Origin of the sequence: uncultured Shewanella sp. (assembly GCF_947501665.1) — a bacterium.
Taxonomy (GTDB): Bacteria; Pseudomonadota; Gammaproteobacteria; order Enterobacterales; family Shewanellaceae; genus Shewanella.
The window spans coordinates 1-57671 of record NZ_CANMWS010000031.1 but is presented as its reverse complement, the minus strand read 5'-3'; the positions used below and the strand labels follow the sequence as shown (position 1 = coordinate 57671).

At 40.1% G+C, this 57671-nt stretch carries 44 protein-coding genes and 1 pseudogene (1 of these 45 running past the window's edge); 16 read left to right on the top strand and 29 right to left on the bottom strand.

Going from position 1 to position 57671, the window contains the following annotated elements; translation table 11 throughout:
- On the bottom strand, nt 1-1357 hold the 5' portion of the coding sequence (locus Q0976_RS20235; RefSeq protein WP_299495770.1) for an NADPH-dependent 2,4-dienoyl-CoA reductase. It extends 659 nt beyond the left edge of the window; only the first 1357 of its 2016 coding nucleotides appear in the window; its start codon is at nt 1355-1357; its stop codon lies off the left edge, out of view.
- Between the two features lie 26 nt (nt 1358-1383).
- Complete coding sequence (locus tag Q0976_RS20230; RefSeq protein WP_299495768.1) at nt 1384-1512, bottom strand: hypothetical protein; 129 nt, start codon at nt 1510-1512, stop codon at nt 1384-1386.
- Between Q0976_RS20230 and sppA the strand changes: the two genes are divergently transcribed.
- Both sppA and ansA read left to right on the top strand, forming a co-directional pair.
- The gene (sppA, locus tag Q0976_RS20225) at nt 1513-3360 is read left to right on the top strand and encodes a signal peptide peptidase SppA (RefSeq protein ID WP_299495766.1); all 1848 of its coding nucleotides are present in this window, start codon (nt 1513-1515) and stop codon (nt 3358-3360) included.
- A gap of 107 nt (nt 3361-3467) precedes the next feature.
- Nucleotides 3468-4484: an asparaginase gene (ansA, locus tag Q0976_RS20220; protein WP_299495764.1), complete on the top strand. Its 1017-nt coding sequence runs from the start codon at nt 3468-3470 to the stop codon at nt 4482-4484.
- Between the two features lie 46 nt (nt 4485-4530).
- Here the strand turns inward: ansA and Q0976_RS20215 are convergent, their stop codons facing one another.
- From Q0976_RS20215 to Q0976_RS20190, 6 genes and pseudogenes are all read right to left on the bottom strand, one after another.
- The gene (locus Q0976_RS20215; RefSeq protein ID WP_299495762.1) at nt 4531-4842 is read right to left on the bottom strand and encodes a DUF1315 family protein; all 312 of its coding nucleotides are present in this window, start codon (nt 4840-4842) and stop codon (nt 4531-4533) included.
- Nucleotides 4839-5156 carry a zinc ribbon domain-containing protein gene (locus Q0976_RS20210; protein ID WP_299495760.1) on the bottom strand — a complete coding sequence of 106 codons (318 nt, stop codon included), beginning with the start codon at nt 5154-5156 and terminating at the stop codon, nt 4839-4841. The genes Q0976_RS20215 and Q0976_RS20210 overlap by 4 nt, the downstream gene beginning before the upstream one ends.
- A gap of 89 nt (nt 5157-5245) precedes the next feature.
- A complete protein-coding gene (locus tag Q0976_RS20205) occupies nt 5246-6370 on the bottom strand; it encodes a M14-type cytosolic carboxypeptidase (protein WP_299495823.1) in 1125 nt (374 codons plus the stop codon).
- 288 nt (nt 6371-6658) lie between these two features.
- Nucleotides 6659-6931: pseudogene (locus Q0976_RS20200) on the bottom strand (winged helix-turn-helix domain-containing protein); the annotation flags it as partial.
- A 1009-nt stretch (nt 6932-7940) separates the two neighbouring features.
- Nucleotides 7941-9731, bottom strand: a complete 1791-nt coding sequence (locus Q0976_RS20195) for a DUF885 domain-containing protein (protein ID WP_299495758.1) — start codon at nt 9729-9731, stop codon at nt 7941-7943.
- Nucleotides 9732-9793: 62 nt separating this feature from the next.
- Entirely contained in the window at nt 9794-11743 is a 1950-nt protein-coding gene (locus Q0976_RS20190; protein WP_299495756.1) for a RecQ family ATP-dependent DNA helicase, read from the bottom strand.
- A gap of 367 nt (nt 11744-12110) precedes the next feature.
- Between Q0976_RS20190 and pflB the strand changes: the two genes are divergently transcribed.
- Both pflB and pflA read left to right on the top strand, forming a co-directional pair.
- Complete coding sequence (gene pflB / locus Q0976_RS20185; RefSeq protein ID WP_299495754.1) at nt 12111-14408, top strand: formate C-acetyltransferase; 2298 nt, start codon at nt 12111-12113, stop codon at nt 14406-14408.
- 281 nt (nt 14409-14689) lie between these two features.
- Nucleotides 14690-15427: a pyruvate formate lyase 1-activating protein gene (pflA, locus tag Q0976_RS20180; protein WP_299495752.1), complete on the top strand. Its 738-nt coding sequence runs from the start codon at nt 14690-14692 to the stop codon at nt 15425-15427.
- 36 nt (nt 15428-15463) lie between these two features.
- Here the strand turns inward: pflA and yfbV are convergent, their stop codons facing one another.
- Nucleotides 15464-15907 carry a terminus macrodomain insulation protein YfbV gene (gene yfbV / locus Q0976_RS20175; RefSeq protein ID WP_299495750.1) on the bottom strand — a complete coding sequence of 148 codons (444 nt, stop codon included), beginning with the start codon at nt 15905-15907 and terminating at the stop codon, nt 15464-15466.
- A gap of 181 nt (nt 15908-16088) precedes the next feature.
- Between yfbV and Q0976_RS20170 the strand changes: the two genes are divergently transcribed.
- From Q0976_RS20170 to Q0976_RS20160, 3 genes are all read left to right on the top strand, one after another.
- Nucleotides 16089-17282, top strand: a complete 1194-nt coding sequence (locus Q0976_RS20170) for an acetate kinase (protein ID WP_299495748.1) — start codon at nt 16089-16091, stop codon at nt 17280-17282.
- A gap of 175 nt (nt 17283-17457) precedes the next feature.
- Nucleotides 17458-19599, top strand: a complete 2142-nt coding sequence (gene pta / locus Q0976_RS20165) for a phosphate acetyltransferase (RefSeq protein ID WP_299495746.1) — start codon at nt 17458-17460, stop codon at nt 19597-19599.
- Nucleotides 19600-20032: 433 nt separating this feature from the next.
- Nucleotides 20033-20500, top strand: coding sequence for a hypothetical protein (locus tag Q0976_RS20160; RefSeq protein WP_299495744.1), 468 nt, complete (start codon nt 20033-20035; stop codon nt 20498-20500).
- A 62-nt stretch (nt 20501-20562) separates the two neighbouring features.
- Here Q0976_RS20160 and Q0976_RS20155 read toward each other — a convergent pair whose 3' ends face one another.
- From Q0976_RS20155 to Q0976_RS20145, 3 genes are all read right to left on the bottom strand, one after another.
- Nucleotides 20563-21906 carry a hypothetical protein gene (locus Q0976_RS20155; RefSeq protein ID WP_299495743.1) on the bottom strand — a complete coding sequence of 448 codons (1344 nt, stop codon included), beginning with the start codon at nt 21904-21906 and terminating at the stop codon, nt 20563-20565.
- Between the two features lie 57 nt (nt 21907-21963).
- The gene (locus Q0976_RS20150; protein ID WP_299495742.1) at nt 21964-22446 is read right to left on the bottom strand and encodes a type III secretion system chaperone; all 483 of its coding nucleotides are present in this window, start codon (nt 22444-22446) and stop codon (nt 21964-21966) included.
- Nucleotides 22447-22693: 247 nt separating this feature from the next.
- Nucleotides 22694-23272, bottom strand: coding sequence for a uracil-DNA glycosylase family protein (locus tag Q0976_RS20145; RefSeq protein WP_299495741.1), 579 nt, complete (start codon nt 23270-23272; stop codon nt 22694-22696).
- A 354-nt stretch (nt 23273-23626) separates the two neighbouring features.
- Between Q0976_RS20145 and Q0976_RS20140 the strand changes: the two genes are divergently transcribed.
- Entirely contained in the window at nt 23627-24679 is a 1053-nt protein-coding gene (locus tag Q0976_RS20140) for an amidohydrolase family protein (RefSeq protein ID WP_299495740.1), read from the top strand.
- A gap of 291 nt (nt 24680-24970) precedes the next feature.
- Nucleotides 24971-26893, top strand: coding sequence for a radical SAM protein (locus Q0976_RS20135; RefSeq protein WP_299495738.1), 1923 nt, complete (start codon nt 24971-24973; stop codon nt 26891-26893).
- 156 nt (nt 26894-27049) lie between these two features.
- On the opposite strand, the gene Q0976_RS20130 is transcribed toward Q0976_RS20135, so the two are convergent.
- Both Q0976_RS20130 and Q0976_RS20125 read right to left on the bottom strand, forming a co-directional pair.
- The gene (locus Q0976_RS20130) at nt 27050-27910 is read right to left on the bottom strand and encodes a hypothetical protein (RefSeq protein ID WP_299495736.1); all 861 of its coding nucleotides are present in this window, start codon (nt 27908-27910) and stop codon (nt 27050-27052) included.
- 31 nt (nt 27911-27941) lie between these two features.
- Nucleotides 27942-28406 (bottom strand): hypothetical protein, encoded by a 465-nt coding sequence (locus tag Q0976_RS20125; RefSeq protein ID WP_299495734.1) that lies wholly within the window; start codon nt 28404-28406, stop codon nt 27942-27944.
- Between the two features lie 1010 nt (nt 28407-29416).
- Here Q0976_RS20125 and Q0976_RS20120 point away from each other — a divergent pair.
- The 3 genes from Q0976_RS20120 (at nt 29417) to Q0976_RS20110 (ending at nt 33691) form a co-directional block, all read left to right on the top strand.
- Nucleotides 29417-29731, top strand: a complete 315-nt coding sequence (locus Q0976_RS20120; protein ID WP_299495732.1) for a hypothetical protein — start codon at nt 29417-29419, stop codon at nt 29729-29731.
- Nucleotides 29732-29901: 170 nt separating this feature from the next.
- A complete protein-coding gene (locus Q0976_RS20115) occupies nt 29902-30417 on the top strand; it encodes an NUDIX hydrolase (RefSeq protein WP_299495731.1) in 516 nt (171 codons plus the stop codon).
- A gap of 664 nt (nt 30418-31081) precedes the next feature.
- Entirely contained in the window at nt 31082-33691 is a 2610-nt protein-coding gene (locus tag Q0976_RS20110) for a hypothetical protein (RefSeq protein ID WP_299495729.1), read from the top strand.
- A gap of 346 nt (nt 33692-34037) precedes the next feature.
- Here Q0976_RS20110 and Q0976_RS20105 read toward each other — a convergent pair whose 3' ends face one another.
- The gene (locus Q0976_RS20105) at nt 34038-34619 is read right to left on the bottom strand and encodes a TetR/AcrR family transcriptional regulator (protein ID WP_299495821.1); all 582 of its coding nucleotides are present in this window, start codon (nt 34617-34619) and stop codon (nt 34038-34040) included.
- A gap of 182 nt (nt 34620-34801) precedes the next feature.
- Here Q0976_RS20105 and Q0976_RS20100 point away from each other — a divergent pair, with 182 nt between their 5' ends.
- Nucleotides 34802-35845 carry an alkene reductase gene (locus Q0976_RS20100; protein WP_299495727.1) on the top strand — a complete coding sequence of 348 codons (1044 nt, stop codon included), beginning with the start codon at nt 34802-34804 and terminating at the stop codon, nt 35843-35845.
- A gap of 95 nt (nt 35846-35940) precedes the next feature.
- Here the strand turns inward: Q0976_RS20100 and Q0976_RS20095 are convergent, their stop codons facing one another.
- The 7 genes from Q0976_RS20095 to Q0976_RS20065 all read right to left on the bottom strand — a co-directional run bounded on the left by Q0976_RS20095 (nt 35941) and on the right by Q0976_RS20065 (nt 44003).
- Complete coding sequence (locus Q0976_RS20095; RefSeq protein ID WP_299495725.1) at nt 35941-36696, bottom strand: phytochelatin synthase family protein; 756 nt, start codon at nt 36694-36696, stop codon at nt 35941-35943.
- A gap of 72 nt (nt 36697-36768) precedes the next feature.
- Nucleotides 36769-37953 carry a multidrug effflux MFS transporter gene (locus Q0976_RS20090; RefSeq protein WP_299495723.1) on the bottom strand — a complete coding sequence of 395 codons (1185 nt, stop codon included), beginning with the start codon at nt 37951-37953 and terminating at the stop codon, nt 36769-36771.
- Between the two features lie 35 nt (nt 37954-37988).
- Nucleotides 37989-39023, bottom strand: a complete 1035-nt coding sequence (locus Q0976_RS20085; RefSeq protein WP_299495721.1) for an alpha/beta hydrolase — start codon at nt 39021-39023, stop codon at nt 37989-37991.
- Between the two features lie 87 nt (nt 39024-39110).
- Nucleotides 39111-39515, bottom strand: a complete 405-nt coding sequence (locus tag Q0976_RS20080) for a hypothetical protein (RefSeq protein WP_299495719.1) — start codon at nt 39513-39515, stop codon at nt 39111-39113.
- A 29-nt stretch (nt 39516-39544) separates the two neighbouring features.
- Nucleotides 39545-40507 (bottom strand): hypothetical protein, encoded by a 963-nt coding sequence (locus tag Q0976_RS20075; protein WP_299495717.1) that lies wholly within the window; start codon nt 40505-40507, stop codon nt 39545-39547.
- 189 nt (nt 40508-40696) lie between these two features.
- The gene (locus tag Q0976_RS20070) at nt 40697-42676 is read right to left on the bottom strand and encodes a hypothetical protein (protein WP_299495715.1); all 1980 of its coding nucleotides are present in this window, start codon (nt 42674-42676) and stop codon (nt 40697-40699) included.
- A 61-nt stretch (nt 42677-42737) separates the two neighbouring features.
- Nucleotides 42738-44003, bottom strand: a complete 1266-nt coding sequence (locus Q0976_RS20065) for a hypothetical protein (RefSeq protein WP_299495713.1) — start codon at nt 44001-44003, stop codon at nt 42738-42740.
- Nucleotides 44004-44480: 477 nt separating this feature from the next.
- Here Q0976_RS20065 and Q0976_RS20060 point away from each other — a divergent pair, with 477 nt between their 5' ends.
- From Q0976_RS20060 to Q0976_RS20050, 3 genes are all read left to right on the top strand, one after another.
- The gene (locus Q0976_RS20060) at nt 44481-44675 is read left to right on the top strand and encodes a hypothetical protein (RefSeq protein ID WP_299495711.1); all 195 of its coding nucleotides are present in this window, start codon (nt 44481-44483) and stop codon (nt 44673-44675) included.
- 496 nt (nt 44676-45171) lie between these two features.
- Nucleotides 45172-47232, top strand: a complete 2061-nt coding sequence (locus Q0976_RS20055; protein WP_299495708.1) for a hypothetical protein — start codon at nt 45172-45174, stop codon at nt 47230-47232.
- A 10-nt stretch (nt 47233-47242) separates the two neighbouring features.
- Complete coding sequence (locus Q0976_RS20050; protein ID WP_299495706.1) at nt 47243-48685, top strand: hypothetical protein; 1443 nt, start codon at nt 47243-47245, stop codon at nt 48683-48685.
- A 154-nt stretch (nt 48686-48839) separates the two neighbouring features.
- Here Q0976_RS20050 and Q0976_RS20045 read toward each other — a convergent pair whose 3' ends face one another.
- Genes Q0976_RS20045 through Q0976_RS20015 form a run of 7 tightly spaced genes read right to left on the bottom strand, consistent with a single transcriptional unit; the run spans nt 48840 to nt 57123 of the window.
- Nucleotides 48840-49970, bottom strand: a complete 1131-nt coding sequence (locus tag Q0976_RS20045) for a hypothetical protein (protein ID WP_299495698.1) — start codon at nt 49968-49970, stop codon at nt 48840-48842.
- Nucleotides 49967-51379 (bottom strand): nucleotide pyrophosphatase/phosphodiesterase family protein, encoded by a 1413-nt coding sequence (locus Q0976_RS20040; RefSeq protein WP_299495696.1) that lies wholly within the window; start codon nt 51377-51379, stop codon nt 49967-49969. The genes Q0976_RS20045 and Q0976_RS20040 overlap by 4 nt, the downstream gene beginning before the upstream one ends.
- Entirely contained in the window at nt 51366-52568 is a 1203-nt protein-coding gene (gene eboE, locus Q0976_RS20035) for a metabolite traffic protein EboE (protein WP_299495691.1), read from the bottom strand. The genes Q0976_RS20040 and eboE overlap by 14 nt, the downstream gene beginning before the upstream one ends.
- A gap of 10 nt (nt 52569-52578) precedes the next feature.
- Nucleotides 52579-53463, bottom strand: coding sequence for a TatD family hydrolase (locus tag Q0976_RS20030; protein ID WP_299495689.1), 885 nt, complete (start codon nt 53461-53463; stop codon nt 52579-52581).
- Nucleotides 53463-54233: an EboA domain-containing protein gene (locus tag Q0976_RS20025; RefSeq protein ID WP_299495687.1), complete on the bottom strand. Its 771-nt coding sequence runs from the start codon at nt 54231-54233 to the stop codon at nt 53463-53465. The genes Q0976_RS20030 and Q0976_RS20025 overlap by 1 nt, the downstream gene beginning before the upstream one ends.
- A 38-nt stretch (nt 54234-54271) precedes the next feature.
- Nucleotides 54272-55213: a UbiA family prenyltransferase gene (locus Q0976_RS20020; protein ID WP_299495685.1), complete on the bottom strand. Its 942-nt coding sequence runs from the start codon at nt 55211-55213 to the stop codon at nt 54272-54274.
- Nucleotides 55207-57123 (bottom strand): 3-dehydroquinate synthase, encoded by a 1917-nt coding sequence (locus Q0976_RS20015; protein ID WP_299495683.1) that lies wholly within the window; start codon nt 57121-57123, stop codon nt 55207-55209. The genes Q0976_RS20020 and Q0976_RS20015 overlap by 7 nt, the downstream gene beginning before the upstream one ends.
- Nucleotides 57124-57671 lie beyond the last annotated feature (548 nt).

The following is a 57671-nucleotide window of genomic DNA, read 5'->3' as shown; positions in this document are numbered from 1 at the left end:
CAGAGGCATCCAGTCGCGTATTGAGCCTTAAGTCCACTTGGTGCAATTTAATTTGCTCAAGAAAATAACGAATAGTTTCATCAAACTCTTCTTTGCCCGGAATTTTACGAGCTAAATTAAACTGCCCGCCTACCTCGGCTTTAGCTTCAAACAGCACCACCTCATGGCCGCGACTGGCCGCATACACAGAAAACGCCATGCCTGCTGGCCCTGCGCCCATCACCGCAATGCGTTTCTTATGCTTAGTTGGCGTGAAATTCATCTCTGTTTCATAACAGGCACGGGGGTTAACTAAACAGGTGGCGCGCTTCAATGAGAAGGTGTGATCAAGACATGCCTGATTGCAACCAATACAAGTATTAATCAGCTCAGGTGTATTGGCAGCGGCTTTATTGACAAAGTCGGGATCAGCCAAAAACGGCCGCGCCATGGACACCATATCCGCTTGACCCGATGCAATAATGCCTTCTGCGATCTCTGGTGTATTAATGCGGTTCGTGGCAACTAAAGGCAATGACACTTCTTTTTTAAGCCGTTCGGTCACCCAGGCAAAAGCCCCCCGTGGCACACTCGTCGCGATAGTGGGAACCCGAGCCTCATGCCAGCCAATGCCGGTATTTAAAATCGATACGCCAGCGGCCGCTAAGGCTTTGGCTAATTGCACCACTTCATCCCATGTTGAGCCATTTTCCACCAGATCCAACATAGATAAACGAAAGATGATGATAAAATCATTACCGACTTTTTCACGAATACTGCGCACGATCTCAAGGGGAAATTTAGCGCGATTTTCAAATACGCCGCCCCATTCATCGGTGCGTTGATTGGTTCGGCTACTGACAAATTGATTGATCAGATAACCTTCTGAGCCCATCACCTCAACGCCATCATAGCCCGCCTTTTTCGCCAAGGCCGCACTGGTTGCATAATCTTTAATGGTCCCTTTCACTTGCCTTGCTGACATCGCACTAGGCGTAAAAGGGGTAATAGGGGATTTCACTTTACTGGGGGCTTGAGAAAAGGGATGGTAACCATATCGCCCTGCATGCAGTAATTGCATACAAATTTTGCCACCCGCCTGATGCACTGCTTGGGTAACAATAGTGTGTTTTTTGACTTGCCAGGGGAAACTGAGTTGACAGGCATTGGGCGCCAATCGCCCCCGTAAATTTGGCGAAATCCCCCCAGTCACAATCAGTCCGACTCCGCCAGCGGCGCGCTCTTTATAAAAAGCAGCTAATTTTTCAAAACCGCCCTTTTCTTCTTCTAGCCCTGTGTGCATAGATCCCATTAACACTCTATTTTTCAATTGAGTATGGCCTAAATCTAAGGGTTCTAATAAATGCGGAAACGACATTCAAACATCCTTTTTAAACAAATGATTTAATTCAGCATACCTTGAGTCTGTACTAAGCTCAATAAGGGAAAAGAGACATCCGTTTTGAATTGGGTTTTCCATCTGTGCATTATTTCGGTTAACATGGCGTCAATCACGTCATCAAGGAGTGGCAAATGTCCGCTAAACCTTCATTTTTAAAAAAGATATTTTGTTTTATGTGGAATACTGTAAACGGTATTCGCAAATTTATTCTCAATGTCATTTTTTTCGGATTACTGATCGCGGTGCTGATTGGACTGAGTAAAGAAGACACTGTGAATATTGAAAAAGGCTCCGCCTTAGTGCTCAATTTATCCGGCAATATTGTCGAACAAAAGAAGCCTGTTGCCCCGCTTGAAGCCATTATGAATAGCGAAAGGAAAAATAGCGCCGACAGTGAAATTTTATTGAGCAATGTCATTAAAGTGATCAATAGCGCTGCCAATGATAATGATATCAGCACGCTAGTATTAGATTTAGACCAATTACAAAATGCAGGTTTAAGTAAACTCTCCTCCATTGGAGATGCACTCACAGCCTTTAAAGCATCGGGTAAACCCATCATCGCCCACGCCAATAGCTACAACCAAAACCAATATTTTCTGGCCAGTTTTGCAGACACGGTTTATTTGAACCCACAAGGCATGGTCAGCATTGAGGGCATGGGGCGCTATCGCCAATATTTTCAATCCGCCCTAGATAAGCTTAAAATCAAAATGAATGTCTTTCGTGTGGGCACGTTTAAGTCAGCGGTCGAACCTTTTATTCGTGATGATATGTCACCCGCTGCTAAAGAAGCCAATATGAGCTTGCTCAGTGATTTATGGCAAACTTATAGTCAAATAGTGGCGAACAACCGTAACATCAAACCAAATCAACTCGTCTTATCACCAGAGCAATATTTAGCCGAACTGGATAAAACGAACAATGACATGGCTAAAATGGCACTCAATCTACACTGGGTAGACAGCTTAAGCACAGCAGAAGCCTTTAGACTCGCCATGGTAGATAGAGTGGGCAAAGCCAATCAAGGCGATAACTATAAACAAATCAATTTCTATGATTACTTATCCATCGCAAAATCACACACCCAAGCGACAGAGTCTAATAAAGTGGCCATTATTGTCGCCAAAGGTAATATCCTCAATGGCAATCAGCCTAGCGGTGAAATTGGTGGAGAAAGTACCTCAAAACTATTAAGAAAGGCGCGTTTTGATAACCATGTTAAAGCGATTGTATTGAGAGTAGACAGCCCTGGAGGCAGTGCTTTTGCTTCAGAGCAAATTCGCCAAGAAATCCTCGCCATTAAAGCCGCGAATAAACCCATCATTGTCAGTATGGGCAGCTACGCGGCCTCAGGAGGATATTGGATCTCAGCCGATGCCGATTATATCTTTGCCACTCCAACCACATTAACTGGCTCAATTGGTATTTTTGGTCTTATTCCAACCTTTAAAGATTCATTAGCTGACTTAGGTATTTACACCGATGGTGTAGGGACTTCATCTTGGGCAGGTTTTAGTGTTACCCGCGATCTCACCCCGCAATTTCGTACTGTTGTGCAGCGCAATATTGAACACGGTTATGACAACTTTATCTCAATCGTTGCCGATGGCCGAGGCATGAAAAAACAAGCCGTTAACAATATTGCTCAGGGCCGAGTCTGGACAGGAAAGCAAGCCCTAACACTTGGCTTAGTCGATGCGATTGGTGATATGCCACAAGCCATTAAAAAAGCAGCGGAAATGGCCAAGTTAACACAATTTGACACCAAGCTCATTGAACAAGAGCTCAGTCCACAAGAACAAATCATTCAAGATATCTTTGCCACGGCAACAGCTTACCTTCCTGTACAGCAAACACAGGCTCAAAGTCCAGTCGTGAATGCCTTAATGTCAAAATGGCAGAATATGTTAACAACTTTCTCCTCCTTTGACGATCCTAATGGTGTCTACTTATATTGTGATACCTGTAACTTGTAATACAAACGCTTTTTAGCGTCATTTATCACCAAAAGCCCAGTTTTTACTGGGCTTTTTATGGCCGAAAATCGTATACTCTCTGCATTAATTTCTCTGCAGAATGACTTATGACTAAACGTTCAATCTATGTCGCCTATACCGGCGGCACCATAGGAATGGAAAAAACCGCGAACGGATTTGCCCCTGTCGCAGGCTTTTTAACCCGCTGTGTTAAAGCCATGCCAGAGTTTTACCATGCAGAAATGCCCGATTTTGTCATTAATGAATACCATCCCTTGATTGACTCTTCAGATATGGCCCCCACTGATTGGCAACTAATCGCCAATGATATTAAAGCCAATTATGATAAATATGATGGTTTTGTTATCTTGCATGGAACAGACACCATGGCATTTACGGCCTCAGCACTTTCCTTCATGTTGCAAGGCTTATCAAAGCCTGTCATTGTCACAGGCTCGCAGATCCCGTTAGCCCAACTGAGATCGGATGGACAAACCAATTTACTGAATGCATTATATATTGCCGCTAATTATCCAATAGCAGAAGTCAGTTTATTTTTTAATAATCGCTTATTTCGGGGGAACCGAACAACCAAAGCACATGCCGATGGCTTTAATGCTTTTGCTTCCCCTAACTTTCCCATGTTACTGGAAGCAGGCATAAAAATTAGGCTCCATGCAGGGAACATAAGTCAACCCGCAGCCAATCAAGTATTAACCTTGGCCAATATCAGTCCACAGCCCATTGGTGTGGTCACCTTATACCCAGGTATTTCGACTGATATTTTTAATAATGTCCTCCAGCAACCCGTCAAGGCACTTATTTTACTGACGTTTGGTGTAGGTAATGCCCCCCAAACGCCCGCCCTTTTAGCCACACTAAAAGCGGCTCATGAACGCGGGGTTATATTAGTCAACTTGACACAATGTATGCAAGGTAAGGTGAATATGGGAGGCTATGCAACAGGTAATGCATTAGCAGGAGCAGGGGTGATCAGTGGTGGTGATATGACCACTGAAGCGGCCTTAGCCAAATTGCATTATTTATTATCAACCGATATGAGTCCTGATGATATTCGCCAAGCCATGCTTGAAAATATCGTCGGTGAACTCAGTACAGACTAAATGAAACAACAAGCAACGATATATTCATCGTTGCTTTTTGATAAATTTATAACTCTTCATTTTTAAAGGCGGCAATACTCTCCCCTTTAAAATCAGCAACATCATCAGGTTGCGCTTTAAATTGTTTTTTCAACTGGGCTTTGGATAACTCATTAATTTGACCTTCTTGACCAATAGTAAAATGATCGGTCTGATGCAACTTCTTCGCTTGATACAACATTACCACTTGCTGTGTCGATGCGCGTTGCTCATCGGTCAACACGCTACCATCTTCCCACTTGCCAAGCTCCACCGCACTGACCAGACGCTCATACACTTCTACAGGCATCTGCTGGATCACTTCGTTGATATCTTTCATACACTTTTCCGCTTATGTAACACAATTCGAATACGGCAGATCAAATAACCGATAAATCCAAAAATAAAGCAAGCACCCGCCACATAGGCTCTCGGGCCTGTCGCCACTTCTCCGCCCCAAAAGCCAAGAACGACACCAAAAATGAACAAACTCATTGAAAATAAACTGTGATTCAATAATTGATTGGATTTCTTAATATGACTAATGCGCCGATGGGATTCATTGTCACCGGATAAACCCACATGACAATGCGGGCATGTGCTCGCTTTATTTGAAATTCTTTTATGACAACTTGGACAAGCGACTAATGCCATGATCTCACCTCTAAAAAGCCATGATTGACTCTTATAAAGGGGCAAAGCATTTATTGCTGCCCCAGATAAAGTCACATTATACCTGTTTTTTACAATTTGTTTAATACCGCATTCATTGCAACTAAAGATGCTTCACCTAACAGCATACACCTTTCTGGAGACCAAGCCTGAATCGGCTCAGGTAAATCATCGTTGTCTTTAAACGGCATCTCTAACGTATAAGATAAGCAGCCAAATTCTTGAGCCACCCAATTGGACGCCACAGTCAAATTAGCTTGGCCGGGTTCATCCTTGTCATAACCAAATTGCGTTTGAAAATCGGGACTGGCCAATAGTAAAGCCTGCTCAAAAGTATGTTGCAATGAAGACATCGCATCATCGAAACAAGGCACGCCTTCACTGCCCGCTAAAAACACATAAGGCAAGCCTTCATCACCGTGAACATCATAGAATAAGTCCACTCCCGTTTGGCGCATTTTATTCACCACATGATACACTTCAGGGCTTTTTTCAAGTGACGGAGCTTGCCACTCACGATTCAAATTCACCCCTATCGCATTCGTGCGTAAATGCCCCCTCACACCACCATCAGGATTCATATTAGGCACAATATAAACATTAGCTTTGGCCAATAATGAGCGTGAAACAGGGTTATCGCTATCAAGAAGCTGTAACATCAAACCTTCAACAAGCCACTCTGCCATGGTTTCACCAGGATGTTGACGGGCTGTGATCCACACATTTTTTTTAGACTCATCGCCATCCCCCACCTTCACTAAACTTAACACTCGCTCATCCAATGTTAAGCCTAAATGTTCAACCGTCACCATAGGATGAACTTGGCATTTAGCCAATAAATCTTGATGACGCTCATAACTATAAGGGGCAAAATAAGCAATTTGTATCGAGTCACAATCTAACTCAACATCAATCGTTAAGCGCCCATTTTCATATACTGTGGGTAGACGAAACCAATGTTCTCTATCATAGGAAGCAACGGCTTGGTAATTTTCCCATCCTTGAGGATAAGAGGCTTTCTCAGCATTGATAATATGTAATTGATACTGTACGCCTATTGTGCCGTCAAGTTTAAAATTAAACCACTGAAAAAACGCATTCCCCTCGTCGGGACGAATAGCGAGTTCGATATTATCTGGCGCTTGTAGACTAACAACATCAATATTTCCGCCATCAAAATTGGCACTGATCCGCATAAAGGCTTCCTTAAATACAGACTCTGATTGAACAGAGATCCATTTAATTAACATAAGTAGGCCATAGGATAAACGATACTCAGGCTATTTCAAGATGGCTATTTTCAAAGCCAATAAAATGAAGTCATACAAGACATCTTTTAAAAGCATGTCTCAAAAGGTGACAAGCGTTAAACGGCTGCATACAACTATAAATAAAAAAGAAAAGCGTTTTTATAAAAACGAAAGCCATACCCATGATACTTCACAATACATGGGTATCAACCAAAGCCAACACACAAACGTATATCAAGAAAAACAGTAGCCTTGGCCCCGAACCGTATTGATCAGTGTGCGAGGTAAATGCATTTCAACTAGCTTTCTTCGAGTATTGCTAATATGCATATCTAAATTTCGATCAAACTTACCAAGATCTTTCTTCAGTATATTACGCTGTAATTCTTGCTTAGTGATCACTTGGCCTTGTCTTTCAAATAAATATTTAAATAATTTAAACTCTGTTTGAGTCAAATAAACCTTTTTATCATCAAGAGAAACACAGAATTCAATCTCGTCAAAGTCAAAGCCAGTACTATCAAGAGTTGAAGAGGCCATACTTTGGGTATATTTAACACTTTGTTGCGATTGATTCATACACAACCCACTCCTATACAGTCAATAATAGTGACGAGTAGCAAATAAAAATGCTTATTTCACTATTATTCATTTACGTCAGTATCAATAGATATCAATGTGACTATTTTTAATTAATCACTTTAAAATTATCTTACGTTTCTTTTACTGCAAATAATATTGTTATAAATTACAAATAACCTGCTAATATAATTAACAAATTAAATACTACCGCTTTCAAGCTTAACCGTTCTTGAATGAATGCACTATCACTAAGTTGCCAATAAAAATACTCCAGCTTCATTCTAAAATTGAAACATAGCGTTAATAAAAAACAATGAGGCAAATAAAACCGGCACCATTAAAAATAGCCCTAAACGGGGTTTCATCCCCTCGAAATAATAAACTGTTAAGCTGGCTGAAAATAAAACCGATCATTATTTCAAAGCCAGATTTTACATCTACATTACAAATAGTAAACTACACGTTATTTTTTCTCCTAGGAGACACTTCTTTACACTAAAACTAGATATACTCTTTATTTTTCATTTACTCAAGTATTTTATGCCAGACACCCGCGTAGCATCAGGGTTTCATTCAAGTAATTTTCCAACATGAATTAACCTTTATCGCATTTATTTGTTAATAAATATTACATTTAAACATCAAAAAGTCATCATTAATCAAAGTGAATTCTGTTAGTAAATACCTTGTATGCATTTATATATATCAATATTACTTTATATATCAATAATATTGAATATGTTAAAAAGTTAGCTCACTGTCAATATTCCATCATGTATTTTTAATTCAGTTCTTTAGAGGAAATAATGAGTAAAGACTCTATTTTTGTTACAAATAGATACATAATATCAGTTTAAAATAAATGAACACTGAGTATAAAAAACGCACTCTCAAAGAGTGCGTTAATATCATTTAGCGATTAAATTGTCTTTTTTTACTCAGTTTCATTATGAAGTGATAATAACATTAACTCTCTAATATCACTGACCGGCGCACTACCATAACTTAAAAAGCGTTCATGAAAGGCTTTTAAATTAAAGAGAGATTCTTCAATTATTTTTATTTCTTCTCTTAAATCGTAAATACCTCTATATCCAGCATAATAGCTGGTGAGTTGCACTTGACTCAAAGTCGCTCTACGCCACTTTCCTTCTGCCTCTGCAATTTGCTGAAATGCCTCTTTAGTCATTAATTCAATGGCTTCATCTTCACTCATGCCTTTGACTTGAATACTGTAGTCAAGCAAGGTATTGCAAATAACCCGCAAGTGCCATTTGTAATACATCAACCACATTTCAGGTTCAAAAGCACTATAACCTTGCTCTAGCATCATGCGTTCGGCATACACTGCCCAACCTTCAATCATGGCGCCATTACCAAACAAACTCTTCACTAAACTAGGTGACTCATTGGCGTAAACTAACTGCGTGTAATGACCAGGGATTGCTTCATGGATATTTAAGATCTGTAAAATCCAATGATTATACTCGCGTAAATAACTCTCAGCGGATGCATCACTCATCCCTTCTAGGGGAGTAACGTTATAGTAAGTATTTGCTGATTTATCATAAGGTCCAGGCGCACTGACCGAAGCCCCCGCAAATCCTCGCATATATTTCGGGGTCTCACGCACAATTAAAGGCTTATTAGGATCAAGCTTGATTAAATCCTGCTCGTTCACAAACCGAACGAGCGCTGGAATTTGCTGGCGAATATCACTGACAAAGTTATCGCGTTTAACATGATTAGCAGACAATTTTTCAATGAGGCGAGCTATCGCAACCTTATCATCAGCAGGCTTGGGAGCTGAAAAATACTTTGACCATAATTGAGTGGTTAATGTCGCCATTTCAGCTTGAACACGGCCTTTATCCAATAATGCTTTTTCATAAAGCTGTTTTGCCGTCATCCCAGCCTTAATATCAAAAGCAAACTTTTGTTCGTATAAGGTTTCCCCAATACGAAAATCACGGGCTCCTTCCACTTGTAACCTTTTCTCAAGAGATTTAAGCCAACTCACATGTTGTTTAATGGCTTGCACTGCTTGCTTCAGCCGCACGGTAAACTGCTGCTTTTGACCCTCACTTAACCCTGAGTGCATTGCAGTATCTAATAAAGCTGGGGACAACACCGACAACGCACCTTCATTTTGTAAAATCGCCAACTGAGTGTGTTGAAGTGTGGGAGAAAGAATGCTCTCTCTTGCAGCCGCATAATAATCCGTCACATAAGCCAGTCGCGATAATACGGATGCTAATCTATCATCTAATGGTGCAAAATCACCATTAATCAACAAAGCAAAACCTTCGGCCACATTATATTGACTCGGATCCCATTGCCAAGATTTAAACGTGTCTTGTTCCCATTTCATTTTCGCCAATAAATTATCAATAATACGATAATCAATGCGCTCATTCGGACTGAGTCCTTTCGAATTGATTTGCGCTAATGCTTGTTGCTGAATAGCAATGAATTGAAGCGTTCTTTTCCTTTGAGCCGCATTGGGAATATTGAGTTCGCCATCATATTCATGAAAGCCTTTATATAAGGCCCAAGTAGGAAATGTGCGCCATAATGCATCAATAAATTGTGCTGAAAATTGCGAAAATGCCTTATCCTGCTCAATCGTTTGCACTATAGGTAAAGTTTCTTGTTGTTGTGTTTGACACCCAGTCAATCCTGTTAGCGACAATATTGCCACTATAGAGAGAGCCGATTTCTTCATGAGATGATCCATTTTGGTTAACCAATCTTCGAATATTAACTAAAATTGATCATATTTAGCAATTAACCGATATTATTTAACTCTGAATTTACCCAATTAAGTACCTGACTAAAAGGATACTTTTCCAACAAAGCAAAAGAATGTGTGGCCCTGAGTTTATGCTGAGTAAACATGGGGGTGGTTAATCCGCATAAATAACGACTCAATAAAATTGCGGAAGTTTGCTTCGCTAAACGGGTTCGAGCCTCAAGCGTAATGCTCTTAAAGTCATAACTGTCAAGTGCAGGCAATGTGGTTAAACGGGGCAATTTGGCCACTTCTGCACAGCACACAGAGCAATGCTGGCAAGCTTGGTGCAAATAAGGATCGGAAAAATACTGAGCAAGTTGTAAATTGAGGCACTGATCACTGCAAAAAAATGCCACTAGCTCATGGATCCTAGCTACTTCACTTTGCTCTTTTAAATGAAATTTTTCAAATAATCGAGTGCATAACACATCAAGAGAAACGTCAGCAGTGTGCACCTGATAAACTTGCATCATTTGTTTAGTTTGAAGCTCAATCATGCTTTTCGTATCCATATAATCAAGCGCGGTTAACACTCTTGAACGTTCACAAGGATAGGCTTGTTGTAGTGCTTCTAAATCCAATGTATACCAAAGCGTTGCGTGCTTTGATGTCTCAATAATGGCATTAACAAATGCTAAACGCTCATCGTTAAAATGCCTCTCTAGTTGGGGTTGTGTCGCGATTAACTTATATTTATATTCAGCAAAGTAACTGTACAAAGGCGAAATGACCGCTTCTATTTCAAGATAAACTAACAAGGTTTTTAAGCTTAAGGGTCTAATATTGGTTCGCGTCGATAAGCGATTAAGCATTATTTCCCATTTACCATCCACCGCACTGTCTTGCCTCATTTCATACAATAAAGCCGTAATAGCGGTCTTCTCAGGCGTGTCAGCATAGACAAAGTTTTCCAGCGTGGTTAAATTTTCACCACTGGCAAGCACTAAACATTCAGCCGCTTGACCATCCCGTCCAGCTCGACCAATTTCTTGGGCATAATTCTCAATGGACTTTGGTAAGTCAAAATGGATCACAAAACGAATATCACTTTTATCAACCCCCATACCGAAAGCGATCGTCGCGACAATAATAGGACTGCTACCCAGCATAAAATCTGTTTGAATTTGCTCTCGTACCGTCGCATCTAATCCTGCATGATAAGCAACTGCATTCACGCCTTTTAAGGACAATTGCCGAGCGACTTGCTCTGCCGTTTGCTGCAAAGTCACATAAATAATGCCTGCTTGTTCATGGCGTTCTAATAACCACTGGTATAAGTATGCTAATTTCTCATTCGCTGGGATCCCTTTCACCGATAAATGTAAATTTTTTCGATACGTCCCTGTTAAACAGACATGCTCAGGTTCAATCCCAAATTTATCCCCCATGTCTTTAACGACTTTTTCCGTTGCTGTTGCCGTCAACAGTAAAGTTTGCGGGATCCTTAAATTTTTCTGGTATTGGGGGAGTTTCAAATAATCGGGTCTAAAGTTATGCCCCCACTCAGAAATACAATGGGCTTCATCTACCACTAATAGTGAAATGGCCACTTGACTAATAAAGTGTCGAAAGCGTTCATTATTCAACCTTTCCACTGAAATCATCAGTATTTTAATTTCTTGCCTTTGCACTGCTGCCATCAGCTCGGCAACCTGATCACGATTCATAGTGGAATCAATACTGGCAGCGGGGATCCCTTTAGTCTTTAAAAAAGATAATTGATCTTGCATCAAGGCCAATAAAGGGGAAACCACTAAGGTTAAGTGGGGTAAACACAATGCAGACAATTGATAACATAAAGACTTACCCGATCCTGTTGGAAAAATGGCAGCCGCACTATAACCATTAACCACGGCTTGAATGACTTCTCTTTGTCCTTCGCGAAAGCCATTAAAGCCAAAATAGGCAGATAGCGCCTCATCGATATTCACGGGATGATGCATGTTGTTCCTAACAATCAGTCAATAATAAAGTGTATGCTTTATTCTAACAAACAAAAGATGCCCTTCACTTAAAAACCTCTCATTATTTAAAATGGGCGCTAGTTAACACTTTATCGATTTTTCATCAATATTTAAGGGCGGTTTTAATGCAGTCCCTATGTCACTGTGCTATTATCCATCTGGGCAATTGGTCTTACCAATTTAGTTTTATGCTTCATCAATATTATCGCGCATTGCGTTGGTTCAGATGAAGAGAGTGACTAAAATGGTCACTTAAACTTTATTATGTATGTTCCACATTCATGTTCTGAAAGCTGAGGCTCTTTTCTGTCAGCACGCGTTAAATTAATGACAAAGGGGAAATATCATGACTCAAGATAAATCAAACACACACACGCCTTTTCAATCAGATGCGTGGCTGGACTTTCATCCCGGTCCATGGCAATCAAGTGTCAATGTTCGTGATTTTATTCAATCTCATTATACGCCCTATGAAGATGATCATCACTTTTTAGCCCCAGCAACCCAAGCGACCCAGGCTTTATGGGAAAAAGTCATGGTCGGCATTAAGCAAGAAAATCAGACCCATGCTCCAGTAGACTTTGACACTCATACCGTTTCCACCATCACTTCTCACCCAGCAGGCTATATCGATGCTGAATTGGAAACCATTGTAGGCTTACAAACCGATAAACCCTTAAAACGCGCCATTTTACCCAATGGCGGTATTCGAATGGTTGAGAGTGCCTTTAACGCCTATGGTAAAACCTTAGATCCTAACCTTAAATATCAATATTCAGCACTCAGAAAAACCCATAATCAAGGCGTGTTTGACGTCTATACACCTGATATTTTACGCTGCCGCAAATCAGGTATTTTAACCGGGTTACCCGATGCTTATGGCCGAGGCAGGATCATTGGTGATTACAGACGTATTGCACTTTATGGTATTGATAAGTTAATACAAGATAAACACGCCCAGTTTTTAAGCTTACAAACTGTATTAGAGGAAGGGAAAAACCTATCCGAGACAATACAGTTACGCGAAGAGATTAGCGAGCAACAACACGCTCTTACTCAAATGAAGCAAATGGCAACCCATTATGGTTTTGACATTAGTCAGCCTGCAAAAACAGCAAAAGAAGCCATTCAATGGACCTACTTTGGTTACTTAGCCGCAGTTAAAAGTCAAAATGGTGCAGCCATGTCACTGGGACGTACCGCCAGTTTTATCGATATTTATATTGAGCGGGATCTTAAACGTGGCCTCATCAATGAAGTTGATGCACAAGAAATGATCGACCATATGGTCATGAAATTACGCATGGTACGCTTTTTACGCACTCCAGAATACGATGAGCTTTTCTCTGGCGATCCCATTTGGGCCACTGAATCAATTGGCGGTATGGGACTGGATGGACGCACACTCGTGACTAAAACCAGTTTCCGTTTTTTACACACTTTATACAATATGGGCCCCAGTCCTGAGCCTAATATTACCGTATTATGGTCAGATAAACTCCCCGCAGCCTTTAAAGCGTATTGCGCTAAAGTATCCATTGATACTAGCGCCATTCAATATGAAAATGATGATTTAATGCGCAGTGATTTTCAATCTGATGATTACGCTATTGCTTGCTGCGTGAGCCCGATGATTTTAGGCAAGCATATGCAGTTTTTTGGTGCGAGAGCCAACCTTGCCAAAACCTTACTGTATGCGATTAATGGCGGTATAGATGAAAAATCTTATCTTCAAGTTGGCCCAAAATCTGATCCCATTTCCAGTGATATACTCATTTATGATGATGTCATCACAAGACTGGATAATATGATGGAGTGGTTAGCAACTCAATATGTCACTGCGCTCAATAGCATTCATTATATGCACGATAAATATGCTTATGAAGCAGCACTCATGGCGCTACACGATAGAGATGTTCGCCGCACCATGGCCTGCGGTATTGCTGGTTTATCCATTGCCGCCGATGCCTTATCAGCCATAAAATACGCCAAAGTTAAACCCATTCGAAACGCGCAAGGTATAGCAATCGACTTTGACATTGAAGGGGATTTTCCTAAGTTTGGTAATAATAATGCCAAAGTCGACGATATTGCATGCGAATTAGTGCGCCGCTTTATGGATAAAATTCGCCATAAACCTATGTATCGTCATGCCATTCCCACTCAATCAATTTTAACCATTACTTCAAATGTGGTGTACGGTAAAAAAACCGGTAATACTCCTGATGGCCGCAAAGCAGGAATGCCCTTTGCCCCTGGCGCCAATCCTATGCACGGACGCGATGAAGCGGGCGCCCTTGCGTCACTCACCTCCGTTTCTAAATTACCTTTTGCCCATGCACAAGATGGTATTTCCTATACCTTCTCTATTGTACCCAATGCGTTAGGTAAAGAAGAAAGTGCCCGTGAAGCCAACCTGGCCGCCTTACTCGATGGCTATTTCGCCCATGACAATACGCGAGAAGGTGGACAGCACTTAAACGTCAATGTCATGGATAAAGCCATGCTAGAAGATGCCATTAGGCATCCAGAAAAATACCCACAGCTCACGATCAGAGTCTCGGGATATGCCGTACGATTTAATGCGCTCACTCTAGAGCAACAACAAGACGTCATTACTCGCACTTTTACAAAAAGTATATAAGCACATCGTCAAGGTGATTGTTCTAAGCTCAATGCAGGCTCAATCACCTTTTATAGACTATAACATCACAATATCAGCAATCACTAACATAAAGACAAGCAAGAGTCTATACGGCGAAAGAAAGCAAGAAATTAAGTTCAATAATACGGATAATAGTGCTCGAGGGAATCGATACATATGAATAGGTTAGGTGCCAAAATAACCGCTGTAATACACAGGATATTTTGAGCATAACCCACTATTGTCATCAACATCCCTAGTTAAAGTAAAGTAGGAAAAATATGTCAGTTCATGGCCGAATTCATTCGGTAGAGTCATTCGGTACTGTCGACGGCCCGGGTATTAGGTTTGTCATTTTCATGCAAGGCTGCTTAATGCGGTGCCAATATTGTCATAATCGAGATACTTGGGATCTGCATGCAGGCACTGAAGTGCACGTTAATGAACTCATGGTTCAAATCGAAAGCTACCTCCCCTTTTTCAAAGCCAGTCATGGGGGAGTCACCGTCAGTGGCGGCGAGGCAATATTGCAAGCCCCTTTCGTTGCAGCATTATTTAAAAAGTGTCAAGCCAAAGGCATTCATACTTGCCTTGATACTAACGGTTTTGTCCGCCACTATACTCCAGAGATCCATCGGCTATTAGCTCATACGGATCTGGTTATGCTTGACATAAAACATATGTTTGATGACAAACACATCGAATTAACTCAAGTCAGTAATCATTACACACTTGCCTTTGCACAATATTTACATCAACACCAGCATAGAACATGGATCCGATACGTTATCGTTGAAGGGTTTACCTATGATATTTCTGCGGCAGAGGCATTAGCCGATTTCATCGGGCCTATGACTAATGTTGAAAAAGTTGAGTTATTGCCTTATCACCCACTGGGTAAGCATAAATGGGCAGCGTTAGGTGAAACTTACCAGCTCGACAACATCACACCGCCAAGCGATGTAATAATGAAACAAATTAAAGCTGTCTTTACTCAGCGAGGGATCCATACCGTGTAATAAAGGTGTGTAACATAAAGACAAGATGATAGGAAGTTAAAGCTCTTCCCAATAGCTGGCATCAAGGCGCTCAAATGCCGCTTTTAAAATCATCGCCATGTCAAAGTAGCAAGCTTTAGCGCCAAGTGGCTGACAATAAACCCCCATATCAGTCAGTTTTGTCGACAAGCTGTTTCCCCATTCTAATAAAGAAAGCGGTAATGGATGACGAGAACGCCAACCTAACCAAAGCAGACCTTGAAGAGGTAAACTGATAAAAAAAGCGGCGATAGTAATTGCTTGAGGAAGAAAACCAAGACCATGAATAGACAACTGACTGATTGCTGCCACCACTGCCAATATTGGCATTAATGGCAGCGCAATGCTCATAGCACGGATCACTCTATATTCGGGAAAATAAAAGCTTAATTGTCGGACCAAAGGCCAAGTCTTCATATAACGTCGACCCTCACTTAAGGTCTTAAATACTTTAATACTCAAAAAGGCACCTAACAACTGACTAGACTGCCTTTAATTTTAGCACAGGCTCATAACGACTCCCAAGCACAATAATAGGGAAGCTTTTTGCCTGAGATCTGTTTTCGAGACTTCAACCTTAAATGGAGAAGAAGTCATTATACTCTGTGAACCTAAGTTCACGATTTATGCGTAAGGTATAACCATGTCAAACAAACTCGTATTGGTGCTCAACTGTGGTAGCTCCTCCCTTAAATTTGCCATCATTGACGCCAATAACGGCGAAGATAAAATTTCAGGCCTAGCTGAATGTTTCGGCTTAGAAGAAGCTAGGATTAAATGGAAAGTCGCAGGCGTTAAACAAGAAGCAAGCTTAGGTGCCATGAGCGCACACAAAGAAGCCATTGCCTATATTGTTAATCATATCCTGAAACAAGATCCTAATTTAGCAAGCCAAATTCAAGCGATTGGTCACCGAGTCGTACACGGTGGAGAGAAATTTACCCAATCGGTACGCATTGATGATGCTGTGATCCAAGGTATAGAGGATTGCGCCAGTCTAGCACCATTACATAATCCAGCGCATTTAATTGGTATTCGCACCGCACAAGCTTCTTTTCCGGATTTACCACAAGTAGCTGTATTTGATACCGCTTTTCATCAAACCATGCCTGAAAAAGCCTATATTTATGCCTTACCTTATGCCCTTTATCGAGATAACGCTATTCGTCGCTATGGTATGCATGGCACGAGTCATCTATTTGTTAGTCAAGAGGCCGCCAAGGTGCTCAATAAACCCATTGATGACACCAATATTATCTGTGCTCATCTCGGTAACGGTGCCTCCGTCACGGCTATCAAAGGAGGGAAAAGTGTCGATACCTCTATGGGTCTTACCCCACTAGAAGGTTTAGTGATGGGAACGCGTTGTGGCGATCTAGATCCTTCCATTATTTTTCACTTAGTCAATCGCTTAGGCTACACCTTAGATGAAGTCAACACATTATTAAATAACAAAAGTGGCCTACTTGGGATCTCTGAGCTCACCAATGACTGCCGAGGTATTGAAGAAGGCTATGAAGCAGGTCATAAAGGTGCCACTTTAGCACTTGAGATATTCTGCTATCGTTTAGCCAAGTATATTGCTTCTTATACCGTTCCCCTCACTCGTCTCGACGCTGTGGTCTTTACTGGCGGCATTGGTGAAAATTCCGATGTGATCCGCAAAAAAGTCCTAGATGCATTAGCCATTTTTAACTTTGACATTGACAATAAACGCAATCAGGCCGCGCGCTTTGGTCAGCAAGGTGTGATCACCACAGACAAAAGCCCGGTTGCCATGGTGATCCCTACTAATGAAGAATGGGTGATTGCACAAGATGCCATTGCACTCACGTAAAAGAGCACTCATGTAAAAGAACACTGACGTAAAAAGTGCACTAAGGTCCATTGCACTCTTATAAACAAGCACCTATTTTTACATTTATCCCTAAGTTTTATCAAAAATCATGAGCTAGGGACAATATGATTAACAACTAGACAGGCTCATCACATTGAGTCAAAAAGAGGTTTATATGTCTCGCAACATCATGCTAATCCCTGTCGGTACCAGCGTGGGTCTGACTTCCATTAGCTTGGGGTTAGTACGCGCATTAGCACATCAGGGAATTAAGGTCCGTTTTTTCAAGCCTATCGCCCAACAACGATTAGGGGACACCACCCCGGAACGCTCAACCACGATTTTAAGCCAATCACCGACGATTAATCCCATTGAGCCTTTTACTATGGCGCATGCTGAGCATTTAATTCGTTTAGATCAAACAGACGTGTTGATGGAACAAATCATTGCTCGAGCTTCACAAGCTACCGATAACAGTGAGACAATGATCATTGAAGGGTTAGTGCAAACCCGCAACCACCCCTTTTCCAGTGATATCAATTACGCCATTGCCCAATCATTGGATGCGGATATTATTTTTGTTGCGACCCCAGGTACTGAGACCCCCATCGAACTGACCAACCGTCTTGAAATTGCTCATAACGCATGGGGCGGCAATAAAAATAAGCGCTTAATTGGCGCGATTATTAACAAAATTAATGCGCCCGTCGATGAGGATGGCCATACTCGCCCAGATTTATCTGAGGTCTTTGATCATCAAAGCCTCAGTGACGAGCACCCAAAAGAAGCCTTCATTCTTCCAACAACCAGCGCAGTACGTATTTTAGGTAGCGTCCCTTACAGTCTGGATTTAGTGGCTCCTCGCGCATCTGATTTAGCCCACCATTTAAACGCCAAAGTGCTCAATGCTGGCGAAATGGATACCCGTAGACTGCGTAAAGTCACTTTTTGCGCCCGCAGCTTGCCCAATATGGTCACCCATATTCAAACCGATTCATTACTGGTGACCTCAGGCGATCGCTCTGATGTCATTGTTTCTGCATGTCTTGCCGCTATGAATGGCATCAAAATTGGCGCACTGTTACTCACGGGGAGTTATCAACCTGAGCCAGAGATTATGCAACTCTGCCAACAAGCCTTTGACACTGGATTGCCTGTCTTTTTGATTGACACTAATACTTGGCAGACTTCATTAAACATACAACGTTTCGATCATGAAGTGCCTGTTAATGATGCTGTACGCATTGAGCAAGTACAAGAGTTTGTAGCGAGTCATATTGATCAAGATTGGGTTGAAAGTGTCACCAAAAACGTCCCTCGCGAACATAGATTGTCACCACCCGCTTTCCGTTACAAATTAACAGAACTGGCTCGCGCCGCCCAAAAAACCGTCGTCTTACCGGAAGGCAGCGATCCTCGTACCATCAAAGCTGCTTCAATCTGCGCTGAGCGAGGTATCGCACGTTGTGTGTTATTAGGTCAAAAGGAAGAAATTCATCGCATCGCTAAACAACAAGGTGTGACATTAGGTGAAGGCGTTGAGGTGATTGAACCCAATGTCGTCCGCAATCAATACGTGGCGCCCATGGTTGAACTTCGTCGTCACAAAGGCTTAACTGAAGTCGTCGCTCGTGAGCAATTAGAAGATAACATGGTGCTAGGGACTATGATGCTGGCACAAGATGAAGTTGACGGCATTGTCTCTGGCGCCGTGAACACCACAGCCCACACTATTCGTCCTCCATTGCAGCTTATTAAAACGGCACCCGGTTCCAGTTTAGTGTCTTCTATTTTCTTTATGTTGATGCCCGATCAAGTCTTAGTCTATGGTGATTGCGCCATTAATCCTGATCCTAATGCAGAGCAACTGGCTGATATTGCCATTCAATCCGCCGATTCAGCTAAAGCATTTGGTATTGAACCTAAAGTCGCCATGATCAGTTACTCAACTGGCCGCTCTGGTACTGGAGATGATGTTGATAAAGTCCGAGAGGCCACTCGTATTGCCAAACAAAAACGCCCAGAGCTCATCATTGATGGTCCTTTGCAATATGATGCAGCAGTGATGCCAAACGTGGCACGTTCTAAAGCACCCGATAGTCCAGTAGCCGGTCAAGCCACTGTCTTTGTATTCCCTGATTTAAATACAGGAAACACAACTTATAAAGCGGTTCAACGTAGTGCTGAGCTCATCAGTATTGGCCCCATGCTTCAAGGAATGAGAAAACCCGTTAACGATTTATCACGAGGCGCTTTAGTTGACGATATAGTCTATACCATTGCCCTAACCGCGATACAAGCATCACAACATTCATAAAACAGGCTAAATTAAGCATCAAGCCTCTGTCATTGATACAGAGGCTTGATGCTGTGGATAACTGACTTTAAGGCATTTTGGGAGAGTAAAAAACACACAAAAAAAGACTTATACGTGAAAAACGATAAGACGTTAAAAAATGACCAATAAGAATTAATTGCTTACATTCAATAAGTTAAAGTAAATAAAAAAAGTCTTCAACACACTTGTCCACAGATTTTGTGGATAACCTTTAACTTGCAATAGTATAGATACGACTGAATCAAACTTTATTGTCAATAGGTAAAAATGATTTATTCATAATAATGCACTTGCCAAACAGAATAAATCACTATAGATATAATATAACATATTAATAATGAATGAATTATTGAAAATAAAAAAAATAAACTGCATACTGCTTCAAGAAACCATTCAGCTCAACGGATAGGTTATGCGAACAGCCTTTGTTGTTTTAACTATGTTATATTTACTAACAGCTTGTGATATTAAACATGCCTCCATATTATCACCCCTTTCCTTCTTTTCTTCACATCAATCAGAGGCTGAAGACACAACTCTAGCTTTTTTTAACGCCATTTACATTCAAAAAGATCTTTATCAAGCGCAGCAATATGCCAGCCCCGCATTACAATCTTTACTCAAGCATTATGCTATTGTTTCAAGTGTTCAAAGGCATTTACTCAACTTATCATTAACCCAAGTCACCATAGAGATAGTGACACCGGATCCCGAATTATTTAGTCAATATGAACAAAGTCGAGTGATTACGGTTAAATTGTATGGCATAAAGAACAATCAAACGTGGATTGATGATCGCAGTGTGACATTAGAATTGAGCAGCGGTCGATGGCTCATCACGAAAATATTAGCCGAAAAAAAACGCAATAATCATGGTTAATGCCCAGACATCAATTAATAAGCGCAATTCCATTTGCTCTTATTAATATACGCTAAGCCTCTCTACACTTTGATTAAACCTTCTGCCAATAAAAGCAAGTGTAACGCACTAGGAACTCCACCAGTAGATTCAAAATCCTTATGAACCTGAGAGGCCATTTTATATTCATCAGAGTTTACTGTATATTTAGGGTTAACCAAATAATCCCCTGTTTTAACCTCCCATAAGAAGTTTGCTAAGCGACTTGAACTGGAACCCATCATCTTCTTCAATATTTTATCTGACTCTGGTGTCGATGATTTTTTTCCTACAATCAAATTTTCATCAGGAAGAGAACCCAGCTCTCGCTTAAGTTCTAGTCTCGCTTTTTCACCCGCTTTGATACCCGGAAATGTCTCCTCTAATTGAGTAATGTCTTTTTCTTCACAGGGCCCTAAATAAGCTAACAGTTTAATAATATTGTCAGTTTTTTCCAATTCATGATATCGATAACCCTTTGAATCATTTATTTCAATTCTTGGCAAAGAAGTCACATCGGGCTTTTTATTTAAATTATCAGAAGGTACCTTAGAAATCCCTGTTTTTTCAGATTTATTCTGGACCATATTGCCCACTTTAAGCGCCAACTTCCCTTCGATAGTTTTATGTATGCCATGACCAACAAGATGGGACACCATCAATCCGCCGACAGACACAACCCCGCCCGATGCCACTCCCCCTACAGCAACAATACCAGAGGTTGTTTTAATCGCCGTTTTCTCAGCAGTCATCATATGATTTTTATCGAGTTTATTTGCAATAAACTTACCCAGATGATTCTCCATGTCAGGACGTTTGAGTACATTATAAACACCGTGTTCACGATGAGATTCATTAGAATCAGTAATCATACTACCAATATTCAATCCAAATTTTACCACAGGAATATTATCAATTTTAGGAATAACTTTATTCAATCCTTTATTGGATAGCTTATTTTTGACCTTACTGGTTATCGATGATTCTCCGTCAAATATAGCTGCTAATCTAGGGTCTTTACCAACATTAATAAACTGATTTTGCTTTTTAATAAATTGCTCTTTATTCAACTTTATTTCATCAATATTTTGATGGGCAAATTTAATGTCCTTTTTGCATAATCGGTTTCCATTATCTTGCTTTCCTTTCAATTGTTTAGTCGCTATAACGCCTTCATCACCATATTTATTCTTCATTGAACCAGCAAATTGTATATGGGATAATTCATTTTCAGATTGATAAGTTCCTTGTCTAGCTAACAAAAACGATCCCTTACTTGTTGTAAACTTTGATGAAACCTGAGGGGACATATCTTTTTTATCGATTTCAATTCTGTTATTAGAATTGCCTTCAAGTTTAAAAAATTTTTCAACAGGAATATTTGTCACTGTATTCGTATTAAAGCTGGTACTTGGCATAATTATATCTCTTGAAATTAATACAGGCTAGATCCGGTTACTCGCTTGCATGACATTAAATCGTTCAGGTCTAGAGCTCGTTATAGAAGTAGAGGTGGAAGACGAAGTAATTTGCTCCTCCTCTGTTAATTTTTTAAACCAGTACTCTATTGCTTCTACCAAAGATTCAATAATTAATGATAATGCATCAAAATCAATGAGTTCATCATGGAATCGCTTAAACAATATTAAATGTTCATTCGTTGGACTCAATCCAAAATGAAATTGGTTTGTTTCCATTCCAAAGTAGTTTGCTTGAAGCAGTGTCTTAAAAATTTGATATTCTTTATATCCTTGTAAATTAATCACCTCTGAGAAAACCGTCAAATAATCTTTATCATCATTCATCTGAAAATGTAATCTGTATTTTTCTTCTAAAATGAGACAGAAATAATTATCCTCATTAAAAGAGAGTTCATCGAGATCATAAGTTTGAGAAAATTGTTTTATGGCTTGCACACTTCTATTCATTCGGAATGCACACATATATCGCTTAAGTTGTGTCACCAATATATTAATTAGAGTTAATGTTATCTATTAAAAAAACATACACATATAAATAAATATTAAAAACAAGAATAATTTACATAATATCAGTAAATATCATAGTGATTGAATCTTATGTAAAACTTGATAGACTAAAAAGCACAAATTAATTAACATGAAGCATTAATTAAAACAATTTAACTTTTACTTTTACTCAGTTAAATTATTATCATCAAGTTAATATCGTTTGAACTCTTACTTTCAAACTCGGTAATACTTCTTCTTCAAACCAAGGATGACGTTTAAGCCAGGGATTGTTTCTAGGGCTCGGATGCGGTAATGGGATCACCCTTGGCCAATATTGTTGCCAATTAGCTACCCTTTGCGTCACCCCCAAATTATCACTGGGTAAATGATAAGCCATGGCATACTGACCTAATACAATCGTTAGCTGAATATGCCTGAGAGCTTCCAATAAACCAGCTCGCCATTTAATGGCACATTCCATTCTTGGCGGTAAATCTCCTGAGCTCCCTTTACCTGGATAGCAAAACCCCATAGGAAGGATCGCAAACTGATTTTCATCATAAAACGTCTCTTTAGACACCCCTAACCAACTTCGCAACCTATCCCCACTGGCATCATTAAACAAAATACCGGTATGATGAACTTTTTGACTGGGTGCTTGACCTGCGATTAAAATTTTAGATCCGGATGCCATTTGAATAATAGGCTTAGGCCCTAAAGGTAAACAAGCAGCGCATAGATCACATTGCTCCACACTTTCTTTTAAAGTCACAATAGAGTCCATGCATTTATTCCTGTAAGCCCTTTTCCACAGAACACTATATAGCTAAATCAATATAAAATGACATACTCAGCTGGAATAAAAAGTGATTTAGGCTAGGCGAATGGTTAAAAGCATAGTCATTCTACGGTAAGACAAATCAACAACGCATAAATCACTTTTAAACCAGCCTGTTAGGCGCTTCATTTGAGCGACACTTCTTTGTTGCATTATCTCGAAAGGTGCCTACATTCCATCACTAATGCGCCTCAAATTGCCGCTCAATTGATTGCTCTGAGACTATCATTTTATATTGATTTAGCTATACACTCATCCAGACAGATTAATATAACGCAAATTATTTTTTAAAGTGAACAAATGTCCCATTTTATCAAAGAAGCTATCATTGCTTTAAAGATAAAACGGTTAAATCGTTTATATCCATGCGGCTTCATTTTACCTTATTTAAAGACCCTGAATTCTGTTACTTTAAGTCCTTTTTTACTATTCTTTAGTATTATTACATCATTAATGCTAGCCATGCAAAAACACAATATTGTTGATTGTCATCATCATTTATGGGATTTACAGCAGCAGAACCATCCTTGGTTGCTGAACGAACCAAAAGACATCTGGATTGGTGACTACCAAGCATTATGCGTCGATTTTCTCATCTCTGATTTTAAACATGCATCAACAAAAGCCAATATTGTGAAATCGGTTCATATCCAAGCCTTAACTCAAGATCCCATAAAGGAAACCGCTTGGCTTCAAGCCCAAAGTGATGAGTTATCACTACCAAGTGGCATTGTTTTCTATGCCGATCTCAGTGCTACTAACATTGAACACATTATCCAGCAACACATGAAATATAAAAACGTTCGCGGGATCAGACAAATCATTAATGAGCACAACAACCCCAAATTTAATATGTGTCCTCAACATGGTCTCATGAGGAATAAGCAATGGCTTAAGGGGTTCTCACTATTAGCGCAATATCAGTTATCTTTTGATTTGCAGTGTTATGACTATCAATTACCTCAAGCTAGCCTACTGGCCACGCAATTCCCCCACACTCAGATAATATTAAATCACATGGGCATGCCCATTAAACGCGATTCAAAAAGCCTAGATCGTTGGCGATATTATCTAAGCGACTTCGCAAAAAATAGTAACACCGCCATAAAATTATCAGGGTTAGCCATGCTGGACCACCCAATGAACGAAGCTCTCAGTCAACAAATGATCCAAGATGCCATTGCTATCTTTGGCTGGCAGCGAGTCGTTTTTGGATCAAACTTTCCTGTTGACCGCCTTTTTCATGACTATGATGATTGGTTTGATTTAGTGTCAAACGCTATTGCTTCTTTAAACCAGACTCAGCAACAAGCAATATGGCAACACAATGCCGAGCGCCTATATCGAATATAAACACCACTATGGGAAGATTACATGAAATGCCTTCTTCAGCATGATTACCCCATATGAACGCATTACCCAAATGAGTGAGCAAAATAGCATTAGAATCGACACAATCACTGCCACAAAGATAATGCATAAAATCACACTTTATCTCTTCTCTACACTGCCGATAAACAGCCACACAAGTAGCTTAGCGACCATTCATTTGCTAGAATCCACTGTTCTTTTTTTGGCGGCAGCATTAGCAGCCATACTCAGCTGCAAACTGAGTGATTCCGTTTGACTATATAAAGGCAGGTTATGACCGTTCTTCTAATGACTCCCCCTATGACACAGCTGAATACGCCTTATCCGGCAACAGCCTATTTAACGGGGTTTTTACGATCCAAAGGTTATGAGGCGGTGCAACGGGATCCTGCTATTGAACTGTTCCTTGAAATGATGACAGCCCCTGCACTGGAGATTATTCGTCAACATGTCGAAGCCAACTTTGAACATTTGAATGACAATGAACGACCTGATGTGATTACATCTTTTCTCGCTGAATTTGACCGTTATCATTTAACCGTTGAAAGTGCTATTCGCTTTTTGCAAGGCAAAGATCCTAGCCTTGCCATGCGAATAAATTCCCGTCGTTTTTTACCTGAAGGCCCAGCCTTTGATGCCATAGCGCATATGGAAGCCGTCTCTGGTGATGTATTACAAGCGGCCTTTGGCAATTTAGGCGTTCAAGATAAAGCCAAATACTTAGCCACCCTGTTTATTAATGATCTCTCCAATGTCATCACTCAAGGTGTGGATCCCTACTTTGAAGTAAGCCGTTATGGTGAGCAATTAGCAGCCGCAAACCCAAGCTTTGATGATCTCTACCATACCTTAATGGACGATCCCAGTTTCAGTGCAGACATTTTAGAGCAATTGGTTGAACAGTATCTGGACGAAACCCAGCCAAGTGTTATCGCCTTAACCGTCCCATTTCCCGGCAATATGCTCGGCGCCTTACGTATTGCACAAACCTGTAAAACCATCAACCCTGAGCTGCCTATCGTCTTGGGAGGCGGCTTTATCAATACGGAGCTGCGCGCACTCAAAGATATTCGTGTGTTTGAGTTTGTTGACTTTATTTGTCTCGATGACGGTGAGCGCCCCTTTCTCACACTGCTGGAATATTTTCAAGGACATCATGAAATCGATGCCTTAGTGCGAACCTATTTCCTTGCAGAAAATGAACACGGCCACCCTTATGTGCACTTTAATGACAATGCCCAGCTCCATGATATACCTCAATCTGATGTCGGTGCACCGATTTACGATGGGCTGCCATTGGATGAATACCTGTCTTTATGTGAAATGCTTAACCCTATGCATCGTATTTGGAGTGATGGACGTTGGAATAAGCTGACTATCGCCCATGGTTGTTACTGGCGTAAATGCAGCTTTTGCGATGTCAGTCTGGACTATATTGACCGTTTTGATGCTGCTGGCGCTGATGTTTTAGTGGATAGAATTGAGCAACTCATCGAAGAAACCGGCGAAACTGGTTTTCATTTCGTCGATGAAGCCTTACCACCGAAACTGTTATTTAATTTCGCTAAACGCTTAATTGAGCGTAATGTAGTGATCAGTTGGTGGGGCAATATTCGTTTTGAACGCACCTTTAGTGAAGCCCGTTGCCAACTCCTAGCCGACTCAGGTTGCATCGCCGTTAGCGGCGGCCTTGAGGTAGCATCTGACAGGTTATTAAAACTGATGAAAAAAGGGGTCAGTGTTGAACGAGTTGCCCAAGTCACCAAAGCGTTCAGCGATGCAGGCATTTTAGTGCATGCCTATCTGATGTATGGCTTTCCAACACAAACCGAGCAAGAAACCGTCGATGCTCTGGAAATGGTGCGCCAAATGATGCAACAAGGTTGTTTCCAATCCGCCTACTGGCATCGCTTTGTGGCTACTGTTCACAGCCCTATCGGCATGAACCCTGAACAATTTGGGATCACTCTGGCAGAACGACCTGAGATCTTATTTGCTGAAAATGATGTGGATTTCACCGATCCTACTGGGACAGATCATGAAATGCTAGGCGAGGGATTGCGCAAGGCAATCTATAATTATATGCACGGCATAGGCTTTGAGCAACCAATGAGTTTTTGGTTTAATCAGCCTGTTAAAAATACGCAAATGAAAAAAGATCTGATCTCAAAAGCCATCAATAACCTCATTATCTGATGGTCACTAGACACTGCCTTTGTTAACTTTTTACCACCCTTGATAAGGGCTTAGATAATCGTCATTTTCTGAGCCCTTTTATCTATTGTCATTAAACAAAGGGCATTATTCATTATAAATATCAACAAAATGTAGATAGGACCCTCAGAGAAAAGGCTAATCCAATTTATTCAATCTTGCTTTATGAATTGGATCTTTTAACATACTAGGTTCAATGGCATTATGCACTTTTTCCCTCGCTAGCTGAGCTGAATACCACATAGTGTCTCCCGTCAATTTAACTAACAGCCCAATACCAGGTACATTTGCTCCAACACTTTCAAGCGCATGAGACACCTTATGTACTACCGAAGCAACCGATGCCCCAGAGCGGATCATACCCGCCGCGCCGTCAGTAATATGCAGTGCAAGGGACTTATAGTCTCCATGGGTTAAATCACCCTTTGATTCTTTCATCGCCGTTAACACTTCACTAACGGCCGTCGTTAAAGCTTTAGCATCTACTGTATGCGTGGCCATTTCAATACCAGTACTCGCCATATCAGGAGCATGGTGAATGGCCGTATGCACAACTTTATGTAATTTTTCACTCACATTATCCATTGTACTTGGCTTAAATGTCTTTCCATCACTACCAAATCCCTGAATTCTACTTTTGAGGCTTCCTTGTTGAGTCGCTGTGAGCTCAGTACTTTCTTTTGGATAAGCGACCCGTAACCTGAGTCCAGTACTGTTTGATTCTTTATTATAAGAACGAACAACATCACTCCATGACTCTCGAGAGAATTCCAATTTAGATTGGGTTAATTCATTGATATTATCAAAAGATTGCTGATCTGGATGTAAATGTGTTGCGAGCGCAAAGGTTTTAGGCGTTAAACTTTTACTGAGTGACTGATCACTGGATATTCCCTTCAATCCTTGCGTTATGGAAGTCGTTGTTGTGGATGATGATATAATAGGGGTGGTAGTTGGCGATATTGGCGTAGATGTTGTCGATATTGAAGGCACAGGCATAAAAACTCCGATAAATAAAAACAGTAAGGGTTTAATTTAATAATGCAAATGAGAGATGCATTGTGAGAATATGATTAATGGCATCCACTTTTTGATGAAAAGATTCAATCAGCATGCCTAAATTTTGTGGAGAGTGCAGACAAGATATATCCACTAACGCTTTAAGTTCATACCCAGTGATAGCTCTTACAAGAATAGCCTGATCAAGCGCTAATAAAGGAATGGGTTCCTGTAAAAGAATAAATAATTCGGATGCATGTTGAATAACGACTTCGAATGTTAACTCGGTAAATGCCGACCATAACCATAATCTATCTTCTTCAATATTCAGTGTAATACTGGGTAGTGACTCAAACTCAAGATGAATACTCGAATGTGCATCAATGTTGGTTAATTTTTCAGTAGGACACCCCAAGGAAATCAGTGCCTGTTCGGCTAAGTACTTTAAACTTTGATGATGGTTTTGTGAAAAAGATAAAGGATCCTGAATATACATGTAAATACTCCATTTAATTTAGTATAAATACCAACCAAAACGCTTAATATATAAGCAAGCCACCACTTTGGTATAAATGAAAATATTAAAAAAATAGATAATTACCTTTAACTGGTAAGATGAGGTAGAACACTTTAAGCATAATAAAGTGTGATTGGTATCATGCCAATATTAATGATTTATTCGTGTTTGAAAGCAATATTCTACGATCAAAATCCAATTTATATTATTGCTAAAAACTGTATGTTTATTGGTCTTGAACATCAAATAACACGCTCATTATTGACCAAATAAAGTACAACAAAATGAGGTGTTCACCTGATTATTTAAGTATAAAAAAGACATATCAACGATGATAAATATCACTATTTTATAAAAAATATTTTTCTATTATTGATCCCCTTGAATAGATATTAAATGAATCTATTGTTTAAACTTTGTATGTTTTAATGGATAAAACATACACAATATTGATAAAAAAATGTTCAACAACCTAAAAGTACACTCCCCATTGTTGGAATACTTTCATCCTCTAGAATCAAAATAAAGATTCAGAGAGTATTCTCCGATTTCAACATATGACTTGATAACTCTTAGTTTTACTTTATTTTAATCATGTTTACATTGAATCAGTCATTAATAACGTCAATAAAAGTCAATAAAAGTCAATAAAAGTCAAGTAATATAGTAAACCCACTAACTTCGATTCTTTTTTGTCAGTTAATTTAAATTACCCAATATTTTTAATAACATAAAAATCAATTAAGACAATGTTTTATTTACTTTAGAGAGGTAATAACGTCATATTTTGTACAAAAAAAACAAAAAAGGACTTATTAAGGCTCAAACCATTGACTGAGCAGCGACTCACTGTGACAGCAGCAACCTATTTGCTATGGTGACTCAAGTCCGTTGTATCACCACATGACAAACAGAGGGTGATTAGCACCATATCAGAGTTAAACTATCAAATTTAATCAACTAATCATTGAGTTAAAGAGGAAAGTATTATGTTAAAACGTTCATCTGTTGTTGCTGCCGCAAGTGTATTACTCAGCGCACTCTTATTTAGCACTATTGCCAATGCTGATCAAAGAAGAGACCCACCAAAACCCCCCATTGATAAGTTAAGTGCTGCTCTAAATGTAAACCCCGATCAAATGGAAAACTGTTTAGAGGAAGGGAGACCCGCTTCACCTGGAGAGAAGCCCAATAAATCCGCTTTGTTATCTTGTTTACAACAAGCCAATTCAAATATTACTGGCAATCAACTTGATGACGTCATGCAGCAATATATGCCTAAACCAGACCGTCCTGCTGAATAACTGTCCTTGTGCCAATCATGTTTTAAACACCATGATTGGCACCGCCATATTAATCTTTTCATAACGAAAGCAATGACAAGCCAAGAAGTGCTGACTTGCCCATTCGCTTGCAACTTTCATCTCAGTTATAATCCCTCGCCTCTTTATCCTTAGATATTTGCCATACCATTATGCGTTTACTACGAAGCACAACCCACCCTAGTCTCAATCAAAAAAAAGGTCATGCCTTTCACCGCCAAGCGGCAAGAGGCATTATTCTCGATGGTGAAAATATTTTAATGCTCTATACCCAGCGGTATCACGACTACAGTATTCCTGGCGGCGGTATTGATGAAGGCGAAGAGGTACGCACAGGTTTACTTCGTGAACTCAAAGAAGAAACCGGCGCGAAACAAATTGAAATCATAAGCGAGTTTGGTTGCTATGAAGAATTCAGACCATGGCAAAAAGCAGGCTTTGACCGGATTCATATGGAGTCTTTTTGCTTTGTTTGCACCGTTCACCCTGAGCTGGGTGAGACTCAATTTGAACCCCATGAAATTCAAAATGGTATGCGACCACTGTGGATTAATATTCATCAAGCCATTGCTCACAACGAAGACACTATCGCCAATAGTCCCAAGAAAGGCATGTCCATTGAAAGAGAAACTTACCTATTAAAGCGGATCGTTCACGAACTGCTTTAGCTTTCTACTTGGAATATGCAATGCTCATTAGCACGCTTTTTCTGTGTAGGCATGGCCTAACGGCGCACACTAGCCCATCTAGCCCATCTAGCCCATAGTGCGATGTTACCTTTGTTTATAAGCTCTTTGCAGAGGCAGAAAAAGAGTCGTGGTATGCAACGATTCCTTGAGAACAATTCCCTAGAAGTAACAAGGCTTGAAAATATTCCAAAGGTACATTCGAAAGCATCAAGCCCTCTTAGGGTTTAAAACCATAATAGTCGTTAAAGTCTTCGAGCAATCCCCCCAGCGTTGATATTCTTTAGCTATTCAATCGTGGCATTCATCAGCTTCGAGCCCACACCTTTCTTTTGGTTATTGGAAAGAACCGAGATAAGCTCAAAACCAACTATCTTGAGTCATCGTTACAGTAGAAAGTGCCACATGACCGACGATATATAATCTTCAGTAACAAGGACAATTGATAGCGCCCCCGAACCACGAAGAACTTTAATCCCTTTTTTGAACTTAAGACGTTCGCAAAAGTAATCAACTTCTAATACAAATAAGGATTGAGTTGATCAGGCTATAAAACCTTCTACGCTTAATTTAAACATTCGCTTTTCTAAAACGCAGCAATAAAAAGGCAACACGTTATATCAAAACATAAAAGGTAAGGAAACAAATGCTCATATCATTAAATAAACCCATTCATTTTCTTTTTTTAATCATAATACTGTTAATATCTGGTTGTGATAGCGCTAAAACAACATCAGAAGACGACATCAATGAAGCCAACTATTTACTCAGTGGTTCTTTGACCCCAAACGTATTTAGTGCCGATGGCTTAACCGAATCATTATTAACCATTAAAGCCGTTTCAGTAGGCAATACCAGTATTACTATCTCTCCTTCTGACTCAGCAAACAATTTGGCATTTTTTAGTCCAAGAAAAGACACGCCATGCATTATTGATTCGACTCGGGATCATTGCAGTTTGTATGTTATCGCTAAAAAAAATAGCTCAACAGAGAACATAACTGGCCATATTAACTTTACGGTCAGTGACAATTCAAATGTTGAAAAATTAAACTATACCATTTCTCATTCTGATTCCAATCTTATCAGCGCATCGTTATCCCCCTCTGATTTGGCCTCAGATCAAACAGCTGAATTAACCATCACAACTAGTGACTTTCAAAGCTATCCCCTTACCGTAACGGTCTTTGATAGCTATGGCTTAATCACCTTTACCAATAGTAATACCTGTATAATAGAAGCATTAGCAAGACAATGCACGATTGCCGTCAATACCAGCACAGTGACAAAAACACAGATGGGCCACCTCAGTTTCACTCTGTCAGGTGACAATGAAGATAATTACCCTAATGGCATTAACGATGTGAGTTACGCCATCTACCCCATAACGAATAAACAACCTTACACGCTGGCTTTTTGGCCAAACTATTCAGGATACAATAACAGGAATACGACAGTTGAAGAAGCCTCCTCAGAGGCTGCCAAAGAAGATGGAAATTGCGGGAGTAAATTTACCACCAACATTTTTGACATCACAGGTAACTTTATCCCGCAAGCCTCGTACAACATGCCAGGCATAAAAATCAAAGCGTCAAATCTCGGCGAAGATATCGGCTATCCAGCCTGTGATAAAGCGATTGAAACAACGAATAACACACATAACGGCTATACCAATAATCACCATTTTACCGCACTCTCAGAGCTCGTTGATGCCATATCCTATGCCTTCTTAAAGCCCACAAGTAATGGCTATGCCGTATTTGATGATCCATGGACAGACTTATCAAATGATGATTTTATGACAGATAAAATGTGCCATAGTGATATGTCAGGTCACTCCATCTGTAATGATGTCGTTATTAATGGGAATAATTGTGAAGATGCAGTCTGCTATGGCTCTTTTTCGGCATTCATCAACTTACAAAATAATGCAGGCACACTGGAAAAATGGGTAACAATCGGAGGGGAAGATTATAAAGACATCATGTATTACCTTGTATCTGAAGATAATACCAATATTAGCGATCAAAATATTTCAAATTTTATCAATGGATTAACCAACCTTGCTTTACATGGTCTAGACGGAGTTAATTTAAACATTGAATTTTATTCCAATGATACTTGGACCGATAATCTATTATTTCAGGCATTAGCAAGAAACAAAGATAATAATAATATTAGTAATCAAAATGGTCGAAATTTAATTACTGAAATAATTAATAAAACGGGATTAAAAGTGTCTATCAGCCTGCCAGCATTTCCTGATATGATCTTGTACCTCATGGGAAATGATCCCTCAGGACAGGCATCTGGTTTTAATTTTATTGATTCCTGGCTTGATCAAGGTTTAAGCCACCTCAATTTTATGACCTATGGATACCACAGTATTGCTGATGCCAGTAAAGGCGATAATTATACGGGTTTCAACACTGCCTTATTCCCTCAACCAACTAATTCTGAAGAAAAAAATCCATTCAATGAATATACAGATCCTATCGATAATATCAATTATGATTTATCCGTCAATGCAGTCACACAATATATCAATGGTCATGACGGTGCGGCACCTCACTGGAACAAACTGGATAATATTCAACTAAGCCTAATACAAATCGGCCTTCCTACTTATGCACGCGCTTACACTGGAATAGGTAAAGCAGATAATGCCTCTGATGTAACAAGAAACGTATCAAATAATGGGCTGTTTAACAGCATTCAATATGCCAATACGTTGCCCGGCGATCAGGATAATTTAAGGTGTACCATCAATAAAAATAATTTAGAAGAAAATTGTGACGGCCTGTATTCATATAACTATATTCATTTAAATATGACAAGTCATGAATACACTTCAACTTTAACCCCCCTTTGGAATGTAACAGAATGGATATATGATGATCCTATTTCCAAACTCACTTTTAATATTGCCACCAGTGCTTATCAGTCATCAGCATTTATGCCAAATACAGCCTTACCTGTATTTGGTACCAATGCTGATGATGAGGCTATCACAGCATTAAATGTGAGCAGTTTTTGGAATGAAGACCATAGCCAATATAATAACTTCCAATACAACTTTATTTCTTATGCATCTGCCGATGTCGCGAAATCTTATGGTGCTTATTCCGCACAAAGAGGACTGGGAGGCGCCGTGATTTGGCTCATGAGTGGCGAATTAAATATTACCGATAACAATCAAAAAAAGGATGCATTAATTTATAATTTTATCGACGGCTATAATAACGGACTAAATTAGTCTTCACCAAAATACAGAGTCAATGGCTTAAAATACTATTCCCTTGACTCTGTCTTTCTCCTTCCAGAGTATCATTCAAAATCAGTCTACATAGCAATATTAAGAAGCCAAAATAGTAAAGCCTAATACTAACCATACTTTCAAGCATCCCTTTACCACTCACTTATTTCAAACTGGCAGAGACATAAGAAGTATTCAAAAAATAATTTTAGGTAGCAATATTGGGTATATTAATGATTTTTTTTAAAAGTAGCCAGTATCGATATTGATAAACTAAACAAATAAAGCATCATCTCCTATCTCCAAACTCTTTCATGACCTTGGCTAAGTTTTTTCACTCAACACTTCACCTTGTGACATCATCAAACAGCTGATCTGCAAGCGATTGCAGCACATCTAATGTGGGGTAGGTATGCGCGAAGGTGCGCAAACCATAAATGCCCATCACAAAATACCGTGCAAGTGCCTCAGCGTCTCTTTTACTGCTAAGATGACCTGTATCAATCGCTTGAGCAAATTTATTGGCTATCCCCTCTTCCCAATGTGTCAAGTTATGGCTAATGACCCTTTGTAATTCATCATCTTCTTCAGCCATTTCACTCAGAGACTTGGTCAACAAGCAAGCTTTACTGACCTCACAGCTAATGCATTCAAGCACTATGCTATCAAGGTAAGTTTTTAATTGTGTCACTGGCGAGCTTTGATTTGAAAAAAAAGATTCAAATTCAGCGGCTTTATCACTTTGATACTGGGCTATCGCCGCCAATAATATGCCACGTTTATTATTGAACGCGCAATATAACGACCCTGGATGCAAACCTGTCACTTGGGTCAAGTCTTGCATGCTGGTTTTTGCATAGCCTTTATGCATAAAAGCCAGCATGGCGGCTCGTAAAACCGTTTCTCTATCAAATTCAGCATTACGCATGTCGGTAAAAACGATATTAATGGGCAATATGGCCAGTGTACTCACATTGATAAACTTGTTCAAAGTAATTATTGAGTGTTTGTTCAAAATAGTTCTTGAATGTTCATTCAAATAAGCCTATCTTGAATAGGCATTCAATAAAGACAGTCACAAAGTCACTATCAGGAATAAAGAGTATTCTCATGACAGATAATTTATTTCAACCTTTCTCCCTCAACGATACACTCCACCTCACCAACCGTATTTTAATGGCGCCACTGACTCGGTGTATGAGTGACGACCAACTCGTTCCCACACAAGAGATGGCCGATTACTATGCACGCCGTGCAAGTGCGGGATTAATTATTTCTGAAGCAACGATTATTCGTCCAGACGGACAAGGTTACCCTAATACGCCTGGCTTATTTACCCCAAAACAAATAATAGGTTGGCAAAGAGTCACCGATGCAGTGCATAAAAATGGTGGCAAAATATTTGCCCAACTTTGGCATACAGGCCGTGTTGCTCACCCTCATTTTTTCGATGGAAAAGCCGTTATGGCCCCCTCTGCCGTAGCAGTTGAAGGCAATGTACCTCGTATGCGTGAACTCACTTATGTCACGCCAAAAGCAGCAAGTCATGATGATATTCAACAATTAATCAATGATTATTCTCAAGCCGCTGCCAATGCGATTGATGCAGGCTTTGATGGCGTCGAAATTCACGGTGCTAATGGCTACTTAATCGATCAGTTTTTACATCATGATAGCAATCATCGAATAGATGAATATGGCGGAACAGCAAAAAACATGTCGCGTTTTGCCCTTGAAGTCGTGGACAGTATCATTGCTCGCATTGGCCATACTCGCACGGCGCTGAGATTATCCCCCGGCGCTTATTTTAATATGGCAGGTGACAGTCGCGATCGCGATGTATTTGATTACCTGTTACCCCAATTAGAAAAACGTGACTTAGCCTTTTTGCATATTGGAATTTTCGATGATGCGATGGAGTTTGATTACTTAGGAGGACGAGCCTCAGATTATGTGCGCCGCCATTACCAAAACACCTTAGTGGGCGTAGGCAGTTATACGGCCAAGACTGCTAGTGAAGCGATTCATCAAAACAGGTTTGATCTCATCGCAATCGGCCGACCTTTTATTGCGAATCCGGATTATGTGGAAAAAGTCAAACAAGGAAAAAGTTTAACCGCCTATAGTGAAGAAATGCTAAGCACGTTATTTTAAATTCAGACTTTAACTTCAAAAAGGTAATAAGATCATAAAAAGTGATCTTATTACCTAACAATCATGACAAAGCTCAATGGTGAAAAATATAAACACTAACGTTCACTTTTAAAATTCATTTTTTTGCCCACAATCACATAGCCTCGGCTGCGTTTCGAATGGTTATCAACCCCTGACATAGCCTTAAATAAATGCTCAGTTTTCACCCAGTAAGAAGGCAGTTTATAACGCGCCACATCCAATATTAAAAAGCGATCTTGCGCTTCATGATAAGCCACCACAGGCGACACATGACCTCCACCTTCTTGTTGTAACGCCTTGCGGTCAAAATTAACGAGTAAGCGTTTATTGGGGCTTTTTAATGCCTCAATCGCCGCGGTTCTAAACCCTTCAACACGGCTATTACTGGCATAAACTCGCTCTACATTCACATTATAAGCTGATAAAATCTGGCTCATTTCATCTAAGGTCGTGCCTTGAAAACCGACAATGGTTGGGCTAATTATTTTCAACACTTTATCGGTAAAAATATTATCCTGATCAAACAACTCATAAGGATAGACATTTGGGTTGGCTGGCGCTGGAATATCTAAAGAATTGAGCACCACCACACTACTGGCAATGGCACAATAACTCAGCTCTTTTTGGGTCACAAAATACCGTAATGATGCCCAAAAATCGCCCGTGGTCTGCGCCTCTTTAAACAGTTGCCTCGCTAAATTATTACTCGGTGCTTCTGTGGAGTTTTGATAAATAACGGTAAATTCGGGTTCCTCTTGTGCAATGGCCATAAAAGACATCATGACAAACACAAGCGATATTATCTTCACCAACACCACTTTTATATTCATACTCCCTCCTTTTAACCTTGCCATAAAAGTCAGCCGCCTCAACAGAGAATAATCAAAAATTTGCCATTATGCCTAATGTTTCAAAAAATAATTCCCCCCTTGACTTAGGCAAGCTAAAAGCACACCTCCAAGCAATAAACTAGAAAACGGTACAGCGCTACCCGAATGAAAAATCGCCAATAAAGGCCCTGCAAACGCACCTGAGCCAAATTTAAGGGTGCCAATTACCGCCGAGGCTGTACCCACTTCTTTTTTAAATTTCATTAAAATGATGGAGTCCGCATTCACAGACATTATCCATAAACAGCCCATAAACGGATATAACATGACAAGGGTAAAGCCATAACTCAACCCCATCATATTCACAACCACCAAACCTGATGCCGCTAATATTGCCAGTAATGTCCCCATCGCTAGCAACGTTGTGGGCCCGTAATAGCCCAGCAAACGACCATTAATAAAACTGGCCAAAATTAATATGCCAACATTACTGGCAAAAATAATGGAAAAGGTATATTTATCTAATCCAAAGACTTGCATAAAAACAAAAGAAGAGTCGGTGATATAACAAAAGAAAGCAAACGAGGCAAAAAAACTGGTCAAAATATCCAGTTTCACACCTCGCTTTGAAAATACTCTTTGATAATTACTAATAAAAGAGTATTGGCTACGATGATGCTTTTGCTGATCGCTAGGAACATGTAACCAAAAAATAGCCAAAACCAATATAATGACCCCATAGGCTGCCAGTAGAAAGAAAATCAAGTTCCACTGACCTAACGTCATCATCAAACTACCAACACTGGGCGCAACAAGAGGTGCTAACATCATGATTAAATTAAGGTATGACATGCCTTTAGGCGTATCTTTACCGTATAACTCTTTAATATACCCTGGAATGGCGACAGTTGCCGCTGCTCCCGATAACGCTTGAATAAAGCGCCAGCCCAAAAACCACTCAATGTCAGTCGTTAACCCAGACAAAACACTGGCAAAGGTAAAGCCCAATATTCCCCAAAGTACGAAAGGACGTCGGCCATACTTATCCATCATGGGGCCAAAAATAAACATTCCTAACCCGTAACCGGCTAAAAACAAACTCAAGGATTGTTGGATAAGAGTAATATGTACATTAAAATCTACCGCCATATTGAGCATTGCGGGTAAATAAAGATCTGTTGAAAAAGGGGTAATAGCCACAATAGCGGATAACATGGCTGTAAAAAGCCAAAGCCTTATTTGCTCACGTGAATGCATAACACTCCAATTAATGCCCGTCTGATCCGCACTTATTACTGCTGACTTAACACATTCATTGATAACCAATGTGCTATTTTTTCTATTACTTCTGGCGCATCAGGTAAATTTAAATGTTGAACCTTGGGTAATAAGTAGACCTCAGCCTGTGGCGCATGAGCCTGCATGACATCAGGAAATTTTTCAGCGTAAAAGGCTTCATCCTCCTCCCCAACTAAGAGTAATACAGGATTAAGGTTGTGTTGCAATTGAGCTTGATAATCTGTCGGTGAAAAAGACACATTTAATCGATAGGAATAGCTATCAAGCTGTAAAGAGTCATTCACCGCTTCTGGACGATTAAAAAATAAAATGGGCAGATGATTAAACTGCCTTATTCCTAGTTGATTCAACAAACTTAAGCCAATAATACGCCTGATAGACACTTGTACCCAGCCACCTGAATTGGGTCTCACCGTTGGAGCGTCATGCCCTAAATAAGGCGCTAATAATACATAGGCATCAAAAGGCGCTTGAAGGTATTGAGCTTTATCTTTCATCACATCATCATCTTTTGGAATGAGTGCATGGCCAGCATATTTAACCGCTAGCCCCCCTCCAGAAGAATGCCCAGCTAAAATTATCGTCGCATCGGGGTATTGCTTCTCCAATCGATGATGTAAATCGGCTAAATCATGCTCATATTGTCCGATGTAATCAATGTCGCCTGGGTGAGACAGCATAGAGCGGCCGTGTCCTCGTAGATCAGGGATCACCACGGTTGCACGCAATTGCTGATTAAGCTGAGTGGCTAAAGGCAATAAATAACGCCCTTCAGTTCCCGAACCATGTAACAGTACAAAAATAAGATCATGACTCCCTTTTACGTGACGATAAAATAACGCCTTACCATCACGTGCAAAATATTGACTATCAATACTGCCAACATCACCAAGGGGGGGAGTATCTAACACATTAAAATCCAAACCATTGACTGGATTTTCTCGCTTAACGGGAATGACTATCATGCTCAAGATAACGATGAAAAAAATCACCAAAAGAAAAATTGAAATAACAACCAACTTATTCACTCATACATCCTTTTATGACCATTGTGTTAATGACACCTTATCACTCAGCGATAGTTGAAGACACCAAAGCTCACTGAAAAATGAATCTTAATTATTAATGACTCGATATATTTTCCAAGGAGAAGAAAGTGTTTCTCGGCTAAGCAGCCAAGCATTTACCCCGATAATATTAGGTTCTAGTGTATAACGTCCAATGGTATAAAAAGTCAGATCGTTTAACGGAATATATTCCCAGTCTAAATACTCCATGACCAACAAATTATGCTCTATACCACTTTGTCCATAATAAGCTTCAACAATCCCCTTTTTATAATTTTCTTGCCCAAAAATAAGTCCCGAAGGTAACGTTGATGCCTTCACATTGGCAATGCCTACGTCTTCTGTCGCCAGCATTTTCATTTCATCAAACTTCTGCTGTGCGTACAGTGTATTCCAGTGCTCAGCAAATGCCTGAATTTCCTGTATCGATTGTGCTAATGCCTCAGTATTCATTCTTGACTCCCTAAAAATGAAATCGTGTGCTAATGACCTTCAAACAACTGACATGTAGGAATATTGTCTTTTGGACACATTTGAGCCACTTTATTCCAAGTCAATGTAGCTTGAGGCTTTTCAGCACGAAAGCTTGTGTAATTTTGGCTCACAATGGGGGCATTCGCTTTTGTGGTATCACCAGAGAAGAAAAAAGATTGTGGGTGACGGTACCAAGATGATGAATAAAAATCCGGTGAAGCCTGCCGATTAAAGGCATAACCAAATAGCGGGCCCCCTTTATCTAACATGGCTTGCCATACATACGCTTGAATAGACCCATTAAGCTGTTGACTACGCTGCTTTGAGTAATCTAAATGTTTAATAAAATCTTGTCGTGGTGGATGATTCAATGGTGAAAACAAACAGCATTGAGGCATATTTTTAGGCCTATCGTCATAGGTTAAAAAAAAAGCTTTATTGCCTAACGAAATAAAACTGCAAGTATAAGCATTATTTTTAATCGGGAAAATAGGCAAACAATACTTATCATAATGCTCCATCATGGCACCTTCACCGTCTTTATCTGTTGGTACATAGTTCGCATCATAGTAGGTGGTACCAAAAGATACGGTATAATCTTGCGAGGATAAGGTTGCGGGGGGATTTGTATAAGGCGGCGGATTTTCCTCAAAGTTTTTAAAAACCCTGAACATGGTCCAATCACTGATCCATTGACTCGGAAATAAAGGATCAGTGGGGTCTCCCTTATTACGTTTCGCAATACAATGATTATTCAATATATTACACCCCTTATCATTGTGTACCCCATGGGTCGGATACACAGCATCATCAATATTTGGTTGCGATTGGGCCCATGATTTAAGTATATCAACGGGCTCATTGGCAAAAAGGGGAACCCACATTTGACTAGAAAAAGCGATAAGTATTAAACAATAATGCACTATTTTCATTTTATTAATATCCTTATTATCGATTACTTTTAATCGCATTAAGCACACTTTTATACATAACCTCCCTCTTATACAAAAAACAGATGAAATGTGCACCTACAACCTAACGAAACATAAACATAAACATAAACAAATTGAAGCGCATTTAAAGGCATTATCAACAACTCAAAGCATTTCAAATGCGCTGTATCTCTCTTAAATATGCGATGAGATAAACTTCACCTCCAATTAATGAGGCGGCTGAGTGGTATCACTTTTCTCATCTGAACTTACCGTCTGTGATCCCGTGAGCGGCGCCCAAGGCTGACTATTTAAAAACTGCGTTAATAGTGCCCGCTGACTCGGTGTCATGGAGCGCGTAATTGGCATGTAAAGACTGGTTTGACGGTAGATATCACTAATTCGGCTCTCAATAGGCCCAGATAAATTCTTAACCGTCATCTCATCATTTAATGGAAAACGCATATTCATTGCAGGAAAAGTCACATAAAAGTAGCGCAAACTATTCTGATACACTTGCTCCCAACTAATACTGCTGCCTGCCACAATGCCAAAATCCGATTTAGGGTATTTTCTAATATTAATAAAATATGAGCCCCCTTCTACAGAAGAAATCACTAAGGTTTGAAAACCATACTGTTCGATATTGCCCTTATCAGCAATAGAGAAGGTAAACTGACTCTTGCCTTGTTGAACATAAGTCTGCTGTGGGAAATCAAGAAAATCACCATCGGCTAACGTACCTGTATTGCCTGATACCAACGTGATTTTTAAATTACCACCTGGCTCATCAAAAATCGGTGTCGGGCGCCCATAAATACGGACATTAAGTTCAATGTCCATCGCACCATCATGTTCATCAATGTAAATATTACGGGCATCCCCATAAATGCGCACCGGTGTTTCTATTGCTTTGAAAACCGTCTTTATGGCTTTTCCCGTTGGATGGCCTACGCTGGGGTCAAATCCAACTTGATTGCCAATGCCGGTGAGTGTAACTGGCTTTTCGCCTTTTATTTCAACAGGGTTATTATTTAGCGTTTCGATTATCGATGAACTCTGCAGCGCAATATCAATGATGCCGCCATAACGATAATAGTCATCAGGATTAGCACTAAAAGAAAGAGAAACATCGCCTGCTGTGAGCGTATTGATGCCGTAGTCCACATTAGGCTCAATGGGAAAACTCCCCCCAATATTTTTCCGATTATCACGAAAATGCGCCTTAGGATATAAAGACAAGGCATCTAAAGTGAAACGTTCAGCCTCTTGATCAATATCAAAATAGCCCACCAGCTGTGTGTCTTGCATGACAATTTCACGCCCAATGGAACAGGTTTTAGGCTCACCGGGGTAATGGGGAGCAATGGTTCCCACTATCCGACCCAAACTGGGATTTGAGGGGTTTTGATTGTTTTTATAGGCAAGCTGTAATTCATCAGTTGTCAGCATCGGAAACATTTCAAACATTTGAAATCGAAGGACGATACCATCCATAGTAGCGTCATTGACTAACGCCGCAATCGCAGGGCAGCTCAAATCAGCAGACTTAATGCTGGCTTTACTAAAAGTGACTTGAAACGTACCACAGGCCCAAGCAGAACCCGGTCCATCGGGATCACGATAAAACTGTCGAAGGATTAACCCTTGATCCGTTTCATTATCAGCCTTCGCTTCAACAGTAAACACGCCATAACTGTTGGCAGTAACATTCTCAATGAGGTGTAATTTAGGCTTTTCAGGTGAACCTATCATTAAGCCGCCCATTATAATTTGCGTTGAAATCGATGCAGTAGGGTCCAGATCGACCATCACGGCACTCGCATGAGGACCTTGCCCAGTATTGGGATCGAGCGATCCCAATAAATATATTGGCTCATTAATAATATCACCTTGTGTGTTAACCTCACCGGGTGCGCCACTGCTCGATACTTGTGCATCCACTAAATGCAATTGTTGATCGCCGTAAAAATTCCAGCCACTTTCGGTATAATAATGCTGAGGATCCGGCGCCCTCATCAAGGTAATAATGTCTTCATCTGTCATCGATGCCGCTTGCTCTGCAATTTGCGCGCTGGCCACATCCAATATCGGTTGTTGATCTTGAGGTGCAGCGCTTTGCGGCACACCATTACTGTTATTTGCCACATTCACATTGGTTGAAATTCCACCCCAAAAATTAATACGCGGTCCATTAAAAATGCTCATTCGTTCTTCCTTTTGGTCTCATGATTAAAAACCATCTTATTTCGCTTGTATATACGAGCCGTTATGGCTGAGTGGCATTCAGTAGTAAAAATGAAAAATCAGAATGATAAGGTGAGTCAATGCCACTGGCTGTTTGATGGCAGGCCATACAATTACTCGACTCTTGAATATAACTTTCCATGGTCACATTGGCAGCAATATTAGGCTCTGGCGTACCTAAAGGATCGCCTGGATCATTAGGGTTATTGGGTCGTTGTGTCGTCACTAACTGGTAGTATTGCAACGCACTCCCCTTCAGCATACTTTGAAATGACTTATTCACAGATAAAGTGTCTGCCACTATCGGCGTCAATCTTGTGAGTGGGTTTGGCGTTGTAAAACTGGTGCCCTCTTTAGGCGTACAAGGGATCACCCCCTGCTGACAAGGGGATTGGTTAGGATTGGTCGCATTTGGATTATAATATGAGGCAAAAGTCGCCTGAGGATCAACATTATCCACTTGCTCAAACGTCGCCCATACCCACTGTGGAAAACCTTCAGGCTTATTAATAATATGTAAGCCCACCAACCCCAATGTCTGACTCGTAAAGGTATTTTTGGGTTTTCCTTGCTCATCAAATGTTTCCACTAATGCGGTCTGAGTAAGATAACGGCTATTATCATCTTTATCGGTTAAAATACGCCAGCTTGCTTTAATTTCTGCCGTCTTCCAAGGAAAGTTAATCGGAAAAAAGATTTTCACCGTGTCAGCATTATACAACTGGTTAGAAACAATGTAATTGTATGAAATTTCATTGGATGCGATTTGATAATATGTTGGATTCCCCCGCTGATCGATAAGCCATCCTCCCACTGCTTGTAATATTCCAGAGCCCTTTGGCTCATTCTCTAAAGCCGTTTGTATTCGTGTCGCCACTTTACTGGTTGCAGTCAATTTAAGTGGTGGATTGACCCCTTCCCATCCCGTATTCCAATCCCCTGGAGCGGCTGCATTGGGTAAAAATAACGCTGAGGTTGTTTTCCAAGACTCCCATACTCGAGGACCCGGCGTATCAATGGTTTTATTGCAGTCTGGTACACCTCTATGTGTCTGACTGTTGACCCAGTTTAAAGCAAGAAACATCTGCCAGCTATATTCATCAAATGCTTTCTGATCTGCGCCCGCTGTCGGTGCATTTTCAGGAAATTGACAATACGCAGTCAATGGATCGGGAGCGACTTCGATCCCACTCGTAGCTCTATTGTCATTCTGTGTATTTGAATTCTCTTGAGTACACGCTGTCACTGCGCTCAAGCATATAAAAAGTAAACCCAGTTTAATTTTCACTCGCCATCTCCTTTATGCACAAAATAGACTGTTTTTATACTGATTGTTTAGGCCACTATTTTTCATCATTATTTTTATCAAATCTTTTTAATGTTTTATATTTATAACGCTATACTTATATAAGTTCGAATAAAATATTAACGGTAAAGACTAACCTATTTATTTAACTTCATCGCTATATAAAACACATTTTAAACATTATGACTTAGTGATTAAGAATAATAAAACAAAAAACAAAGTTACAAGCTGGCATTATTAAAACTTCTAACCTATGCCATAAAATGGCATGTTATTATACTCATACCAATAATATAACAATAAAAATAACAAGAGAAACTGATTATTAATAACAGCATTAATATTTGAGTTATTTTAAATTCCAACATACTGATTTTTGATATTCCTAAGGGCACTACAGTCACTTGGGAGCAAGCTTATCAATATGCGTTACGTTATCATTATTTGAACTTTCCAGGAATGTCGACAGTCTTTCCATTGAATTTAGCGCAAACCATTCTGGACAATAAAGAAGGAATTAAGGCACGTATGTCGAGTCAATATTGGCCAACAAGCTTATATATGCCGATTGTGCGTTCTATGTCACCCAGCCAAGTACGATTAATTAATGCTTTTGCTTTTAATACACCTTGGGATCCCAATATCAATATTTAATTCGCAATAATAAGCCATACTTGCCCTATTTTTTTAGGGCAAGAGAAAATACTGTGTTCATGTTCATTGGCTATCTCTTTTACCCACAAAAACAGCCTATTTTTATACCCTTACACTATTAATAAGATAACATTCAATATTAACCATATCATTGGTAAGGTTTCTATATATTAAATCACTTTACCTATTATGTCTTAGTGATTAAGCATACAAAAAAATAAAATAAGAAAATAAATTGGAATTACTATCACATCGATACTATGAGGTAAGAGTTTATTATTATTTGCATTTAAATAATAACACGTACTGAAAAATCATTCTAATTTAAGTTGTATCGCATTTTATTTTAACTGCCAATATCAACCTCCTATATAAAAAATTTCACATTGAGGTTAAAGAATAAAAAGCTAACTTAATTTAAATATGATTCATTCTGTTCAATAAATAACAACATGCAGTCATAAATACTTTTCTTCATTTTAAAAAAGGATAAATCATGAGTTATTTTAATTACCCCCGTATTATTTTTGATGGCACATTTCAAGCCGACCCTTCCACTCTGAATAACACACCGAATAATTATAACCCTAAAAACCAAGTGCCTGAACATCCCCATGCACTCTCCCCCCAAAAGCGAAATGAACTTTTTAACAATCAAAAACAAAATAATGTGGAGCTTTACTGGAACCCTGCTGGCACCGGAAATTTTCAACTCAATGGCACCATCACCAAAGTGATTTACGGCCCTGATGACAGCCCTGATGACGACCCTTGGATAGGCAAATCCATTGACAGTGTGTTTACTGTTACGCCGCCTAAATTGGTGGACTTAGATCCCATGCAGATGAATGTTTCCGAAGTCTGGGCCATGACCTTAGGCTTAGGCGATGATACTGGTAATTTTACGGGTCATTTTATGCCCATCGGCTTTGTTGAATCTTGGATCCAGGCCCAAGCCGTTAAACCTAGCTCAGCCTCTGCCAGTGCTGTATATCAATCATTACTTATTGGATTAAATAATACCAACTTAAGTGATGAATTAAAAAAGAGTCGGCTAGTGCAAGCACTTGATATTCCCAATCAAGCATTAAGTATTAACTTTAATGTCCGTGCCTATAATGTTAACCCTGTCATCTATCAATGGAATGAAGATATCATAGCGCAACTAAGTTCACATATACCAAAACAAGTCATTATTGCACTTGAGCCTTTACTTTTATTTCAAATGAATACAGGCAAGCCTCAAGGCCAAATTCCCACACTCAGTTATTTTGATCAACAATTAAAACACTTATTATATCCATCAGATTATGACCTGTATCATCAACTCATCATGGATACCTGTAAAATGGATTACACGCCCGCCAGTCCATATGATTTCACCTATGGTCAAGCCTTTGGAAATATTGGGCCCTTAACCGATGCTCCCGCAGATGCACCAGACTTTTTCACCGCCGCAAGAATGCTGCAGCCCGTAGACGCAGATAACACCTATCCCACTAACTTTGCTCCGTGTCAATTACTGAGTGAACAAAAGCAACTGGCTATTAACTTAGGCAATGCCCTTCCCACCTTAATCCCAGGTGGGGAGTTTACCGAATTAACACCTTTATACCTTTGCTACTTTACTGCCAATCCCTCATTGAACTCCTGTACCTTACTTAAGGGTCCTCTTTCTCTCACGACACTCAAGGAACAAGGTGGCGTTATTAATATTAGCTTAGACACAGAAGAAATAAATCTGATTAATCAATATCCTATTGGGTTAGTTCAGGTTGATGACAAGCAAGCCCCCACACAAATTATTCTTAATGAAAATCATAACGGTTTATTTTTAAGAGCCAATCAGTTTGTTTTTCGCATGAACTCAGGGGTGGCGCATCTCAGCCGAGATGGTCAAGATCAACCTGAGGTGTATGGTAATGAAATCAGCATTGATTTTTATGCCAGACAATTTGGTCAACCCTTAGCCAATGCCAAACTAAACATCGAGTTGCTTACAGAGGAAGAAGCTTTCTTATACACCAATCAAACACTCGGTACGGGCGACACAGCAGGACTGGTAAACCTGTCTATTCCGCAAAATGCCCTTATTTTTGACAGTGTGACCACGACAGATCCCACTGGGAAAGCCAGTTTAACCATTAATGCTCAAAACCCTGGTAATCCCAGAGCTTATATTGATGGCCAAGTTTACTTCTTACGATATCGATTTGCAGACCATGATTACCAAGGCCATGACGATGACTTAATCAGTATTCAAGTCTACCAAGCACAACCTGATTTTGGGGACTTAACTTGGGATGGCAGTATTGGTGAAATCTTAAGTCAATACGGAAAGTTATACCCTGTTATGCAGAACTTTGATTTAAGTCGCTATGACTCAGTTAAACTCAATAGTCAAAAAATAAGAGGTGTGTTACTTCGACATTACAATGATGCATTGTACATGCCCGTCGTCCGTGACTTATCTCAAGACCGCATTCATATGATCACTCAGTGGATTGATAACGGCTGCCCGCGGGATAGTCATGATCTCAACACCAAAATTGCCTAAGGAGAAGACGATGAAACCATTAACACTCTTATTACTCACTGTCGCCTTGAGCATAAGCGCATGTATGCCAAAACCCGATGTTAACAATACTCAAAACCAGAGTCACGATAGCCAGACGGCAACAGCCCCCAATCATTCAGTAGAGCAAACGATACCGAATGCAGACTCAAGTTCAAATTGTGCAGGCAGTGCGAACTGGTTAACCCCAAACAGCAGCTTACCCACTAGCGTAACTGACGGCGATAACTGCTCTTTCCAGCAATTTGCTTGGCAAGCCTTTAGCTATTTGCTGCAAATGGATTCAAACACCAAGCAACCACGCTTTTTATCTTGGATGCCCACTGGCGATATTTTTGTTGGCAAAGGACAAACACCCGCACCATGGAGCAGCCAACCCAAACCCGACCCTATGCTTTGCACACAACAGCGTCAAGCACACCCAGAGCGGTTATTTTTATCACAAAAAATGCTCGACAATGTGCTAGACAAACAAGCTGGCTCTAACTTTCCATTGATAGACCAATCAAAACAATACGTGTACTACTATATTCAAGTGAATGAAACTAACTATAATTTCATTAATCAATGTGATCTTTATCAATCCAATTGTGCCGCATTAATTTATGATCAATACCCCAGTAATGGCTCTGGCGACAATAACTATGCAGCACTTCGTTTTCCAGCAGGTGCTTTTGTATTAAAAAGCGCCTGGATGCTCAACCCTAATACACCCGATGATTATTTTGTGATCCCAGGTATTATTGAAGATAAGTGTGAATTAGTGGATTTAGCCTTAGTGGGGATCCATGTCGTCGGCACAACACAAGTGCATAAAGAGTTTATCTGGGCCACCTTCGATCATTACCGAAATGCACCCGATTGTGGACTCGTAGAAGCAGGCACTGTCCCAGACAATCCTAAACAAGCTTGGAATTTTTACGATCCTGACTGTAAAAATTGTCCACGAAACACCTACCAAGCAGGTAAACCCACACAAGTGTGTCGTGTTCACCCTTATGGTGAATCTAGCGTGCCTGAGCAAGATCCCGAAAACACCACCAATATGCAGCAGATAAACCAGTCAATGAGTGACAATATTAAAGCCAATAATACCATAGCCGATCACTGGGCTAATTATGAACTCACCGGCAATGTGTGGTCCAAAAATGGCAACTTACCTGCGACAACGAACTTTCAACGAGGCTCATTAGCCTCGGCCAATGTCAGTATGGAAACCTATGTCCAAAAAGGCGTCGCGAATATTAATCCTGCGTTTAATTGCATGAGTTGTCACAATGTGGAAACGGGCACTCAAGGCACTGGACGTGATGCTGTTGCTACGCAACAAACGAATGCGGCTGTATCGCATTTATTTAAACAAGCGCAAGCTGACACAGGAGGCTGCTCTGAAGGAAGCTTACCCGCTGCTTGCACCACAAAATATGTAAAATAGCTGGATACAATATAATACCAATCTAAGTAAGTGATCATTCAGCGGGAATTAAAAATGCGGTAGGCAAGGCGGCAGTTTGACGCTAATCGTTATTCTATATCGAAAACAGACAACGCAGCATAACGTATTTTTAAACCCGCACAGAGTGAGTCACTCAGGCCTTCTGAGTGGATACCTTGCTTCCCTCATTAAGTGAGACGCTACGGATCATTCCACTGAGTTCCTGACTCTGCCCATCCAACGTCGGTAATAGACGTCCAGGTAATCCCATGCCTTCACTAATAAAAACTGTATCTTCATGTAATAAGAGGTTGGATGGCGTATCTAAACCTGTGGCTAAAATGTCACACTGATCCGATGATAAATCAATATGTAACAAGCGGCCACTAAAACGTTTAAAACCACCATGGCAAGGCTCAGTAGGCAAACCTTCAGCAGGTAAAGGTTCAAGCACATCGTCACATAATTCAGTCACCAAAATATGACCATCATCTGTTAAGCACAAGCCTGTAGGCAAAGTTAATCCGGTGATTAAGGTCTCAATATGATGGTTATTCAAATCAAGTGCAATGACCTCTCCTTGGTGCTTAGCAAAATCAATACCTTTAAACTTATCCCCTCTGCCTAATTCGCCAGAAAACAGGGATATCAATAACTTTTGCGTCGACGCATCATATACTATATTCACCGGCACGGCTTCTTGCCCTAATGCAAGTTCTGGCAGCGCGCACACCACTTTTTGTGGTTTTCCCCGCCGAAATTCCACTACTTCATTCGTATCAGGTTTAATGCAATACCAAGCTTGACGCTTTGAGTGATAACATAAGCTATTAATATTACCTTGAGTTTCAAACAAAACATCTATTTGAGGCAGACTTCCATTTGATAACATGGGTTGTAATTCTAAAATTTTCGAGCCTTCAATATAATCAGTCAATGCAATCAACCAAGCACTCTTGTGTGTTTGCAACGCTTTCACCTGACAGATATCTGCCAATCCCATAATTTCATCTCGTCGCATTCGCTGCTGCATATTCAGCGCGCGATAACCACTCAGTAAAGTCTGCTTTAGCTCACCAGTATGTCTATCTCGACATGTTAACTGCCCAGAATAAGGGGGCGCCATTTCTGCCGCCCCTGCTTCAATCACTAATAAATCGCCTGTTACACTTAACGCCATGCCTCTAGGATTGAGTAAGCCATAACACAGCACCTTGTTTTCTCGAATATGCTTACGACAAGACATCCTGTGAACATCAACAGGAAGGCTAACATCATGCTTCATATCACTTTCCTTAGCGCTTGCTTAAAATGCAAACGGATAAAATTATTAACTTGTGTCATATCAAATACTTGCCTTGAACGTAAGCTATCACTTAATGCAACACTGGTGGATATAATGACAGGACCTTCATCTTCGATGGTATTTAATCGTCCATGGCTGCCTTTGACTAATTCAGGTGTCAGAGGGATCACATCCATCAGCATGCGCTGACCCATTTTCTTCTGCAATACACGCTTAGCAATATGCAGTTTAGGTAACCCAAGTGCGGGATCAATAAAAAGCTCCACGGGATCGTAACCCGGCTTTCGATGAATATCGACCGTGCGAGCAAAATCGGGGGCTTGATTATCATCAAACCAATAATAATAATTAAACCAACAATCTGGCTCTGCAATTGCAATCAGCTCTCCGCTGCGAGCATGATTAATCTGGTACTCACATTGACTATGACGGTCAAGTACCCGCTCAACACCGGGCACTTTTTCCAATAAGCTTTTCACCCGCGTAATATCATTAAGATCTTGAATATAAATATGAGCAATTTGATGATCGGCCACCGCAAAAGCCCGGCTTGCCCCCGGATCAAGCAGCTCCCAAGTCAGCGATTGCCTCACCGCTAATAAGCCCGCTTGACGTAAAATTCGATTCAGTGAAATCGAATGTGACACAGGTGAAATGCCATATTCAGACACCACCAAAATATCCGCCCCTTGACCGCGACCAAAGTCAATCAATCGTCCCGCTTCATGATCAATTGCTGCAATATCCAGAGCAATATCAGGATGATTTGGGCCTAATCGTTGCAGGTTATAATCCAAATGGGGTAAATACACTAATTGTAAATCAGGCTGATCCATCTGATGTTCTGCAATCGCACAATCCACAATCCAACGACTAGAACGAATATCTGCGGTAGGCCCCCAAAAATTAAAAAAAGGAAACTCACCAATTTGCGCTTCTATTTGAGCATGTAGTGTTGCAGGCTCAGAGTATAACCCCATCACTTTACGGCCATCGGCAGGGTAATGAGGACGCGGTGTTATGGCATTATCCACGCCTGCATACATATTAAACCACCAAAATAACTGAGAGCAGGTCAAGTCATTTTGTGCCTGCTTCAAGCTATGCCAGATTTTATCGCCTTGCATAAGTTGATTCGCTTGTAGCCAAAAACGCACCTCTGCTTGATCACGTAAATACCAGCCATTCCCCACAATTCCGTGTTCAGCAGGATAAGTGCCTGTTAACATACTCGCTTGGGCTGTGGTGGTCACAGCAGGAAATACGCCTTGCATGGGCGCCATCACTCCCTCTTGCATCAACGCGTTTAAATGAGGCGTATCTTTTCCTAACATTGAAGGTGTCAGGCCAACAATATCAATGACAATAAGCGGCTTAATGTGTGTCATGAGCTAGTATTCCTCGTTGTTGTAATTGCCTTTCTACCCAAGTCAATTCCTCAGCGATTTGAATAATGAGCTCATCATCGTTGCTTGGGCGAATATCATGGGGCAGCACCTGCCACGAATAGGTCTCCACTTCCAAGAAAGGATGCAGTTCGGGATGAACCGATAAAAAATCAAACACGCTTGATATTTCAGACTGCGTGGTACCCAATTGTGGCAAGATTAAATAAGGCGCATGAATAGGCACATGAAAATGAATTCTTCCTTTGCCCTTCAAAGGATGTGATAAAGCAGACACTAAATCAGAATATCGAATAAGCTGAGGCTCCTCATCCTTGTGTACACTATGTCCCTTCACTGGTTGACATTTCACTTGATGCAAATAACGAGACTCACAAAACATGCGTAAGCAATCCATGAGCGAACAATCCTCATGGTCAAACAAGACCTCCAATGCATTTGATAACTGGATCTTACCGATAGCAATATTGGCCTCATGAATACGCCTTAATGAAGTGCCACTCTCTTCAAACATGACCGCTTGATGACACACATCATAGCAAATGGCTAAATGTCTCTTAAAAATAGCGGTTTGAGGAATTTCATGCCTAAAAAAAGCAATGAGTTCCTCGGTGGACTCTAAAACACAATCAGGCTCCATTTCTAAACACAAGATGATCCTTTTCCCTGTTTGCTCATGAAGCTGCCCAAGATAAACCACGACATCCGTTAAATGCTTAATTGCAGCTTGATGTTTTTGAAAGGTCCAGTCCTGTTTATAGCCTAAAGGCAAAGTAGAAATGGTCCCACTGTCACAATCATCAGGTAAACACGATGCTAAAATAGCAGCCAGAGATTGACTATAACGAACTCTTTCAACAGCTGACCAATCAGGAAGATACGCCTTTTCTTTGACTATTTGTTGATGAAAATCACCATAGGGAAATCCATTAATGGATCGCAAATTCAAACCTGTTTGCTCAAGTAAATGCTTAAATGACTGTAAGGCGCGTTCGTTATTGAGCTCATTAGCAGCGCCAGCACTTATCCACAACCCCAGACTCATGTGTGATAATTGTCGTTGCTTACGTACCGCTTGAACATAATGAACAAGATTAATACGCAGCTGAGCAAGTGAGTCCCCAGTATGCACATTACTGCAATAACTGATTTCACTGGATAGAAATGTCATACCTTCATTCCTAAGCCTCAATGACAGGCGTCTGCCCTCTTAATGCAGAATTTTCTTGCCATTGTTGGGTTTGATTTATTTTAATCGATTGACTCACTTCTTCTTTGCTTATACGTCCACTTTGAGCAAAAAAATCAATTGGATTATTAAACAGCACTTGAGTAATATCCGTTTCTGAAAAGCCAGCTTCGCGCATCTTATTACCCGTTTTAGGCACCTTAAGTGGATCGCTTTTTCCCCAATCAGCAGCGCTATTGACGATCATTTTCTCGGTCCCATATTCAGTGAGTAGTGCCACCATGCGAGATTCGGACATTTTTGTATTAGGGTATACCGAATGACCTTTCCAACAATCCGTTTCCATCACTAAAGGTAAGGTAAGTTCATTGAGGTGATCGATAACCACCATGGACTCACTCACTCCGACTTCTCGAATGGCCTCAATCGTTCGCTTCGTCCCTCCAATTTTATCTCGATGGGGAGTATGAATAAGCACGGGTAGTCCATGTGTTTTAGCCATCTCTAACTGGCAACAAAGCACATGATGTTCCTGGGGCGTGATGTCGTCATAGCCAATTTCACCGACAGCCACCACCCCTTCTTTGTGTAAGTAACGCGGTAATATCGCTAGCACCTCTTCAGCTAGATCAATATCATTCGCTTCTTTTGGATTTAAACCCATAGTGCAAAAGTGACGGATCCCAAACTGGCTGGCTCGAAATCGCTCCCAACCAATTAAGCTATCAAAATAATCAATAAACGTCCCTAAATGTGTTCGTGCTTGTCCTTGCCAAAAAGCCGGTTCAATCACACCCACAATCCCCGCCTCATGCATACGCTCATAATCATCTGTTGTACGTGAAATCATGTGAATATGTGGATCAAAATAATGCATTATTCTCTCCTTTTCCTATACGGTGGGTTTAATAATGTTTGCACTTGCAAAGGTAACAGTACTAGCCGCTCCTTTTGCTCGCAGGTTAAATGTTTAGGGTCAATCGCAGAATAAATAGAACTTGGCCAACTTCGCTTAGCAAATATCCGCTCTGACAAATAATCAAACGCTAATTGACTCAGCCGTTGACTATGTCTTTTGTTTAATCCCTCAATTAAATCAATATTGAAATCAGAAAATAAAGCTTTCAATAACAGTTGCTCAAATTCGACATCACTAAAATGTATTGCAGGCCAAGCATTTTCTAATGCTATGGATGCAAACAATGCCGTATTATTAGTTCGGCAAAGATCCACAATAAGCGCTTTACTGTTCCCTTGCATATCTAACCTATCAAGTCCTTGAACCAAAGCTTGTTTTTCATTGTCATCAGAAAAACGTAAACACTGTTTAAATACTTCATAGCGTAAAGCCTCATCAAACATCAACAAGGTATAGGCCAATAATTGCATTCGTATAATGGCTATCATTGAGAATGACTTATCAAGAAATGGCATACCATAGACAAGATGCTTAACAGCTGAACATTGACGTCCAGCTTGAGCGCTCAAATTAACCCATGCTGTAGCAAGTTCATCAGCCCCAACGCGATGTTTATCTTGTTGCTTGATTTGATGCGTTGCCCATTCAAACCACTCCAACACCGGCTTATCTAAATGTTGCTGTAACCATGCTGCTTGCAGACTGATCAGTACTTCATTTAAAATCATTAACTGCTCCTCCTATTAAAATTTAATGGACATGTCAGTTAAGTCGGTGAAATCCATTGTTGTAATTTAGGTAAACAGGCATACACACACAAACACACAACACAAGCGCCAAACTGCTGAACACTGGCTAACACTATCGCATCAAATAATGGAATAGTTGCCAGTAATGCCCCAATATTTGAAGGTTGAATTAATCGCGTTTTATATAAGAAAACAGACTGTATAACAGAATTGAACTGCCTGAATAATATCACGACAAAGCCACTTAATAAGAGGTAAAGTATAAGATTAGTTGACATAAAAAAAACTAAATAACACGGCGATAATAATAGTAGTGAGGCAATAAAGAGTAGACTGGATTTAACAGACTTTCTGCCAGAATAATGTTCAAATTGCGCCAATAAAGTGATCCCGACAATATACATGCCCAAACACAAAGAAGCGTAAATCAAATCAATCGAGAGCCCTCCCATTAATAGACCCGTAGTCAAATAAACGCCCGCTCGGCATCCACCCATTAATACACGGGAATAAACCCATGTTTTATGAAATAGGTTATAAAATAAAATCAATAAAAATAAAGACAATCCAGCATACCCACCCGCAAAATTGCCTAAATGGTACCAACCAGCAAACGTCAGCAGCACGATACCACTCAGTAATAAAAAGTAACTGAAAAGATATACCGACCTTTGAGAAATCCATTCTTGGGTAATCGGCCTTACCACTTGATGGGCTTTATCCCATTGAGCATCGACTGCATCATTTAAAAACATTCCTCCCAGATACATCAAAGATATTCCAATTAAAACCAATAACCAGCGACTCAAAAATACCAGATTTAAGAAGGGTACCTGTTGACCTAGCATGACTGAAGTGAATAAGCTCGCCGCTAAAACATTGGTCCATACGGTGGGTAAATTAGACACTCGACCTAACGTAAAAAATATAACCCATGAATGAGGCGCTGCGGTTAACATGACACCTCCCCTAAAGAGCAATATTTCAACTGTTTTAACGCCCCTTTCATTTTGCTCATATCAACCATATCTACATTGCAAAATGCCCCTATGTCCGTCAGAATAGGGATTGATAATTTACCCCCTAAATGTTGACGAAACTCTTCTAATCCTTGTATGACAAGAGGTTCAGCCTCATCATCTTCCATGTCTAAGGTATGATGCCATAATTCAAAGCCTAACCCTTGGATCACATTAATAATTCTATAAACCTTCTCTTCACTCAGCCAGGCCATTTTTTGGGCATAAAGTGCATCCAGTACAATACCAATGGCCACGGCTTCACCGTGACGAATTTGATAATCCGATAAATTCTCCATTTTATGTGCACTCCAATGCCCATAATCCAATGGCCGTCCATTACCTCTCTCAAAAGGATCCCCATTTTGAGTAATATGTGCAATATGACACTGTGCACAGCGCTGAATGGCATAACGAGTGGCCACTAAATCAAACTGATTTAAGGACTCAAGGTTAGTTTCAAGCCAAATGAAAAAAGCAGGATCCTTAATTAAGGCCACTTTAACAGCCTCTGCAAGGCCAGCTCGTTTATCTCTCTTTGATAAACTGCTTAGTAATTCAACATCATTGATGACAGCAAAAGGAGGCGTAAATGAACCTAAAAAGTTCTTTTGTTGGAAAAAATTAATGCCATTTTTAACACCAATACCCGCATCATTTTGCGCCAATACTGTAGACGGCATACGAATAAGGCGAATACCTCGATGAAAAATAGCACAAGCAAAACCAATACAATCTAATAAGGCACCTCCACCGATGGCAATCACCCAACTATGACGATCTAAGGGTTTCATACATTCAATAATTCGATTAAGTTGCGCTTGGGTTTTGCAAGCTTCGCCTCCCTGTATCACTTTTATTTGGCAATCAAATATCAAAGGAAGCTGTTGACTAAAATAAGATTCAATCTTTTGAGTAAAATCAGGTCGATGTTCATATACACCTTGATCAATAACACACAGTACTTTTTGTTTATAATCAAGTACAGTAGGTCCCATTAACGCCATTAATATCGAATTATCAACCGAAAAGGTATTTTCTGTTGTCAGCACTTTATAACAATAACTCATTTTAAATTGAGCTGATAATGTATCTAAATGATTACTTTCACTTTGTTTTAATTCAATTACTTTATTATTAATCCCTATATCTTTTTTTAAAAAAAAAGCATATTTATTTGCTGATTGCCCTCTTTTTTCTTGCCTGATAACAATATCAAAAATACATTTAATACCCAATGCTAAACTGGGCAATACAATACTGGCAACGAGGACCATTAACAGCGAATATCCTCCACTCACCTGAGAACCAACATAAGCATAAACCAATGCAATACCTGCATTCGCTAAGCTGGTTAGAATAACAAAACGGATAAAAGAGAACTTAATGAGCCCTGCAGCAATAACTGATGTTTCAGCCATAACAGGAATACCACGCATTAATATTAACGCAGCTTCATCTAAGGATTTAGACAGAATAATCGCTTTATTTAATTGATGTTTTTTTCTATCAAGGTTAGGAAATAAGTTGTAAATTCCTCGCCCTAACCCATACCCCAATATTGCTCCTAATGTTAATCCAATCCAGATTATCCCTGCAGCGAATAATAAATCAAATTCAGTACCAATGTATACTGCGACTAAACTAGAAGGGATCGGAAATATAATATCAAGTATTAAGGCTCCAATCACAAAGAATGAAATCCATGCTTTCTGCTGTTCAGCAGAATGAAGCAGTACAATCAGTTCATTAATCACATCTATTATTATGTTTTCAAATGAAAAAAAAGAAACAATAATAAAAGACATAACTAACATAATAATACCCAAAACAGGGCGAAAGAGTGTCATTTATTCTCCAATATTAGGGCCTGTTGATCTTTGGTAATTCAATTGCGTCCAAAATAAACGTATTTGAATCATGGTAAGAGGGGTGACACCGAGTCATTCTAAGCCCCTTTCTTTAAACAGAAGACCTCTCACCAAAGAGAGGTGAACTCTAGAGTATTACAGTCATAAAATAGACTTTTTATTTTTACTCTATACTTTAGTCGTGCAGCCTCGAAAAATGATGATACATCATTATTATCAAACAATATGAATTACAAAGTAACATAACAACTTCATCACTATAAAAATAGTGATGGAAATAAATTCAATACTAATTTAGTTAATAAGTATTAAGATTGTAATCATAATTAATTACCTCATACTAATTAACACTAAATGAGTAACTATAAATAATCTGAACTCAAGAAAAACCGCACCGATGAATAGCGCTATTTTGTCCTTTCTGTGTTGTGCTTTCTACTAATAGCCTACTATTAAGTGCTTAACTAAAAGTTATCGTATATTTTGATGGGTAATTATCCATGATGCTTTTTACACTCTTTTTAAGC

Excerpts from the sequence above, each read along its gene's own strand:
- Q0976_RS20100 (WP_299495727.1), top strand. The coding sequence starts at position 34,802 with ATGACAGATAATTTATTTCAACCTTTCTCCCTCAACGATACACTCCAC.
- Q0976_RS20125 (WP_299495734.1), bottom strand. The coding sequence starts at position 28,406 with ATGTATATTCAGGATCCTTTATCTTTTTCACAAAACCATCATCAAAGT.
- Q0976_RS20195 (WP_299495758.1), bottom strand. The coding sequence starts at position 9,731 with ATGAAGAAATCGGCTCTCTCTATAGTGGCAATATTGTCGCTAACAGGA.
- Q0976_RS20150 (WP_299495742.1), bottom strand. The coding sequence starts at position 22,446 with ATGAATAGAAGTGTGCAAGCCATAAAACAATTTTCTCAAACTTATGAT.
- Q0976_RS20215 (WP_299495762.1), bottom strand. The coding sequence starts at position 4,842 with ATGAAAGATATCAACGAAGTGATCCAGCAGATGCCTGTAGAAGTGTAT.
- pta (WP_299495746.1), top strand. The coding sequence starts at position 17,458 with ATGTCTCGCAACATCATGCTAATCCCTGTCGGTACCAGCGTGGGTCTG.
- Q0976_RS20090 (WP_299495723.1), bottom strand. The coding sequence starts at position 37,953 with ATGCATTCACGTGAGCAAATAAGGCTTTGGCTTTTTACAGCCATGTTA.
- Q0976_RS20020 (WP_299495685.1), bottom strand. The coding sequence starts at position 55,213 with ATGTTAACCGCAGCGCCTCATTCATGGGTTATATTTTTTACGTTAGGT.
- Q0976_RS20135 (WP_299495738.1), top strand. The coding sequence starts at position 24,971 with ATGACCGTTCTTCTAATGACTCCCCCTATGACACAGCTGAATACGCCT.
- Q0976_RS20040 (WP_299495696.1), bottom strand. The coding sequence starts at position 51,379 with ATGACACACATTAAGCCGCTTATTGTCATTGATATTGTTGGCCTGACA.
- Q0976_RS20060 (WP_299495711.1), top strand. The coding sequence starts at position 44,481 with ATGTCGACAGTCTTTCCATTGAATTTAGCGCAAACCATTCTGGACAAT.
- Q0976_RS20095 (WP_299495725.1), bottom strand. The coding sequence starts at position 36,696 with ATGAATATAAAAGTGGTGTTGGTGAAGATAATATCGCTTGTGTTTGTC.
- Q0976_RS20120 (WP_299495732.1), top strand. The coding sequence starts at position 29,417 with ATGTTAAAACGTTCATCTGTTGTTGCTGCCGCAAGTGTATTACTCAGC.
- Q0976_RS20110 (WP_299495729.1), top strand. The coding sequence starts at position 31,082 with ATGCTCATATCATTAAATAAACCCATTCATTTTCTTTTTTTAATCATA.
- Q0976_RS20115 (WP_299495731.1), top strand. The coding sequence starts at position 29,902 with ATGCGTTTACTACGAAGCACAACCCACCCTAGTCTCAATCAAAAAAAA.
- Q0976_RS20105 (WP_299495821.1), bottom strand. The coding sequence starts at position 34,619 with ATGCGTAATGCTGAATTTGATAGAGAAACGGTTTTACGAGCCGCCATG.
- Q0976_RS20190 (WP_299495756.1), bottom strand. The coding sequence starts at position 11,743 with ATGCATCATCCCGTGAATATCGATGAGGCGCTATCTGCCTATTTTGGC.
- Q0976_RS20025 (WP_299495687.1), bottom strand. The coding sequence starts at position 54,233 with ATGATTTTAAATGAAGTACTGATCAGTCTGCAAGCAGCATGGTTACAG.
- Q0976_RS20205 (WP_299495823.1), bottom strand. The coding sequence starts at position 6,370 with ATGCGGATCAGTGCCAATTTTGATGGCGGAAATATTGATGTTGTTAGT.
- Q0976_RS20160 (WP_299495744.1), top strand. The coding sequence starts at position 20,033 with ATGCGAACAGCCTTTGTTGTTTTAACTATGTTATATTTACTAACAGCT.
- pflA (WP_299495752.1), top strand. The coding sequence starts at position 14,690 with ATGTCAGTTCATGGCCGAATTCATTCGGTAGAGTCATTCGGTACTGTC.
- Q0976_RS20075 (WP_299495717.1), bottom strand. The coding sequence starts at position 40,507 with ATGCGATTAAAAGTAATCGATAATAAGGATATTAATAAAATGAAAATA.
- Q0976_RS20055 (WP_299495708.1), top strand. The coding sequence starts at position 45,172 with ATGAGTTATTTTAATTACCCCCGTATTATTTTTGATGGCACATTTCAA.
- pflB (WP_299495754.1), top strand. The coding sequence starts at position 12,111 with ATGACTCAAGATAAATCAAACACACACACGCCTTTTCAATCAGATGCG.
- Q0976_RS20070 (WP_299495715.1), bottom strand. The coding sequence starts at position 42,676 with ATGAGCATTTTTAATGGACCGCGTATTAATTTTTGGGGTGGAATTTCA.
- ansA (WP_299495764.1), top strand. The coding sequence starts at position 3,468 with ATGACTAAACGTTCAATCTATGTCGCCTATACCGGCGGCACCATAGGA.
- Q0976_RS20045 (WP_299495698.1), bottom strand. The coding sequence starts at position 49,970 with ATGAAGCATGATGTTAGCCTTCCTGTTGATGTTCACAGGATGTCTTGT.
- Q0976_RS20015 (WP_299495683.1), bottom strand. The coding sequence starts at position 57,123 with ATGACACTCTTTCGCCCTGTTTTGGGTATTATTATGTTAGTTATGTCT.
- Q0976_RS20080 (WP_299495719.1), bottom strand. The coding sequence starts at position 39,515 with ATGAATACTGAGGCATTAGCACAATCGATACAGGAAATTCAGGCATTT.
- Q0976_RS20030 (WP_299495689.1), bottom strand. The coding sequence starts at position 53,463 with ATGCATTATTTTGATCCACATATTCACATGATTTCACGTACAACAGAT.
- Q0976_RS20210 (WP_299495760.1), bottom strand. The coding sequence starts at position 5,156 with ATGGCATTAGTCGCTTGTCCAAGTTGTCATAAAAGAATTTCAAATAAA.
- Q0976_RS20140 (WP_299495740.1), top strand. The coding sequence starts at position 23,627 with ATGTCCCATTTTATCAAAGAAGCTATCATTGCTTTAAAGATAAAACGG.
- Q0976_RS20130 (WP_299495736.1), bottom strand. The coding sequence starts at position 27,910 with ATGCCTGTGCCTTCAATATCGACAACATCTACGCCAATATCGCCAACT.
- sppA (WP_299495766.1), top strand. The coding sequence starts at position 1,513 with ATGTCCGCTAAACCTTCATTTTTAAAAAAGATATTTTGTTTTATGTGG.
- Q0976_RS20050 (WP_299495706.1), top strand. The coding sequence starts at position 47,243 with ATGAAACCATTAACACTCTTATTACTCACTGTCGCCTTGAGCATAAGC.
- Q0976_RS20170 (WP_299495748.1), top strand. The coding sequence starts at position 16,089 with ATGTCAAACAAACTCGTATTGGTGCTCAACTGTGGTAGCTCCTCCCTT.
- eboE (WP_299495691.1), bottom strand. The coding sequence starts at position 52,568 with ATGACATTTCTATCCAGTGAAATCAGTTATTGCAGTAATGTGCATACT.
- Q0976_RS20145 (WP_299495741.1), bottom strand. The coding sequence starts at position 23,272 with ATGGACTCTATTGTGACTTTAAAAGAAAGTGTGGAGCAATGTGATCTA.